Raw genomic sequence first — 57,671 nt, forward strand, 5'->3', positions numbered from 1 at the left:
ACCAATGCTCCACGTCAGCACGTCACCGTCCCGATCGTGACCAAACAGGGTGATATCCAGCGGCTGTCCTTCCGCCGCAGCAATATTCACCACATCATCCTGACCCGGATCGTTCAGCGGTTGGCCGTCCACTTCCATGCCCAACAGTTCTGGCGCCGTATTAGTGGTACGCACCACAATACGCAGAGTATGACGTACCTCATTCGGCACTGGGTTTTCTGGAATAGCATGACCGGCATCTGCTGGCGGCAGTCCACTATCGGTGACCACCAGCGTCATATCATAGCTACCGCTGGTACCGCTGCCCGGCGTCCAGCGTAGCGTTGCATGACCATACTGCACCGCTGGCGTGAGCGTCGCCCCCGTTGGTAAACCTTCACAACGCCAATTTAGTGCATCCTGATCGGCATCGGTTGCCAGCAACGCAATCGACAGCGGTTGATTCTCCAGCGCAACCACCTGTTTTGGCGCTATCAGCACTGGTGCCTCAGTCAAGCTCACCACCGTCAGAACAAAACTCTTGCTCTCTGTCAGTATCTGATGAACGTTGCCGTCACCGTTATCACTGGCGGTAACGGTAATCGTATAATCGCCGCGATCGCCATCCCCCGGCATGAAACGCAGCACCCCACCGGCTACCCCATCAGCCGACGGTGGATTAGCCGTATATTGAGCGAAAGATGGCAAGCCACTGAAGGTTAATTCAATCGGATTACCGTCGGCATCCGTGGCCGAGATCGGCACCTCCAACACCTCGCCTTTATTCACAAACGCGTTGCTAATATCGGCAAGTTGCGGTGGACGGTTAGCGTTTTCAACTTCAATCGCGACAGTTAAATGACTGGTGGCCGGTATACCGGTACCATCACCATCATCGGTAGCAGTGACCTGAATACGGTAACTGCCCGCCTGTGAATAGCTCGGTGTCCAAACAATCTCAATAGCGTCTTCATCAAACACCGCGCCTTCCGGCAAGCCATCTACCGTATATTGTACCGTTGGTGCAGTAACCTCATCACCAACCAGCCCCGCTTCCGGGTTAATCCGGGCAGGTGGTTCATAATTCGGATTATCCGGGTCGAAGGCAAAGACGCTAATACGCAACGGTTGCCCTTCCAGCACGCGCCAGGTCGACATCGGTTCAAAGATCGGCGCACCGTTGGCGTTAGCCACATTAAGCTGTAGCTCTTGCTTCACCGTGTTGTATGTCACGCTGCCATCCAGCGCGGTCCAAACGGCCTTCAGAATAATCGGTACGTTATAGCTGCCGTGCTGATTAAAGCCCGGTGTCCATTCAAACCAACCGGTATCGGCATTCAGCAAGGCACCGCCCGGCAACCAAGTGGTGATATATTCCAGCTTAACCGAAGCTCCCCGAGGCTGAACCAAACCACCGGACACACTGCCATTCAGTTGCAAGGTAAAGCGTTCGCCTTCCCGCAACTGTTGTTCACCCAACAGGATTAGCTGAGGTTTAGGATAGGCTTGAGTAACGGTGATGATAATGCGCTTGCTGACGGTAGATTTACCATCGCTGACGGTCACAATAATGTCATCATAAACACCGGCCTGTTCGTAGTCCGGCGTCCAACTCAATATCCGCGACTCGGCATCAAATACCGCCCCGGCAGGCAGATTGCGCGCAATTAAGGTCAGGATATCGCCATCTTCGTCGGTTACCATTACTGGAACCGTCAGCGACTCGCCTTCAGCTACTTGATATTCAGGCACAAGATACATATCCGGTGCATGATTACCGTCTTCTACCTCAAGTGTATAAGTACGATAGTCCGCACCACTGCGGCTGTCCTGAACTCTCACCAATATCTCAATGGCACTGTTAGCATTTTCATCCGGCGTCCAACTTAAGGTTGCCCGGTTGTAATACCCCTCTTCTCCCGTTTCAACCGTCTCTGATGGTGTCAGAGTTAGACCGGTTGGCGCCTGAAGTAGCTGCCACCAGAAGATGGTACCGTCGGCATCAATAGCCTCGATTTCCGCACTCCAGGACTCACCGACTTTAGCCTTCGGTAAGGTAAAGACTTCCCCAGGTTGTGGATAATCAACACCAGGTACTGTTAATAGTGGCAGTTGGTTATCCTGAGGCATTGCGTAAACGCCGTGTCCCAGATTCGCCTTCACTAGCGCCGTTAAACCGTCCCGAGTGGTGAAGTTTTCTGCCGGTACCACCGTAACGGTAATATCGCTGAGCGTTACGCCAACCCTTAACTTACCACCCAACAGGGCAATGGCTGAGCTAAGATCCAGCACCCACAAACCATGACGATCACCATCTCCCAGAACTGCGTCAAGTACGCCACCGCTAAAATAACGCCCCGGATCCAGCAATAGCATCAACGGTCCATTCAGATCGTCAGTACCAATATTGGTGACGCTAACGTCATAGCTGACTGCGCCAGTAGCCCGATCGCCACGGGTGTTAGAGAACGCCAGCTGTAGCTGACTGCTCATATCATTTAGCGCGGTGAAGCTGCTAATCCAGCTATGCTCCATCATCATGCCAATCTCACTGCACAGGTTGCGGCATACCTCAAGCTGCCATTGCCCCGCTCGTAATCCGCTAACCGTTAACCAGGCCGTACGCGTCTCGGCATCCCAGGTCACTTTATCTGGATTGATCACCAAGGTTTCATCATCAGAGTCCTGAGTCAGAACGTAGTTCTGTTCATTGAACACGCTACCTTCATCATCTTGCCCTTGCCACATCGGCTGATCGAATACCACGCTGATGCTGCGCATTGGTAGAGGAACCAGCGCTCCGTCAGCAACGCTAACCGCAATCACTTTCGGTGGACGTGCCCGGGCTATCTCATCTACATGACCGGTTTGCGCCACCAGAATGCGCCCATCGGCGGTCACAATAACCGACTCACCGCGAGTTCCACCGGTTGCCAGCGGTAATACCCGTCGACTAGCCAGTTCAACCATCCAAAGCGATGCCTGATGTGGAGTCTTATCATCATAACGATGGGTCGAACGCTGCTTCAGATTACTGGAGGCTAACATCACACCAGCCAGCTCACTGTTTTCAGCACCAAAGGCGATACTGTCAATTACCCCATTGAGGCGATATTCCAACTCAGCACGCCCCATATGACGACCGCTCATTGGGAAACTCACAATATCGGTAGTTGCATTCGCAGCTGCGCTGCTAATCTCTGAACCACTCCATTTTACGCCCCACAGCCGACCGTCTGGCGCAAAGGCCAGATCGCCAACCCGTAGATTGCTAAAGTGACGCCAGCGTTGATCTTCAGGATTAAAGATTTCAACTCCGTTACCCGATGACAGGTAAATCTCACCGCTCTGCGGATGAATCGCCAGCGCATGGGTCAGTGGTTCATCCCCCGGACCGGTGATACGTTGAATAATCGCTCCGCTGTTGATATCAACCAGCAGCAGTTCAGCACCGGTCATCACCCACAGCTGTTCCAACCGATCGATGGCCATATCAATAACCGGCACATCAAGGGTAAATAGTGGCTTGGTATTGCGACCCCCTTTTTGACCGAAATGATAAATTTCATTACGCCGTATACCGGCGCTTAACAGCAAGCTACCGTCGGTGAGTTCAATCAGCCCTTGAGCACCCAGATCGCCGTCGCTATAGCTAAAGCCTTGGGCAAAACTACGTAGTGCGAACGGTGCCAGCACGGTTTGCAAATCGCCAGCCTGACTGCTGACCACCGTTCCCGGCAGATAATCATTCGCTTGTTCGAACAGCGAGTTAGCCGGATAGCTGCGATCCGGCGTTGCCAGCGGCATTTCTGCACTTTGCTCCAACGATGGCAGTACTCCAAGCTCCTCCATAGCCTGCTGACGAGCGCCGTCATCAGGCAATACTGCCTGAGCCACGTTAACCCTCTCGCGGTTACCGGCCATATCGGTGGCGACCGCCAAAAACTCATAGCGTTTACCGGCTTCACCAATAAACTGCGCCTGTGTGATTTGAGGATCTTGCTGTCCAAGCCAAATTTGGAAATCACCGCCGTCTTCGGCAACATAAATAGTTACCGAACGCACACCGCTGGCGTCATCTTCGGCTTTCCAACCGATATCAAACGTTGGCAGACCCTGCTGATTATTGCCCAGCTCGGTCACGGCCAGCACGGTTTGCGGTGCCTGTGCATCTAACTTCAGCATTGAAGCGCTACTTTCAATCGGTGGCATCTCATCGAAAATCACGCGGGCAGACGTGGTAATATCCGCTCCGGTATCCGCGCCAACTGCCGCAACAATGCTGTAGCTCACCAATCCTTGTCTTAGCTGGGCATCACTACCCACCAGCGCCAACAGTCCTCGGTTCATATCACGTAAGACTTCCCCGGTATCCGGGCTTATCGCCTGCAACAACCAGGTCGCAATACGACCATCCAGATCCAGACCGGCACTAACCCGCAGGACAAACCCCTTATTGGCGGTAAAGTCAAAGTCACCCTGGAAATTGCCTCTACCGGCTGGGATATGCACATTAATATCCCCAACTTTGATATCTCCCAGACGGAACGACCGCAGATCAAGATTATCGTCCAGTTGAGTCACAATACGAATTTCACCCACCGACGATTCACCGGTGTTACTGAAAGCAAGGGTATAAGGTAATGCCGTATCAGACGGCACATAGCGGTTACCATCTTCGGCAATGACCGCCTGAGGTGGCTGCACACTGATAGCAATCGTGGTATCTCCATCCTGCAGCGTTTTCAGTTGCAGATACTGCAACAGGTTCAGCGCCTGCGCATCCACCGGACGGAACTGACTATCTAAGCGGCCAATATGGCGCAGATACTCTAGTTCGGTCAGATTACCGGCGAAAATATTGAAGTTAATAAAGTGGGTTTTCTGGCTAGCGTTCTGGTTGAATCTATCCCGATCGGCCATGGCAGGAACAGGTATCGAGACGCTGTTACTCTCATCATCAGTACGCGTTTCGTAGTATTCAATTTCTGCTATAGCCCCTTGAGGATCGCCCTCATACCGGGCGGTATCGCCATACCACATCTGAACCTGACTAAAGAAGCCAAGAATATCAGCCTGCGTGCGATAAATTTCATTGCCTTTCGCTAACAGAATACCGCTGGCTAATGTAGCATTCAGGCTCACCACCAGCGGATTGTTACGAATTGGTGGTGCTTCATCAAGCGGACGCAATAACCCTGCCGCCTCCAATGCACCAAGCCATCCTGCGTTCCACTGTGCTTCATCTGCCGCCAGCGTTGATAGCGCAACCGGTGCCTCTTCGTCATTCAGAATCGCCGTGCGCAGTTTCTGCGCATGAGCTATCTGGTCGACAATAAACTCTGCCCGGGTTAACGGCGTTGCCGCAGCAACAATGTTCAAGCGGAAAGGTATCGCCAACATTTCCAGTTTAGTCAGATGTTCTTCCGGATCGGAAGACAGGAATTTCTGCGTCAGCCCTTTAGACAGTTTATCCAGATCCTGTACGCCGCGGTCTAACACGCCCTGTTCACGCCATTCCGGGTGCAGCATGTAAAGTGCATGACGCAGCCCTTCAAAGTCGTAATTGACCCATTCGTTCAGCCCTGGCCAAGTCTGCACATTAAAGCTCATGCCGACAAAACCGCCTGCCTGCACATCAAATGCATAGCCGGGAGCCAAATTATAACCGTCAAGATTCTGCGTACCGTCCAAACTGGCCCATGGAATGTCATGACGTAGCGTACCGTCGGTCGGCGTCTCCCCATAGATCCGCGTATTTCCGGCCTGATCCAAGGTGATGCCTGCCGGTTGACCGGCCACATTGCTACCGAAAACGGCATACGGCAACGCTAAGTCCTGCAGTAAATATTGACTGTAACCCAGCTCAGGAATACCAAACTCAAAGCGAACGTAAGGGGTATCCAGATTGGTCAGGCTTTGCAGAGAAATGCTGTAAACGCCATTAGCGCCCGGCGTCAAGGTATAGTCACCGCCTAATCCGATGGTGACGTCCACTTCAACACCGCGTTCCACTAAATAACGCTGCGCTTCTACGACTCGCTCACCGTTTGGATTGATCACCACCACATCGTAAAGCCCCATAGGGAATTTACGCAGATCAAACACCGCTCGAATATGAGTGGCATCCAGCACCTGCCAGCGCTCAGGTTCAGCCTCAAACACATTAGGACGAGACAGTTTCACCAGCGCCCCGGCGCTGAAACGGGCACCGTGGATATCCAGCGTCACCCAACGATGCTGCTCAGTACCGATCCCACCGTGATCCGGCGTGACTTTGGTAACCGTTAACGGCAGGAGTTCCGCCAGTAACACGATCGGCATATCCGGTTCGCCATGGCGAGAACGCACCAATACGTAATAAACCCCGGCTTTCGTGGTTGTAATTAACGCTTGCTGATTCGCCGACAGTGGCTCGCTATAAGCGGCGTCAAACGCCGAGCTAGTCGGGGTATCGTCATAACGGATATAGACTTCATTACTGCCATTTTTCCCTTGAGCACTGAGGCTAACCCGTAGCGTTTCACCCGCCGGAACGGTCACTTTGTATAACCGTTCCTGACCGGCGCTCAGGGTACTCGACAATGGATAATCCAGCGGCAACTCCGGTACGATGACCTGTAGGGTGGAGCTGGAAGCAAAGAAGTTATTGGCCTCACCCGGCGCGATAATCAGCCCCTCTTCGGTGTAAATAATCGGCCCTTCGTAAACCTCATTATAAATATCCGGACGGGCGATAATGCGCCAGAATCCATCTTTTAGCGGAGGTAAACGCACACTGAGGCTGTTACTGTAAGCCTGATTAGCATTGAGATCGCCAATATGAGCCACTTTACCCAGTTGAATATCGCTTAAATCCCAATCGGTATCCTGCGACAGGTAGAAGGCATCCGTCCAACGACCATAAGCAGTATTAATCGAATCATTGATAACCCGGAAGTTAATGTCGATCGTATCGCCAATCTCTGCCCGAGATGGCATGGTAACTTCGGTTACCTGAAGATCTGCCGGTGGCGCGACTTCTATCAGTAGTGGCTGGGTTGCCGCCAGCGCGTTGTTTTGCTCATTGCCAAACTCTCGCACCCGACCAAACTCACCGCTTCCCAAGGTATAGGCCGGATCGGTAATCACGAAGACGTACCACGGCCCTTCCAGATCGTTAGGTACTTTGAAAGTCACCGTCTGGTCATAGCTGGCATTCTGAGCTAAGCCGTTCCGATGTTCGTGATATCCCAAATAGCGATCTTTTCTCACGTCAAGGAAACGGTCTTTGGACAGATAAACCGCATCGAACCAAACGGACTGTTTGACCGGCGTACTACCACCACGATTAACCACGCGGTAATCAATAGTAACCAGCTGACCAGCCAGAACCCGTTGCGGAATGCTAACGGATTCAACCTGTAAGTCCGGTGGAACGGCTAATGTAATCGGTAACGGAATGGAGGCAACGTTATTCCCCTCATCCTGAAACTCCTGCACACTGCCGGTCTGGGCGGTAATAATGGACAGCCCTACCAGTCCGTCACGAATAGTGCTCGGTGCCGAGTTATACGGGTTATAACCAAAGGCAGTATCGGTTTTGACAAACAGCGTGAAATCACCGCCAATGGATTCCGGCAGCATAAACGTCGCGGATTGGGTATAAGACGCTTGTGGCTGTAAATAGTCCGCTAGCCCAACCTGTTTGATTTTGGTTTTAACTTCAAACTCAGTACCGCGATCCACCAGCGGGTAGTCACCGGCATCCAGCGCCGCATCGCGCGACAAATAGACACCATCCAACCATCCTTTGGTTCGCGTAGCACGGGTTCCGCGGTTGGTGACGGTCCAGGTTGCGGTGATGGTCTCACCGGAAGAAGGCTGTGGATTAGACACCGTAATCTGGTCTATCTGTAAATCCGGTTCACGGTAATGAATATTCAACGTCGCGCTGGCGCGGTTATTATTGTTACTTAAACCTTCATAAACCGTACCGAGATTACTCTTATCACCGGCATAGTAGATCAAGGCGCTGGCATTATCCCCCTGCGACAGCTCGCCTTTGGCCTGTTCAGCTGAATCACGTCGATCGCCATAGGCGGCACTGTCGGTCACCACATAGATGTAATACTGCCCATCCGCGCCGGCAGGCAAGGCAAACTCGGCACTCGCAGTGTAGCTGGCCTGTGCTGCCAGCCCCTCAATATTAGCGTGAGCTAACGTTCCCAACAGCGTTACTCGGCTAGGGATATAGGTCGGATCGGTACTAATATAAACCGCATCCAACCAGTTCCGCGTGCCGGACCAGACGTCAGCGCCAAAGTTGGTTACCGTCCAGGTTATTGGCGTCAATTCCCCAGAGAAGTTCTCTGGCTCAACCACAATCTTGGTCACCCGCAGATCCGATGGCTGTGCAGTGACCACTGAAATAGCAGCGCCGCTATTATTGGTTTCGTCCGTTTCGCCAATCTGATTGAACGTGTCACAGACCACCACTAAATAACGTCCCTCAACCGATGGGGCTAATGGCAGCGTTTCGGTAACGGTGTAGGATTCACCGGTTCCCAGCTCGCGAGATTGAGCAAAGTAACCCAAAAACCAACGTTTCTTGGCATCTTTTAAATCCGGTGTATCACTCAGATAAACCGCATCACTCCACGTGCCACTGAGCGGATTTGCACCGTTTTCCACGGTATAGCTGAAGGTATAATCGCCACCCGAAAACTGTTCGGGCGGCGCAACAACGCGAGTGACCGACAGATCGGACAGCGTTTTCACGATACCCAGCACCTTCATTGAACGGGCTTTGTAGTTATTATTGTCAAACTGAGTAGGATCGTCAGGGTTGATATTCACCGCTAACGTATCTTCCAGAATCACATCGTAACTATCGCTCCAGACGGTAATAAAGTACTCACCGCTATAGGTATTTTTCGGAACGGTGACCTGCACCTGATTCAGATAATCTTCACCGACCGCCAAATGCCCAACGTGTTTAAAGCTACCTAACAACACATCGCCTTTACCCGCTCCCGGCCGCCGTTTATCGCGCGCCAGCCAGACGGTATCCGTCCAGGAATCCAGTGTCGTTGATAGCCCACGAGTTGGAGCGCTGCCTAAATTACTCACTCGATAACCCACATCAATAACCGTGCCGTGCACCACCTGATCCGGCGCTACAACATCACTGGTGACCAGATCGCTGAAAGGTATCGGTTCGATATAGATGCGTATTGCTTTGTTATTGTTATTTTCATTCGGGTATTCATCAACGTTATTGTTGCCATCGGTCATCACGATCAGATAGGCATCACCGCGGAAACGGATCGGAATATCGATCATCGCCGTTTCATTAGAATAAGACCTACTTGGCTCCAGCGCCGAAGCATTACCAAACTGACCCACAAGTTGGTCGCTAGCGCTTAATGTTCCGTCCAATGACAGGAATACCTTATCCGTCCACTGACCATTAGCCGGCATCGAGCCCATATTACTGATGGTATATTTAATGCCGACGCGGGTACCTGCTGTCACTTTTTGCGGTGCTTCAATGGCGGTAACGCGTAAGTCTGGACGCGCTTTCAGTCTGATAGTGGTAATAACGTCAGCAATGCCTTCGTTATTATCACGAGCGCTACCGTGCTCATATACCGCTCGATTGGCGTTAGTAATAACCTTAATACGGTACAGACCTTCCAGCTTGGCTGGCAGACGCAACGGTTCAGTGCGCGTATAGTGGACACCTGGCTCCAGAGGGCGATCGTAAGTAAACTCGCCCAATAGCATGGCACTCTGAGCGGTGTTTAGCGGCTCCAACCACACTTTATCGGTCCACAAGCCTTTAGCGGCGATCTGTCCCTGATTGAGCACTTGCCAGCCCACGTCTATCAGTGAGCCTTCCTGCGTCTCCTCCGGTGCCGTCACTTTACTGACGCTAAGATCGGCACTTGGAGACAAGACAACGGATACCGCAATAGACGCGGTATTGTTATGGGTGAAAATAAACTCAAACGGACCACCGGTACGCACATTCAGGAAGAATTCCCCTTCCAGCCCCTGTGGTAAGGTGATATTCACCGTTTGCGTATAACCATCGTTCACCGCCAGTTGACCGAGGTGCGCTCTGGCGGTAAATCTGGCTACCACGCCACTGCCATCCGCCTGACGGCTTAACCACAAACTGTCATTCCAGGCGCCGATATTAGTAATACCAATACCTTTATTGACCACTCGCCAAGTCAGTTGCAGTTCCCCACCGCTAATCGGCGTGCCGGTAAAGGCCATTGAGCTTACCTGTAGGTCAGCATAAGGCATGGGCATCACGTCAATATCATGTTCGCAACGCGCTACATTGTTGGCTTTTAAGTCGTGTTCAAACACTTCATTTTTGGCATCGGTAACCACAAATAGCTTATAACGTGCGGTTGTGCCCGGCGGTAAGAGGATATTTTCATTACGCTGGTATGACTCACCGACGGCCAGACCACCTTCGTGACGGTATTCCCCCACCACGCGGTCGTCCCAATTGCCTAACGTATCGTCCTGCGACAAGATCACACGGTCAACCCATCCGGCGCTACCGGCAGCGGCATTTCCCTTATTGTTCACCGTCCAGACCACGTTGAGCGTGGCCGGATCGGCAATCAGCTGTCTGGATGCGCTATCAATCTTCACCGCCAGATCCGCATGCGGCGTCAGATTAATGGTTAATTCAACGCGTTTATTGTTGTTATCCCGTACTCGCTCGGTCACTCGCCGGTTCACATCACACATTAATAACAGTTGATATTCACCGTTATAGGCGAGAGGAATATCGATGTCGGCGCTTGCCTGATAGCTCTCCCCGGCTTTCATACCGGTCGGATGTTCAACTTCTGCGACTTTTCGCTGTACGCCATCTTTGACCAGATACAGAGCATCGTGCCAGCCAACGTCTACATTACCGCCCTGATTCCCCACCGTCCAGGACACGTGCAACGTCTCACCGGACTGAATAACTGATTCGGCCTGCAATGCCTCAATATAAAGATCGGTCCAGGCAACCTTCACGGCTTCCTCTGACGTGCCCCAGTTATTATCCTCGCCATCGCGTTCGTAGATGTTATCTTGACTGTCGGTGAGCACGACCCAACGATATTCTCCTTCATCGAACCAGCTCGGTAAGCGGAAGCTAATACTGCGTTCAGCGCTGGCGCCGGATGCCAGCATATTGCTGTTCAGAATGGTGGCGACTTGGTACTGGTAACTGCCATTTCCAGGCTGAATATAAATCCGGTCGCGCCAGGCGGTCTTGGTGTCGCCATCCCCCTGATTATGCGCGGTATAGGTTACCGTTACTTGCTCTCCCGGACGTAGAATTGAAGGCCCCTTCACCTCGCTAACGGTGAGGTCAGGGGTTTTTGATAACTCAACCCGTAGTTTAGTCTCGCTAACGCGCACATTATTGGCGGTATTGCCCTCTTCATCGACAGAACGGACATGATCCACATTCACAATGAAGTAGAAATCGCCGGTTAAGTCACGCGGTAGGGTTAGGGTTGTTTGCCCAGTGTAGGTTTCGTTCGGCCCCAAATAGCCTGAATGCACCACAGTACCGGACCAAATAATATCGCGAGAATCACTTAACTTATCACTACGGGACAGCACCACCCAATCGTTCCACAACGCCATATTGGTGGTGGCATTACCTTCGTTGCGCACTTGCCAAGTGATGGTAATCGCCTCATCACTGAGCGCGTTCTCCGGCCCGTTTACCGCGATGGCATTCAGGTCGGTGTACCCTTTAATGAGCTCGATAGGCTGTGCCGCTGAGACATTATCCCCGTGGGTATCCTGCTCGCCGCTTTCCATATCGACATCGGTCTTCACCGCCAAATAGTAATGACCGGCTGCAATGGCTGGCAGACGTACCGTTAGTTGCTGCTGATAGCTTTCACCCGGTAACAGCGGCCCGGAACAACGCACCGAACCAAGCACCACATCGTCCGCGTTGCCGATGGTTCCATCACGACTGAAAACAACCCGATCGGTCCAGTCATGTTTCGTCCCGGCCTCGCCCTGATTGCTCACCGTCCACGTGAGCGTCACCTTCTCACCGGAAATACCGGAATCAGGCAGAGTTACCTCATCAATACGTAAATCCGCATAGCTGGATTTCTTGGCGTGAATCTGAATTTCGGCCCGGTTGTTGTCTTCCGCATCGCCAGTAAGATTGGTTTCAAACAACACGCCGAAACCGGCTGAGTTTTGATCGGTCGTCACCGCAATCTTAATGTCACCACGGCCTTTGATGCCATCCGGCAAACGGAAGGTAAAGCTGCGTGGGCGGAACTCACCCGGCAGTATTGCCCCCAGAATCTGACCATCGACCAGCGCCAACGGATCGTAAACCAATACCGTATCCAGTAAGGCCTTATTCTCGGTGATATTAGTCACCACAATCCGATCGGTAAAACCAATACCGGTGGCGCTGGTTCCCAGGTTCCAGTCCTGCCAATTGATGGTGATCAAATCCCCGGCATGAATGTCTTGAGTCGCCACCTGTAGCGCTCGCACCACCATATCCGGGCCTACGTCATAGGTTAATTCCTGAATATTGTTGCTTTCGCCGTCACCATCGGCATTAACTTCATCAACCTCCTGCTCACTGTCCATAATAATACGGACAATAAAGTGCCCGGATGCTGATACGCCCGTTGGCCAGGTCAACTGTAGGCGATGCTCTCGTTTCTCATCGGCGGCTAAATCCTGCTCATCGCGCAGGGTTTGCGTTAACACCACCTCATTGGTGGAGCGGTTATAAATCTCCAGACGTTCACTCCATGGAGCGACCACCTTAACAACACCGCGGTTCACTGTGTTCCAGTTTACGGTAATATCCTGCCCCGGCTGGAAGTCACCGTCCGGTTCCAGCGTAAAGTCTTCAATTACCAGATCGGGATAGTCTGACGATATAACTTTAGTGGTAATTCTGCGGCCGTTATTGTCTTCTGACGTTAGCTGAGGATTATGCTCATGCAACAAATTATCAGCATCCGCTATGACGATAATATCCAGATGCCCAACCGCGGAAATGCCTTCAGGCAGTTGCAACACAACATGGCGAGTACGGCTATCACCAACGGCAATATCCCCCTCTTGTTCATTATCATAAGGGACGGAAATCACCGCGATCAGTTGACCATTATTCAGATTGCGCACCGTCACGCTATCGTTCCAGCGACCGACCGTTGGCAATGTGCCACGATTCTCGACCACCCAACTGATATCCACCGCCTGACCGCTTTGCAGACCTGATTCAGGCTCAAGGGAAACCCGATTAATCACCAAATCAGGGCCATCCGGCAAGGTGATCGGTCCCAACTCTACCGTTGATGGCAGTGGCACGTTGACCAGATTAAACGCCACTTCAACCTGTGGCAGTGCGTTATTATTGAGACCTTCAATCACCAGTGTATAAGTACCGGTCAGACTAAACGCCGGTGGTTCCTGATCAACACCAGTGAAATAGGCACGATACTGCCAACTGTTGGTTTCAGGGTTAGTATCACCAGACACACGGAACGATCCCATTGAGACCGCGGAGAAAATGGTTTTTCCTTGTGGATCCAGCAGCGACCAGTATGGAACGGACATATTGCCAGGATGTTTCTCCATAAAGGCCGATATCGCTGGCAGGGCGTCAAAGTAGTAACGTTCTCCCGCCAAAGCGTCGAAAGTATAAAGTTGAGCCCCATTAGTCGGAGAAACCGTAATATTCATCGGCGTTCCCGCCGTCACTTGGGTCGCGCTTTTCGAGGTTAACAGACGGAAAGCATAGCGTTGTTCGGCCTGAGTATTGTTAAACAACGTTACTTGATATTTGCCCGCCGCCAGTTGGCGCTTGCTATCTGTATTTGCGGTCATACTCCAGTCGGAAATCACGCCGCTGGCATTCTCCAAACGCCATTGACCGCCGGCATCTGTCGACAGATTATCGAATACCACCAGTTGTTGTTGATCAAGATTAAACTGCCAGCTTACTGACTGGCCTCTCTCCAGTGACTGCTCAATCAGTGTGTCGGTCGGTAGTATTCCGAGGTCTGCCGTTTGCCATACGCTAAACTCATAAGGCTGAGCCTCGTGAAGGCTATTTTGACCGCTGAACATCAATAGATAGTCGCCGCCGTTGGTCAAAACAAGCTCATCTGGTGAGCGCCCAAAACCCCGGTTAAATAACCGATTGCCCTGAGGATCAAATAGATTCCAATAGCCCCTTGCTCCTTGAGCCATAAAGAAGGTGTAGCGTTCACCTGCCTGCGCAGAGAACTGATAGATATGAACGCTACTACCTGGATTTAACGTTCCCTGTACGTTCTCATTCTTATTAAAAGATTGTGCTGCTGCATTCGTGACCAATTTAAACTGATAAGGTGCCAGATCTCTGTAGTCATTGTTAATACGTAACAGATAGTTTCCAGCCGCTAATTGATGTACCGCTTCCTCACTATAGGAAGAAAACATCGAATGATTAAATATCTCACCTTCTACACTCAGCAATGTCCAACTGAGGTAATAGTTCTGGCTTCCAACCGTACCAAAGGCATCAAAAATAATCTGCGTAGGTTCTGATAGCTGAAGTTTGTAAGTGATGTTACTGGAGGAAGGAACCTCACCGCTATAAGCGGTATCAAGCTGGAGCATTCCCCTATCGGCGGTAAGACTATCGGCAGTAAAGCTATACTCAACGGTCTCTTCCAGCGCTAAACTACACACCACCAGATAATAGGATTCACCCAGTTTGCTCTGCGCCACAAGCTGGCTATTACTCCCCATATTTCCACGGGCTAGCAGTTGGCCATTGTCCTTCAGCACATACCATTCTGCATCAGCAGACTGATGAGAAATAAACCTGAATTTCTTGCTAGTCACGCTGTCCAGACGGTAAATGTTCACGCTCTCTTCCGGCGTCAGCGTATTCTTGATGAGGGTATCCATCGTCAAACTTTGACTATGTGTATCCACAGCCACTGTCTGGCACAGTGCATTTAAAGAGAAGTTGGCCTCGTCAGACTCCCCCTCTACCAACACATAGTAATCTTCTGTTCTTGATGATAGAAAGACGTAGGATTCAAGCAGGGATGGAATACTATCCACATGATTTCCCGTTGAATCTATCAGGCTGAGGTTACCGGATGCATTGGTATTCAGCCCCCGATAGATAAAGAGCTCTCCTGCGCGTAAACCCAACTTAAACAGACTGGTTTCTCTGGAAGCCGCGTTAATCGAGAATGGCATCTTCAGCGGTAATGCCGAAGCCAATGCAACATCAACAAGTTTGAAGCGATATTCCGCCGCTTCCCCTTCTCGGTTAGGTGCAACAATCAGTTGATAGTCGCCAGCCTCCAGATTAAGCAGCTCATTATCATCACCGTCATACAATGTCTTCGATACTATCTCGACGTCATTACACAATAACTGCCACGTTTGCCCATCGCCCCATTGTAAAAAGTCTAAGAGTAGTAATTGAGCCTGGGTTAACGTAAAGGTGTAACGCTGTTTTATCCCCGGCGCCACCGCGCCAGTCGCCGTATCGCCTGGATTAATGGCCGTTTCAATCTCTTGTAATGGAAAAATACTCAGTGATACCGATTCTGCTGCATAAGACTCATCATATAAAACAATCCAATGATCACCGGTAGAGAAGGGCACAAACTCTGACACATCACCACCGTACAACCATGTTATTTCTCCCCCAGCAGGGCTATAAACGATCCAGTAAGTCCCTTGCGAAGCCTGAGAGTAATAACGCTCACCGGCGTTGAGATAGATTCGGTACAAGACATGTTCCGCTGAAGCAATAATGTCACTTCCTACCGTCACTAGCGGTGCATATTCCCTATCTTCCAGACGGAAAGTCAGCGGCACATCACCATATCCACTGTCGTTAATGATATTTAAGGCATAATCCCCCACGGCTAGCTGATATAAACGTTCGCCTCTTGAGTTTGCCCAAAAAGCATTATTGCCAAATATCGTTGCGACGTTGATTAATTCCCAGTTGAGATAACTATCATCTAACGTATTTCCCGCAACCACTAAGTGTGTGGATTCCGTAAGGGTAAAGCGATATGCCTTTGTTCCTTCGTTCGGTATGGTGATGTTTTTCACCTCACCTAACGACAGTATTTCCCCTTCCGGCAGGATATTCCGCTGTTCATCCAGAGCCATTTGCAGTTGATAACTTAATGGTTGCGAGGTAACGGTTTTCTCCACTAGCAGGTAATATTGACCATTCTCGTCAATAGAGAGCTCACTCTGGCTCTCCTGGTCTTCCGTCGAACCATTCCAGACAGCCTCCTTCCTTTCGTTGAACAAACACCAGTTAAATGTTTCGCCACTAACAACCTGTGAGGTTAACGTCAGCACATCACCGATTTGTACCGCTAACATATGCAGCGCCGATCTGGTCTCTACCGACAGTTCTTGCGTTAATGGAATATCATACTGAAGGGTCGACTTTTGTAATTGAGAGAAGGTCGCCAGTTGGAAGTCTAATATTTCAGGTTCTGCTTCTCCGCTTCTGGAGAGTCCTCCGCGTGATATCAGTTCTAATCGATACTGTCCTGCCACCAGATTAAACCACTCGCCATGACCGCTAACTGTGCCGCCAACAGCAACATCCTCGTTTGAATTAACGATCAGCCAGTTGATATACCTCCGGCTTTGAAGCGCGCTAAAGATAAGTTCAGCGTTTTCCTCTAAGGTAAAGACATATTCTACCTGCTCATTGTCTTTTGGCATGGCAACTTGCATGCCCACTCCCAGCGTCAGGGATTTCGGCTGACGTTCTTCGCTATAAACAACATAATCCAGTGCCGAGCCGCGCTGTCCCTGTCCATAAATAACCAGCGTATAACGTCCGGGCTGAAAATCATTGATCTGATGAATGGTTGCTCCATCCCCATCTAACACGATTTCCCGTTGAGGGTTATAGAGCGCCCAGTACAATGTTTGTGGAATGGCCGTTTGTACGCCAATATTTAACCGTTGCCCTTTGGTTAGCGCCAGTGAATAAACCGCGACGTCATGCCCGTCGGCGAGCTGTCCCGACAGGTTTTCCTGAGTCAACGCACGTGCTTGCGCGGCATCCTGCACCTGAAGGCGTAATGGTGCGCCATCAGACCGTTCGCTCCTGACCATCAGTAGCCAATTTCCGGCTACCAAACGCTGATACTGATTGCCCTGCTGCCAGCTCTGCGCGGTGTGATCTCCAACACGCACAAGCCGCCAATAAACGCCGCTACTGGAATCGGGCATGCTGATAACCAAATCTTTATTGGTCGTCAACGAAATAGGATAGTGGTGATAGTCGGTTGCAGAGGTAATGGATAGGTTAAAAAGCTCATCGTCCTGAATAGGCGAATGCAAAATGGTGTTCGTCAACAGAGCAGTTAAGGTAAAGCTCAGATCGCTGTCACCGGTGTTCTCAATTCTGACCAGATAATCCCCTGACTTCTGAGGCGCATCAAGCTGGATCAGCCACGGCGTCATATTGCCGGAGGCAACAACATTTTCCCGCGAATCATACACGGTAATTTTCCCCGCGCCACCGGAGAACATAGATTGAAGCAGCCACACTTCACCGGCCTGAATGGGTAAACGCCCAACCCAAACTGGCTGAGATGCGCTAAGTTCATGGGTAACGGCCACATCTTGAGACAGCGCAGCAATACCAGACAAACTCAGACTGTAATCGCCTGGAATAACATTGTTGCTGCTATACCCTGCCTGAACTTGCAAACAATAACTGCCTGCGGTCAGTTTTAACGATACCTGTGAGCCTAATTTACCGTTTTTAAGTAACTCCCCCCAACTATTGCGCAACCGCCACTCAAAGTAGTGGGTTGCAGTGCCATCAATGAGCACATGCTGGTCGCTATCCAGCGTGAAATTCCAGAAATCAGATAGCACTCTGGCGTTCGAATATCCCTGCGCAGGTTGCTCCAGAAGCAGTGAATGATGTTGATCTTGGGCTATTAGCGTACGGCAATGCAATTCAACCGGCTCAACTGGCAGATTCGTGGCCTGCAACACTAAGTAGTAACGCCCCGGCTTTACCAGCAGCATACTGGCGCTTTCTTGGTTAGCGATCTCCTGCTTCCACTGTCCCTGATCGTCCAATAAATAGCCCGACAGCGCTATGTTTTCCGACAGGCTAATACGCTGATAAATAAAGAAGTCTGTTGATTTACCAACCAGATCTAAGGCGATGATGTGTATCGGCACCTGCGCAGAGAACGTAAGCTGATGTTCCCCTAACGCAGACAATGGGGCGCTAAAGACATCCCGCAGACGAAAGGCCACCGTATCCAAATCTCGCGATACTTGGGTGTATACCCGCATCGTATAGTTTCCGGCCACCAGTGTATTTAACCGCACCGATCCGCTAAACGATCCTGAGCCTCGGTTATAGCCATTGGCATCCTGTAGCGACCAGAATAAATTCCGATCGGTTACCAAATTCTCAAAGATTAACGCCTTACCAACATCCAGTTTAAACGTATAAATATTTTCTTGAACCGGTGAGGCTAATGCCCCCGTCACCTGCGTATCTAATTCAATGCTGGTGCGCTGAACATTTTGCTCCTTTAAAGTGAACCTTAAAGTTTGCGGCTCCTCATACATTCGATTAGGGCTCAATACTAACCAATACATCCCCGCGGCCAGCGTGATCGTACGGTTATACCCTGAATTAAGCGAAGAGTAGCCAACGCGATTACCCAGTTCGTTATAGAAAGCCCACTCTATATCCGCCCCGTGATTATCCGGTAGATCAAAAACCAACGTCGTCTTTTCCGTTAGCTTGACCAATTGATGAACAGCAGCCAAGGACTGAGCAGCAAAAACAACAGTAGTTTCTTCCAACAAGGCGAGTGTCGATAGCTGAGACTGTTCCAACAAACAAAAATGGAATTCCCCTGTCTGTTTATTGCTCGAAACAACGGTAAATTCATAGTTGCCCATTGGCAACGTGAAGAAACGCGTATCGGAGTAGAAATTGTTATTGCTGGCCTCCTGACCGCGTGGACCGGATAAACTCCAATAAAAATTACTATTGCCCCAAGTATTCACTGCCAGACGCGTTGCCGCCGTTAGCGTAAAACCGTATTTAACGGTCTCTACCCTATGATTAATACGCCCACTCAGAGGCTGATTCAGGACAACTGCTGCGGTGGTTTCCGTTTTGCGATGAAGCTGAAATTTAACGTTTGATAGCTCAGTGCGCGAAGTGGGAGATAATAACAGTAGATATTCACCGCTAGCCTTCAGAATAATATCGCTTTTACTGTTATAATCTTGACCGGAAGAAACGCTTAATCCGACCGGATCAAGCAGTATCCATTGACTGCCGTCGTAATAATTATTCATTCCCTCAAAAAAATAATTCTCGCCGACTTCACCATTAAACCGATACATTTTGGTTTCATCCGCCGTTAGCGTATCCACAATCGGCGAGCCTAAGGTGAGAACCTTAGCAACATCGCGGTTCATCAAGCGGAATTGATAAGAAGCCGGGGTATTTTTGGTATTACGCAATACTAAGGTGTAGGTGCCGGCAGGCAGTTGACCACCGAAAGTATAAGCATCGAGGGTATTGAGGCTGCGCCAGCCTGTCTGATTACCCAAAGGCCCACGCAGCGACCATCGCAGATTAACCGCATCATTTTTATCGGTATTCAGTGCATCAAATACCAGCGTTTCTGCCCGCTCAAGGGTAAAGGTATACACCGCCTCGATATGATTGGCAGCCAGCGTACCACTATAGGATTCATTAAACGTCAGCGCTTGTTCAACCGTCTGCTTACGCGCCAGACGGAATATCACTTCAGTAACGGCAGTGTCATTGCTATAACCATCAGACAGCAACGTATAGCGGCCATCAACGGTAAGAGGATAATTACGACTGCTGATACCGTCACCGGAACCTTCTGACACCTTACGTCCATAAGGATCGACTAGCAGCCAGTAAGAAGAGCCCTGTGAATGATCAAGCAACATAGTGTCACCGGCAGTGGCCGAAAAGCGATAACCTACCGCCGAATTCCCCGGTGAGCGGGTTAGAGACACCTGTTGATCCAACGTTAAATCTGGCAGCGCAGCAAGATCAATCAGGCGAAAAGCATAAGCGCCGTCGTGATAAAGTGAAGAGTGACTACTGCCTTTTACTGTTAATGCATAGTTGCCCGCAGGAAGCTGCATCAGCGCGCCATCGTAAGAATAGCCGTTTGCATAGCGATAGATATCACTGGTATGGCAATTACGCTGATTAACCTCTATGCCTCGCGGCCCTGATAGCGTCCAAACAGCGCTGCTATAATTCCAATAGTCATCTCGATTTTGATTATCCATTATCAGCTGCGTCTGACGATCTAACCTGAAACGATAGACTTTGGTATCAGCTACATGGGTAAACGAACCTGATAGCGCCTTATCGAAGGTAAAAGTCTCACCTTCAGGTAAGGCTGCTGGCGTTTCATGACCGGTGGCGTTCAGTTGAATCGTGAAGCTAATATCTGATTTATTGGTCGGCTTTCCTTCTATCAACAGATAATAGTGACCCACTACGGACAGCGACCACTCTGGGCGATTGGTCGCCAAATTATTCGCCCCGCATACATCTTGGCCAAAACGGTCAATCATGCGCCAAATGGCGCTACCACCGGCCACTTCAACGCTTTGGAAGCTCAGCTTATCGCCAGCGTTCGCATCCAACTGGTAAACCAGGCTGCCGCTGCCGGGGGACAATGTCCCCGTTAGCGGCGTATCAATGCTCATCTCAACGGCGGATGATGCCAAATCATACAGTCGGAAACCGTAGTCACCCGTTACGCTACCGTTACCTTTAACAATAAGTTGATAGTTCCCCGCCACCAAATTGATAACGCTAAACGCCCCATCGGCATCACTGCGGTCAAAACGCCGATTACTCACTTCCACGCCACGCGACCCCACCAGCGACCACAGCATATCGTTACTGGTTAGTGCATCAAACGCCAGACTACCGTCGGCAGCCAAAGAGAAGGCGTAAGATACGCCTTGACCTGCCAGCGTTACCGCGCCGCTGATCTCGGTGTTCAGCGTTAGCGTTTCCTGCTTTTCTGCCACTTGGTTAACAGAGAATTGATAACTGATGCTCTTGTCTATCGCATAATGATCTGCACCACCGACAACCAACCAATAGCGTCCAGCGGTCATTGTGGTAAATGGCGGCTTTGGCGTCATTAAATTACCACTGTCCTTTTGCCAGCCCTTCTCATCCAATAGCCACCAAGAAATTGACTGATCGGATACTTCGATACCGTGAACAAAAATCTTATCGTTTGCCTTAACGTCAAACTGATAGATCTGCATGCTGTTGGCTGGCTGCAATATTGCCTCGATCGAGCGATCGGTTTGCAGCATCGTTGCATCCTGCAAGCAGGGCAGGCAAAAAGCATACTCTCCTAACGTCGACATAGAGGTGTCGATAGATAAGCGATAGTCACCGGCAACCAGCCAAAGGCACCCCTTCCCCTTAGCATAACTCTTGGCATCAAAATTAGCAGTACGCGCCACCACCGTCCCTTCAGGGCCAGTTAGCATCCAATAAAAATTATCATCACACAGTCGGTCAAACAGAATGGCTCGCGGTTGCGATAGCGTAAAGGTGAAATGGGCGGTTTTACCCGGCTGATCAATGCTGGCAACCGCCTGCTCATTTAATGCCAATGGTTGGACAGAATCGGTCACGGAGAAAAGCGTAAAACGGTAGTCCGTAGGCCTATTCGCAGCAATTTCACCATCCAAAACCAATAAATATTCACCGGAACACTGCACACTAAAGCGCTCACGATCGCTATCGGTATTATATATCCCACCTTCCTGACGACCATAGGGATCGATCAAGACCCACCTAATTAAACTATACGGTATAACCCAACCAGAAAAATAGAAACTATCTCCCGCCTGTGCCTGAAAGCGATAAACAACCGATTGGTTCATTTGCTTCAGGTTTCCCTGCACTTGAGTACCCAACGTTATGTCTTCGGCACTGATGGTATCAATCAGACGTAACGTATAATCACCCACCGCATCATTGACACCATCAACGGTCAAAGTATATTGACCGGGTATCAGATCGAATACTGAGAACCCAGAGCCTGCATCGGTTGCATTAAACTTCTTGCTGGCGACCTGACCGTTTGGCCCGCTCAGCGTCCAAATCATATCGCTGCGATTGGTCAGGCTATCGAAGATTAACCGCCGAGGTTCTTCCACCGTAATCTGGTAGCGATCCACCTCTCCTGGGACAGAAATATTACCGTCAACCAACATCGGGGCTGAATTCAAACTCTCGAGCGTTAGTAACTGCAATTTATCGTGCTTAATGATGTTGGCATCCATTACACTTTTTTCTGATGAGTTATCTGTCATTGTCTAAATCCTTATATTCGCACAGGCGATAAATTGAAAAATTGGCGTTATCTACTACGATTATTAATAGCAGCTTATATTTATCCAGAGATGGGAGTTTTCATTGTTTTACATTCATGACAAACCGAATAAATATAATGACGAACCAACAATTATGATTGAGAGGGGTAGGACAAGATACTCGTATTGTTACTAGTTCAAATAAAACTGTGCGGTAGCCACCACTTATTATTAAATATTAAAAATCCGATCTAAACAATGAATTAAACCAACACATACGCCACCGATAGAAATATAAATCCAGCACCATATTAATTAGCGATACTTTACGCCAGTTATGCCCTAAGCTTATCTCTACTCCGATAGTTAAAAACTGATAACTCAAGCACAAAAAATAAAATATTATTTAATTTTCAAATACTAACAGATAATTACATGAATCATACATTTTATGAAAGAGCTTTACGCTTTTGCATTCCCACCTAATTAACCATTTCCTGATAATCTTACGTCACCCCTATCAATTAATATATTATCAGCGCGATTGAATTAAATTGCATGTAGTGATTATATTTTTATTTACTATAAAATCGGTAAAAACAAACAGCCGCCATATTAAATTTATTATGCTTACCCGATAATAAATATCTCCATTACCCTTATTTACTCTCAATTACTCTTTAAAAATAAGAATTGCTTGCCATATCTTATTTAAATCTCATTAATACTTATAAAATTTTACTTTCATTAATGAGGGATAATCCATAGATAATAATCAGCAGAATGAAATTCTGCTATTCGTTAAATCCCATTATTGTCTATGTATCAACAGTCAGAATAAGATAAGTAGTGAAACACAACAAACGCAGAAAGTAGAAGGCAGGTGATCAAGGCAGGCCATAAACGACAAAAGTCCGATTTTGACACAGAAGAAAGCGTATCAAAACCGGACGGTACTTTAACTTATGCCAAGCGTTGTTCCACTGAATCAGCCAATTGATTCAGTATTAAACAACATGATGTAGCACCAGCATCCAAAACGCCTCGGGAGCGCTCACCTAAACGGCTTGCCCGACCAATCTTGGCCACTAAATCAATGGTAGAATCACGACCGCTCTCCGCAGCGGCTTTCATTAAATTAAGCGATTCAACAAAAGATTTACGCTGCTGCTGAGCCTGACTATAGGCTTCAACCGCTGGAATCAGGGTATCCATCAAACACTTATCCCCCACTCCTGCCGTGCTGACATCCTGTAAACAAGATAAGCCATCTCTGAGCATTTGACCAAAAGCGTTAGCGTCGATCTGACTGCTATCCCGTACGCTATCGGCCATGCCCATAAAAATACTGCCGTAAAGGGGCCCCATTGAGCCACCGATGCCTTCCATCAGAGAATCGGATAGCACATCAAGCGCTTCTGCAACCGTCAGACTTTTACCCTTGATGCTTTCAGCACAAAGATTGAAACCTTTAGCCATGTTAATACCGTGGTCACCATCACCAATCGCACCGTCGATTTCACTCAGATACTCTCGGTTAGCCACAATGGTATTGACCAAATCTTCAACAATCGGCGTTCCGTCTTGAACACTTAATACTTTCATTATCCTTACTCCACCTGTGTTAAACCTAATGAGTGAGTCGGCACATCAATTAAAGTTTTCAGCTCATCATCCAGCTTCATCAACGTCAGGGTGACACCCATCATATCCAGAGAGGTGAAATAGTTACCAATATAGGGGCGATAAATCTTGATGCCCTGCGCTGCCAGTAGCTTAACTACCTCAGCATAATAGATATAAAGCTCCACCGTTGGTGTGGCGCCGAGCCCGGAAATCAGCACTGCCACTTCATCACCGTTAACAAAAGGGACATCGCCCACCACCAAATCCACCATGGTTTTGGCGATCTGACTGGCATTTTGCAGTGGCTCAACGCGAATTCCCGGTTCACCATGATGACCAATTCCCACTTCCATCATCCCGTCGGCAATATGAAAGTTAGGTTTACCCACCGCCGGAATAGTACAAGACGTTAGCCCCACCCCAACGGAACGGCAGTTATCAATGGCTTTCTGAGCAACGGTGATCACTCCGTCAAGGTCGTAATCTTTCGCTGCCGCTGCGGCACCCACTTTCCACATAAAGATTTCACCGGCAACACCGCGACGCTTCTCTCTCTCTGATGGAGGCGCAGAAGCAACGTCGTCGTTAGCCACGACCGTTCTGACATTAATTCCCGCCGCTTGCGCTTTTTTAGCCGCCATTTTGACGTTCATATTGTCTCCGGCGTAGTTACCATAAAGACAGGCAACGCCAGCACCACCGTCAGCGGCTCTGAAGGCTTCTAAAAATGCCCCGGCAGCAGGAGAGGAAAATATTTCACCAATCGCTACCGCATCCAGCATATTTTTACCGATATAACCTAAAAACGCCGGTTCATGGCCGGAGCCACCACCGGTGACCACGCCCACTTTTCCTTTACGGGGTGCGTCGGGGTGCTTTAACACCTTCTCATGTTCAGTCTTGGCAAAAAACTCAGGATAAGCGGCTAAATAGCCCTGAATCGCATCTTCAACTACGCGATCGGGATCGTTAATAATTCGGTTCATAACACACTCCAGAAAGATAACCATAAATCAAAAATTAACTGCTTAATTAACAAAATATTATCGATTTAATCATTATTGGATGGTATATCCGCCATCAATCACCAGATTAGCCCCAGTGATCATATCGGCAGCATCACTGGCTAAAAACAATGCACAGGCAGCAATCTCCGGCGGATAAGCAAAACGACGAGCCGGAATAAGCTGTTTCATCTCTTCAGCGACCTGACCTGACCAAGCTTTACGCCCTAATTCGGTTAATACCACGGTCGGCGAAATGGCATTAATTTGTACACCTTTTGGCCCCCACTCTAGCGCCAGCACTTTGGTCATGCCGATAACGCCAGCTTTACTGGTGCAATAGGCTAAATGGTTAGGTAACGCCACCACGCCAGCCTGTGAAGCCAAATTAACGATCTTACCGTGCCCCTGCTGGATAAAGTGCTGACCGGCACATTGGCTGGTAAGAAATACGCCTTTTAAATTAACCGCAATGGTTTTATCCCAATCTTGTTCCGTGGTGTCTTCCGCCGGATCCAACGCAACAATACCGGCGCTGTTAACCAGAATATCTAATTGACCAAAGGCCTTAATGGCCTTATCCACGCCCTGCTTAACCGACTCGGCATTGCTGACATCACAATAAAACCCTGCCGCGTGACGGCTATCCAGTTTCCCGGCAACGGCAGCAACATCGTCGGCGCGATCGAGCAACACCACTTTGGCACCTTTGGCGATAAACAGCTCTGCAATCGCATGACCAATACCGGCGGCGCCACCGGTGATAGCAGCGACCTTTCCTTTTAAGGAGAAATCGGTATTGAATCCGTTAAACTCATTGTTCATGTTTTAAGCTCCTTAACCACAAATCCTCAGATGTACATTTATTGGTAGGATATAAGCCTGACTCGCTTGCATTCCATCCAGCTAATTACGCTCTATAGCCAGTTCCTCACTGTATTCCTCAGGCAAGGTAACAAATTTCATTAAAATAGCGGCCACAATATAAAGTCCGGAGAAGATCCAAATCACCCCTTCAATGCCGACTGGCGTAATAAAAATGGTGACGATCAATGGCCCAACAAAAGCACAGAGCCCAGCCCCAAGATTTAGTACCGACATCGCCGCGCCTTTATCGTTCGGTGCCAGAGTCGGCATAATGGCCGATAGAGGAACGAAACCAGCGAAACAGGCACCCAAACCACCGGCGGCCAGCATGGTATAAACGTAACCTTCGACCCCGAAGTGGGTTGGAATGTAATACATCAGCAGAACGAATATGGCACTTCCCACGCAGCCAAACCACATCACGGTATTAGTCCAGCCGCACCGATCGCTAATAACGCCGGAAAGTAAGTTAAAAATGATATTCACCGTCCACATAAAGGCATATATGGACAACCATTGGTCGCGGGTAAAGCCAATAACATCTTGCAAATAGGTAGGAAGAAACACAATCAGGCCAAAAGCGAACGATAGGTTAATGGTACGAACAATACCGCCCAGTCCAATCTTGTAGTTTTCAAAGGCGATAGAAACCCCTTTAAACAAATAGGCGAAGGTTTTAGGCGGTTCATCAGATGGGGCATGGGTCACTTTGGTATCTTTACTTAACATCAGGCCAATCACTGCGCCGACGATAACAAAGATGATGCCACTCCATAAAGTCAGCATTTCACCCAGCAGCGGCAGTGCAATACTGGCGTAATAAACACCGATAACGCTCAACCCACCGGTAAATACGAACCAAAAAATACCAACCGCTGAACCTAACTTGGCTTTCGGCGCCTCATAAGCAATCCACACTAAAAATCCGTAGGAGAATAGTGGATAACCCAATCCGCGTAATGCATAGGTTGGTACCATAATCGCCAAATTATTGCTCGGTAACCCGATAGATAAAAACAGGACCGAACCAATCAGGAAGATAACCACGCCAGCAGCCATGACTCTCTTGGCGGTAAACATTTCGGCCAGTACACCGGAAAGCCAAGCGGCAATAGCGACGGCAAAACCATAAACGCTGAACATGATGCCGGACTCTTCTACCGTCAGGCCACGACGAATAATGAAGTCTGACAACCAGCTCTGTTCCAGGCCTTCGCCAGCCATAAATATCAATACTCCGATATAACCTAATAAAATTTTCTTAGGCAGCCCGATCCTTTTTACCAAACTGTTTAACATGGTTGCATCACCTATAGTTATAAAATAACTTATTGATTAATATGTTTTTATCTCTAATTTATCGGAATTATTAATCAAGGTTATTTATCAGCATCTACCCTGTTTAATCTAAGTAAGGCAGATTTTCCCAACAGAAAACCCGCCCGCCTTATGATTCAGGTTCCTGATTACTTCATATTTGGATCGAGAACGACTTTGAGTGAACCAATACCTTTTTCTACCAGTTCAAAGCCTTCGGCATATCTTTCCAGCGGTAAAATATGGGTCACTACACCCTCAGTCGGTAAATCACCGTTGGCGATACCTTCAATCACCAATGGATAGCAATAAGGGCCAAGGTGGGAACCGAGAACATCAAGCTCTTTACGGTCACTAATAATGCTCCAGTCGACGGTGACCGGATCCTTAAACACCGAGAACTCAACAAATGTACCCAATTTACGCAGCAGGGTTAGTCCCTGATCTACCGCTTTCTGTGCACCCGTTGCTTCAATGTAAATATCGCAGCCATATCCATCGGTCATTTCCTTGATAATGGAAATCACATCTTCCTTCGCCGGGTTCATCACCAGATCGGCACCAAACTTCTTGGCTAGAGCCAGACGTTCGTCGGACAGATCTAAAACAATCAGCTTGCCAGGTCCGGATTTCTTAATAGCGCCGATCATTCCCAGCCCTAACGTACCTGCACCGGCCAATACCACCACATCACCTAACTTGATATTCGCTCGCTGCACCGCGTGGAAAGAGCAGGCATAAGGCTCGATAAGAATGGCTTTTTCTAGCGGAAGATCGTCAGGAACGTGATAGTTAATGGCTTCTTTGGTAAATTTCAGATACTCGGCCATTGCACCGTTAACGTTGCTTTGGAAGCCATAAAGATCGTGCTTTTCACACATCCAATACTGACCACGCTTACAAAAACGGCATTCCCAACAAGGAACGATCTGCTCGGAAGTCACACGATCGCCTAATTTAAATCCTTCAACCTCGGCACCTAAGCCCACGACGTGGCCGATAAACTCATGCCCGGGAATCATCGGTGCTTTGATGTAAGAAGGCTGCTTATCATCGCCCCAAAAACTCGGAGCACCACCAAACGCTTTGGTATCCCCGGCACAAATTCCACACCCTTCAACTTTGACCAAAATCTCTTTGGAGCTAATGGTTGGTACCGGCACGGTCTCAAACCGATAGTCACCCGGCCCATAAGCAACAACGGCACGCATGACTTCTGGGATACCTGCCGCCATTTGAACGTCATTAGAACATTCGTTACACATTCAGAACTCCTTTAACAGCTATTTTTGTTAGATATTTCAATCACAATGAACGCACAATGAACATAAGATATTTATTTGAACTATTGAACAATATGGCGATTAAACGTCATTTGGCTATCTAAAAATGCTTATAATGTGAGAGGGATCATAAATAAAACCTAAATAAAATGATCGTTTAGCTGAAAAAAACACCAAAAAATAGGTTTAGTTAAAATAACCAGCGCATTTTTTGAACATAAGTTCATTTAAAAAACATATGAAAAATAGATAAAAGATAGACAAACGATAAGCGTATGAACTTTTGTTTATGGCGCAGGTATTTTGCGTTTGTGATTTTGAGGGTTTAGGGTTTAGGGTTTAGGGTTTAGGGTTTAGGGTTTAGGGTTTAGGGTTTAGGGTTTAGGGTTTAGGGTTTAGGGTTTAGAGGTAGGTTTTAGGGTGAGATGACATAAAAATACTTAAGTGAACGGCGTTATCACATAGACACTCTATACATCGTTAATAAAAAAGGCTTGCTGACCTTAACCTGCATCAGAAAGCCTTTTAATATTGATATTGTTTTACCCTAAATGAAGCCAGTCATTCGCTGACTATCATCTATGATTTTATCTATCAGCAGTGATTACAGAATTTCCTGTTGGGTAACAATCACCCAATTATCACCGGCATCCACCTCTTGACCTGCCGATTTTTGTTGCTTCATCATTTCTTGTTGCAGACTTTCCAATTTGGTTAATGTTTCTGGTTTTCTATTTATCCATAAACGCTTACCTGATTTTTTAATATCGACGCTATTGAGCAGCATGTAAGTATCCGAATAAAGGGTATCCCCACCCACCAGAATAGGCTTTCTCCACTGATCGATATACGCCAAAATACTACCGGCTTTACCTTCGAACCAAGTCATTGGATTAACAATATAAGGTGTAATTTCCAGATCTCTATTTTTTAGTGGGTCGTAATTGCCCAATTTTATTTGCTTTCTGGCAGTGGTTAATTCGCCAGTTTGGCTATTTTTTAATAAGGTATTAACACCAATAACGTTTTGCGGTTTGACGTTATAACCATATTTTTTATCACTGGCGACCATACGCACTAACTCTTCATGTGCCGCACTCATAATATAAACGTCGATACCGTTTTCCTGGAGCTTATGAAATAACTCCTGCATGCCACGCATCGGTTTTGGCGGCTCAACTTCAGAGGTAACGATTTTATTGTCCTTGATATATTTTACCGGAATCTTGCCTTCCAGCGCCATCAGGTCACTTACCTGCTGATTTAACTCACTGAGTTTAAATCCTGAAAATACCTGTGCAGCCCAAGGATAACAAATGAGATCGTCCAGCTCACACAGGCGATGATAATAGCTATATAAGCTTTCCGGCTCGCCTAAATTATCAATAAAGGGAATCAGTTTTAGTGAAGGATCGATATTTTCTCTTTTTAAGATGCCTTTATTTTCCATATAGGGAATAAGCGATTCTTCCAGATCGTTTTTATAGGTAGTGTTATCCATATCAAAAACGGCGAATTCTCCCTTATGGGCATTTTTAGCAATGAGCTGATTAAGCTCTTCGGCCTGTTTTTTCGGCCAATGGGTCAGTTCAGTTGCATAAGATGATAAATAACATAAGCTCATACTTAGACCAGTAATAATACTAATGACTTTATTTCTACTCAACATTGCTCATCCCTTTTAAAAAGATATAAGAGAGTTGATTATAAATATTAATCCACACAAAAAATGGGGGTAAGTCCCATTTCTTTAAACCTATTTAATATTGTTAGAAAGTGTTCTCATTATTTATTTTCTGATAATTTCCTATAAACTCACTTTATAAATAATTCTATTCCACAAAATAGATTAAATAGGCTAAAAACTAATTAGAGATTATTTATTAATTTCAAACATCATTAACATATCAGATATCAGAGGCACTAAACCGCTTCAGCCTGCGCTTTTTCCCTCTGCGGCCATACCAGATATCCAGCAACCAGCAACCCTACCGCTGCAATATACAACGCTGGATCTAAACGATGCGTTAACGCGGTTGATAGTGCCGATAGCATCGGGCCAACTAACTGACCAACCGCATATCCTGTAGTCAGTAATCCCGCCATATAGCGGGCATAGTTTGGTGCCAATTCTCGCCCATACTGTAGCGAAAGTTGTACCACACACAAAAATCCACCGCCCACCAAAATTGCCCCCATCACCAGCCCACTAATTCCCGGTATCAGTTCTGCACACAGCACGCCTAACGCCTGTAACCAAAGGGCAATGGCTAAACGTACCGGTGTCGGTGTACTAAAATAGTGACGAGTCATGATGCCAATAATGATGCCGACAACGGATGCGGCACCAAACACTGGCCAGACAAACTGCGCAAACAGGCTATCAGGAAAACGTTGTGCCGCCATTTGTGATAAAAACGTCGCCGGAAGAATATAGCCAAATCCGGCCAAACTGTAGCTAATCACCAGCCGTTTAAGCGGGCGCGTCATGACTAATGCCGGTTGAGCTGGCGCATCGCCACGGTGTAGCTCTCCTTTACGAGGAAAATTTACCGCTACGCAGGCCACCAGAATTAACGCCACGCTCCCATAGCCAAACCAAGCCATTTGAGCATTCCAGCCTAGAGAGTGAAACATCACGGCCAACATACCACTCAGAAAAATACCGACGCCGGGACCGGCAAAAACCGCCGCCGCTAAATTTGGCTTTCCTAAGGTTATCAGGCGCTCATTTGTCCAGGCGGCGACCATCACCAGCCCCCAGCCACTGGCCCATCCAATCGCAAAGCGAATCAGGCTATGCCAGTAAATACCGCTAACGACCGCAGAAAGTAACGTTAATAGCACTGCACCTAAAATACCGCCCCATAAACGATACTCCACATGGCGGCTGGCACGCATGGCATCATAAGAACCACATAGATAGCCCAGATAGTTAAATGCGGCAACAATACCGGCACCGGTTAGCGAAAACTGCCCTTCTGCCAGCATCAACGGTACCTGAGGCGTAAAAGCAAATCGCCCAATCCCCATCGCCACAACCAAGGCAATAAACCCGCTAAATGCGATTCGTAACGCCATTTTCCGCTCCAAACACTTTTTTACTTAATAATAACCGCTATCTTGATGCAGAAATAAGGTGATGAACAGTGAAAAGTAAATATTAAGTTAAGCTCAATAAGAAAATAAGGGGCTGGTTCTAATCCTGCGACCTCTACCGTTTGCACAGGCATAAAAAAGCCCGCTATTTGCGGGCTATTCTATATTGTTACTCAATTAATTCGCTGTGCGCTGAATTCTTTTTGAATAGATAATCTTGCCGTCACCCAAGACTTTGGTTTCAAAATTTCTTGATTGAAAGCTGTCATCCTGCAAGCTGGCTGACTGTAAATCTTCCGATTTAGAGGCTGAGCTCAGGAAAGGATTACCGGAACGCTTTTTAGACGTCGTCTTCGCTACGCGGGTACCTGCATCGCTGTCTGTAAACTTAAAGTTATTAACCAGCATCAAATCAAGAGAAAGTGGATTAACCGCTCTGTCGTTAACCCGCAGCTCATAATGCAAATGTGCTCCAGTGCTGCGACCGGTATTGCCCGATAGTGCAATCTTCTGGCCCTGCTTCACTTTCTGCCCTTGCTTAACCAGAAGTTTACTCAAATGCATATATTGAGTGGAATACTTATTACCGTGGCGGATAACAATATAGTTACCGGCTGAACGACTGAATTTAGCAATAACCACTTCACCTGCACCTGTAGACACCACAGTCGAGCCAATGGGCATTGAGAAATCAATTCCTTCATGAGGGGAACGTTTACGAGTAACTGGATTAACACGATTAGGATTAAACTGGGAAGTCACTTTAAAAGGCTGAGCCGTCGGATAACGGAATAGAGAAATGTTATCTGCACCTTTATTGATACTCTTCTTCTTAACCGGAGAACTTTGCTGCGACGCATAAGAACTACCAGCAACCAGTAATAAAGAACAACAAACAAGATTAACTAAGTGTTTCTTCATAAATTTTTTTATTGGATTAACAACGGACTGCATTATGTCCTATCCCCGCTAAAATTCTCCATTAGCGTACTACCTCATAATAAGCGATATTAAAGTCAGGCCGTATTGTGCCTGATAAGTCGCTTAAAGTTCGTATATATTTGTAAATGTCACCGATATTGCAATAAAAATGGACGAGAATCTTAAAAAACACAGAAAAAAATTATTTAAAATCAATAAATAAAAAATAATTAAAAAATCCATAAAAAAAACTTATGACATAGAAGGATTATTTCAACCCAGTTAGTATAACCTGATATAAAATCTACATTACTTAGTCATTTAATTAATAAAGTTAACTTTTATCATCCAAACTTATCAAGATATCTAAAATAAACAATCATGTAGCAACACCTGATTACCTAACCTTTTGATAAGTAATATATAGATTGGCAACCATCAATTTGAATACTGTTTTTAATATTCGTGGGGCTCAAGCAAAATCCGCTGTTGTAGCCCCGTTAATATCTAAAGATAGCCTTATTGTCGTTCCAGGCTGGGATAATAGATATGCACCTTTTCACCATCAATGTCCAGATCGCCCCATTCTTTCTGCCTGACGTTAATCTCACCGGCGCGTAACGCCTGAGCAAATCGTTCATTGGTCACATGTGAAGGTGGAAAATAGGTATAACCAATGTTATGCCATTCATCGGCTATCAGGGTAAAAACATAACAAGATATGTCTAATATTCCCGGTAAATGACACAGCAAATACTCCTCATCACCATCTGTATTTAAATCCAGCGAAGCCACGACACAGGATTCCTCTTCTCGTAAACAGATGTGGATATCCATTTGTGAATTACGTAAAACAGCATGCCACCAGCTCTCATCGGGGATCGAGGTACCATTCGCCAATGAAACATTTTGTTGTATTTGTTGAATCGTTACCTCAGGAACGGCCTCTGGTGAGCCATGAATCTCGTTGGCCGCCTCCCAACGATGCGTTTTTGACATCACATTTTCCAAACGTAGTTTGAATTGACTATTGTGATGATAATCAGGGGCATTTTGCAGCCTACGAAGCGCATCTTCCCCCCTACGCCCATTATCGAAACGTAGCATAACTAAATCGAGATCGTCTGCCGCAATAACACCGTGCGTATAACGCGCCATTTGCCCATTAACGCTAATCCGATAGGGATCGAGCAGTGGTGTATTAACCAAAATCAATAGGGCTAATCCCGCTAATAATAGTGACTTATTGATAGCGCCTAACGGTTTTAACCAGCTTTTATGACTACGAATGACGGCAAAGGCATAGCAACAAGCCGCAGCAGTTGCCATTAATACAATCAGTCCCCCCCACACGCGAAAAGGCGTCCACCCATACTGAACAATGCGCAGCCAAACGGAATAGATAGCTAACAAGGCGTAAGCCGGTAAGACCAATAGCGAACCGTTAACGATCATACGTAACGGTGTTGGATAAGGCTTTTCCTTTAAACCACTCTGGTATACGACGCTGACGGATAGCGTCAGTAAAAATACCACCGTAGTCAACAATCCCGCCGCAGACCAAGCGCCGGATAAGGTATTCAGACCAATAAACGGTAGCGTAATAATAAAGAGAAGTGCGACGCCGGAGAGCAGCGGCAAAAAGCCTTTTACAATTGCGGAGAGAACATTACGCGCCAATTTGGTGAGTTGAATTTGCATCCGGCAGGTCAGAATACCTATCCCAATAATAAAGCCATTCACCGTATGCATAACGAAATCGTTGCGAAAAAATAGATCCTGAAAAAAATAGATATCAACTAAACCAAAAAGCTCGGCCCCGAGCCGCAGAATCCCCCAAAATACCCCCATCATGGTTAAGGTAAAAATTAACGTTAGGGTATTCCCCCAGAAATAATCGTAAATACAGGAATAGCCGCCGATCCACTGTTTATTTTTAATTCGCGTTTGGAGCCACGGCATAGCCAAGTACAGTATTAATCCCAAACAGAAATAATAAGATCCAGCAATTCTGTCTTTTTGGCTATAGCTAACCAACCCAGCCATATTCCAATGAAACCAAGTGGCAAGGCCTAATGCAACAATGGAACAAATGGCTAAGTTTCGCCAGAGTAAACTATCCGTTATTCGAACGATGGAAAAAGCCAGTATGGTAGGTAAAACAAATGATAACGTTTGGCCATAGATGACGACCGCTGGATGGATAACTAGCCAACTGTCACTTTGTTCGCCACGAAACAGATAAATGAGTATTCCCTGCAGCAGACAAACCAACACAATCGCCCAGCGGCTTAATTTCGGTAAGAGCGTATCTATCACCATATATTATCTCCCTGATTATTTAGAGGAATACCGAATAAAGCCTATTGAGGTCTTCCTTACTCCCTTGTGAATAACTGTGATAATTACCCTTAGAATCTCGAGTATCTTAACCGTTTTTATTTTAATAACGTACTGTACTTACAGGTAATACCTTTATATTAAAAAGTTTGGATAAAAAATAAACTTAACTACCGCTAAAAATAAAAGCCTATCGTGGCAAGTTAGGATTTGCGCTAATAGAAGCCAGAGGTGAAATCCTCAAGGTGCGTCAATCTTATCACCAAGAACCGTGGGTTAAGATTCAGAATAATTATCCTGAATAAATCGTGCTGTTTATCAATATTATGACTAAAATACACGCGATTAACGATTTGATTTAGCATAGATATAGGATAGCAATGAGCCTGCTCAGCAAACTTTTTGGTAACAAAAATAAGTCAGCCCCTCATCAAATTATTCAGGCTGAAGGCGATAGCCACTGTCTGAATAAACAGCAACTGATTGAACGCTATGGCGGCATCGCTCTGGAAAAACAGGGGAACTTTGACGAGCTGGTACAGAATTTCTCATGGGAAGCGGATTTGGATAAAGGCCGCATCAGCTTCGCCGGGAAAATGTCTTTTCCGCTACAGGTGTTAGGTACACTTTCCTATTCATCCACCACCTGGCTCTGGGCATGGGCTAACAGTCGTTCAGAGATCCCCCCTGCGTTGTTACAACAAGCGCTAATCTTAAAACAGTATGGAGAAGATGGCAGTATTGACCTACTGTCTAACGGTGAATATGCAGCCGATGACCGAGATTTACACATTATCGGTCTGATTGCATCAGGGATGTTCAATGCCAGTGGTTATTACCTTGCCGACTACGAGCGCGGTATGATGTGCGTGACGGTTAAATCAGACGATATAGACAGCACATGGCAAGACAGCCACCACGCCATTTTAACCACCTTTCCTCAGCTTATTTCGCTCTATGAAATCAACCATAAAAATGCGCTAAGCAGCTACCTGAAGCTTAAGGGCTATCAAGTTGTTGATAATGGCAATCAGCTTATCGGCTCGCGCAATGAAGCCGTGATTAACGCCGAGTTTGATGAGCAGTTTAGGTTGACGAGTTTGAAGGGATAATGAGGGCTATAGGGTAATACTTGTCAGTTAAGCTTAATAACAGTGAAAATTTCGTCCACTATTAGTATAGAGAATAATTTAACGTTGGAGCACGTGGGCGTGCTCCCTCTCTCAGTTGTCGGCTGAATTCCAGCGCTCAATAAATAAACGCCTCACATTTTCTTAACTGAACAACATTAGGGTTATATGGCGCTAACTTTCCCCCTTGTTAGTGACACACCGTTTAGGAAAAATATAAGGATTAGATATGATTTATATAAATTATTAAGAAATAAATTGGTTATTTCCCCATGAATACCATAAATAAAATAAATCACTAAAATCATATGATTAATTTAAATTTACACAGGGAATCACAATCTTAAACTTTCTTTATATATAAAACAAACTACATATAACTTTTCTTTACATCCATTTATTGCTTATTTTTTCTGCTCAATGTTTAAACTAAGCAAGGATGTTTATGGCGAACAAGCGAGTAGCGGTGGTTGGCGACAGAACAACTACCGGCGGCGTTATTATTACCGGCGCTGATTCATTTTTTGGTGATGGAAAACCCGTCGCTCGCCAAGGCGACTACGCCACCTGCCCCAAATGCAACAAAGTGGGTACCATTATTCAGGGGCTGAATACCTTTAATATTCATGGGAGAGGAGCTGCGCTAGACGGGTATCTTATCGCCTGTGGTTGCCCTACCGGGACTCACCGGATTATTGCCTGCCATAGTATGATATTTGCTGATGATACCCCACAACCAGCACCGTCTGTTAGGGCTTCATCGGTAGCAAGTGGCACCTCAACCCCAGCATCACTCAGTCAGGACATCGCCCCCCAATCTTCTCAAGCTATACGCTCTAATACGCCTGCCGTTGTCGAGCCGGTGTTTGCCAAATCCTGCCTACGCGAAAGTGGATGCACTGATGCCGGTACCAGCGCAGAACCCGTTGATAATTTCGGCCAAATGGCATTTTATCAAGCGACTGCTTTAGCCGTTTCCGCAGGCACTCGCTCTGTCACTCCAGAAGCCGGGGCGATTGCCGTTCGTTATCTCGGCGGTGCCTCCTCTCGCTTATTCGCTGGTCGTCTGTTTACCGCCCCCAACCCGGTTACGGTAGGATTGATTGGTATCTTTTATTCATCGGGTCTGAACAGCGGTGAGCAAGATTATCTCGACCAGAAAAAGCTGGAGAGTCTGGCGGCTCAGGGAGGAAGTGCACCGACACGTGTACGTTTTCAATGGGTAAAAGACAGCGCAACCGGCAAGATGACGGTAAAAGGCTATCATACCGATTCCGGTGAAGTCCCGGTCAAAATGATGAGGTTCAACGCCTCTAGCGGATTCTATGAGTTTTGGGAAGCAGGTGCGCAAGGCCCTACCATCTTATGGACGCCGGATAATCCGGGCTTTATTGCACCGGAGAATACCGGCAATGACGATGTTTTTCGTCCGCCTCCAACAATTACCGTATTACCAGAGCCGACAGCCACTGGCGGCTATACTGAACCCTTGCCGATACCGGAAGAAAAGAACTTTAGGGACTATATTCTAGTCCATCCCACCGGTGCCTTTCAGCCTGTTTATATTTACCTTAGTAAACCGCCGGTGAAGTTACTGGAAGTAGAACTGTATGGTGATTTTGAGGGGCGGTCACGTGGTGGTGAATATGAGGCCGATCATATGCCGTCATCGGCCGCAGTTAAGGCATACTTAAGAAGATTAAACCCTTCAATGAATCCAACCGAAATTAATAAAAAGACCAAACAAGTCGCCTCAATGATTGTTCCAAAAGATGTTCACCGTAAAATTAGTGAGACCTACGGAGGTCGAAATTCACAAACACAGATTGACTATGACTCAAGAGAATTAAAGTCTGCACTAGATCGGAATTTCGAGGCAGTTAAAAAGGTGCTGAAAGACAATTACGGTGTTACCGAGACTGAACTTGAGCAAGCTCGTGAAAAAATGCACAGAATTAACAGAGAACAAGGGTGGTACTGATTATGACAGTGAATGTAGAAGCGCTTATCCAGAGCTTGGGGAAAACTTATCAAGAAATAATGGATAACGAGTTAATTCCGTATATAACTAAACCAACAGGTTCATCGGGTGATCCCTTCCTTAATCTGGATATGGCAAAGGAAGGTATTTTTCTGACTTTTAATCGAAATGACCGAGTTCTTGTGGATATAACACTAACTATACTTAAAGAAAAAAATGAAAAATACTGTTTTCCGAATGAATTACCCCCACCACTAATTCCTGAAATGAATCGAACATGGGTCCATAACCTACTAGGAAAACCTGAAAAGGTTGAACCTCCTAAAGTCTTCCTGAAAGATCATTATGGCTGGGTAGAACTATATCGCTACGAGAATCCAACGATTCCAACCAGTATGCAAATTTCTTATGACCTTCAAGAACGAGCTAAGTACATTTCTTTCTTACCAACGTCAAAAGTTCGCTGGTAGCATTTGGCAACCGAGCTCCAGGATACATAGCATCAACAAAGCACAGGGATAGTACTCATTATGACCGTGAATGTAGCAGCACTTATCCAGAGCTTAGGGAAAACCTATCGGGAAATAATGGATGCTGGGTTAATTCCGTATATAACCAAACCAACAGGTTTTTCCGGGGATGATGTTATTTGTTTAGACATGATTAAAGAGGGTGTTTTTTTATCATTTTACAGAGAGGGGCAAATATTTAAAGAAATGACATTAAGAATGCTTAATGAGAAAAATGAAAAATACCGCTTTCCCAATAAACTCCCCTCACCATTAGTACCTGAGATGAATCGAGCATGGATCCATAATAAGTTTGGTGAGCCAGATAAGTCTCAACCACCACAGATGATAATGAAACACCAATTTGGTTGGACAGAATTATACCCAGTTATAAATGCCCACATCCCAACCAGTATGCAAATTTCTTATGACCTTCAAGAACGAGCTAAGTACATTTCTTTCTTACCAACGAAAAAAGTCCGTTGGTAACACTTGGTGGCCGAACTCCAAGAGGCATAGCATCAACAGAGAACAGAAATTATAGTCACGTACTGATAAAGATTGATGTATTAGTCGCCACTTATTCTGAGCCTGTTCTGTAGTGAAATATGATCACATCTAACAGTCGGCTTTGAGCGAGGAGCAGACGTTCAAGATTGTTTCCACTACTGATTAAGACTTTACAAGCATCGCGGTGTATTAGTGAGCTGAGAGCAGGTCACACGATCAGGGAATGTACTGCTTCCTCGCTTTTTCACCTATACAGTTAAAGTGTGAGGTTCTATTTAATATTATGAGATATAGTGGTTTTTCAATAATCTAATAGAAGTGAGGAACAAATGGGGAGCGGAAATGTGAGGAAATAAGTGAGAGCCTGTAATATCTTTCCGGTGAACACTTCTTGATTTCATCATAATAATTATGTTTAAATCATGAAGTACCCCCCCCTGACGGAGAGACTTTCATGACCATGCCTTCTTGTATCTTGTATACCGAAGCTGATTCAGATGTTGTACTTAATAAACTGGGTTTTTTAGAAAACGATATTCATGCCGCTCTGACGTCAGCTTTGTACGAGCGCCGCAAATCCAGCAAGCTTCACCCCGCAGTGGATGCAGGGTTTCGTTTCTGGAGTGAGATGGTTGCCGCAACTCGCCGTGTACTGATTGGCAAGGGTAACGGCTGGTCTCCTGAAGTGGTCAAGCGAATGGAAATGGTCGTTAACTCAACCATAGGGGTTAATCTTATTATCACCTCAGGTGATAGACACACCGGACGTCCTGATGGATTGCCGAAAACTAAAAACGCCAAGGGTGAGGCAACGCGCTCGATTGTTCACAACAATCCTGGCACAGTCGATATGTTCCAGACGGATACGTTGTATTCAGGCAAATCTGAAATCACGCCGATAGACAGCACCCGCACTTATATCGTCCTGTATTATTATGATGCGGCTAACAAAGAGGTTCGCTGCGAAGTGTCGTACCCGGTAGGAATGGTGAATCAGGACGGATTTGCCCGCGTAAGCGCATGGAGTGAGCGCATTATTTTGAGTCCTCTGCCGTTTGAAGGTGCGGATATTTTTCCTGATGAGGATTTCGATGATGACATATCAATTTCTGTTGAAAGCAAATGAGTAACCCTGTTTATGACGGCAAACGTCTTTTTAATCCGTCCCGGCTCAAGCTGGCGAGGATCAGACGCAAGCTGACCCTGAAAGAACTGGCAGAGAAAATGGGCCTCTCCAATCGTATTGTAATTGAGTACGAAAAAGACTATTGCCTGTATGAACCCACGTCAGAAACGGTCCAAGCGTACGCTAGCGCTCTCAAATATCCAGAGTCCTTTTTCTTCGGGGATGACGTTGAAGCAATCGATCCAATGACGGTTTCATTCCGTTCTTTACGCACGACAAAAGCCGCCGACCAGCATGCGGCAATTGGAGCTGGTGCGTTGGGGGTTATGCTGAGTGAGTATTTCAGCACCCGCTTCACTCTGCCTCAGCCTGAGCTGCCGAATCTTCGTGGAAGTGAGTCTGAGGTCGCCGCTCAGGCGGTGCGCGAAGCTTGGGGAATAGGTAAGAAAAGTATCACCAACGTTGTTCATGTTCTCGAGAAGCACGGCGTTAAGGTGTTCTGGCTCTCAGAGGAAACCGCGAGTATCGATGCATTTTCGTTCTGGAAAGATGATGTCCCTTACATCTTCCTCAACACGCGTAAGTCAGGTGAACGCAGCCGTTTCGATGCGGCACATGAGCTGGCTCACTTGGTGCTTCACCGTCAGGGTGATGTCAAGGGGCAAGATGCTGAGCGTGAAGCAGATGCTTTTGCGTCAGCATTTCTGATGCCCCCGGAAAACGTGATGGCCGTTAAGATGGCGTTCCCGACGTTCGACAAAATCGTGCAGCTGAAATCGCTCTGGAAAATCTCGGCGATGGCTCTGATTGTCAGAATGCGCAATCTGAACGTACTGACGGAATGGCAATATAACAGCTTGATGCGCGATGCGACGGCACAGGGGTATCGAACCAGTGAGCCGGGAGGAATTGAGCGTGAAAGATCGCTCATTATTGAAAAAATAATGGCCGCTCTGGCGGGTAACGGCATTCATCTGACTCAACTGAGTGATGAGCTTAACGTGCCTCTTGATGAACTAAGCAGTCTGCTTTACGGTGTGACGGCAATCAACGGCGGCAATAGTGGAACCTCACGATCAAGGGCCTCGCTCCGTCTGGTGTAAGTAGGAAAACTGCCCATACTTAGAGCCGCTCGGGTAAATCTCTAGCGGCTTTTTATTGATGGCCAGCGGACTCGCCAATGCCATGTTTCTGAATAGCACCCCTCATATTCAATGTTCGCCGCATTCTTACCCATATATAAGATATTGACCAATGTAACCGAAATACCATGAGGGACTCAGAAAAATGTAGTGGTATTACCCGCAATTCCCCTGACCAGCCCCCATTGGTAAGTACAGACTAGTTTTAGCTACGTCCACTTCTGGCACTAAGCCGACGGTCAAATTTAATGACACCCAGGCTCGCTGCTAAAAACATTAAGCCAGAGCCCTGTATTCAACAAAGCTCTGGCCATTTTATTTACCGAAATAATATTTGTTAATTAATTAACGGCAGCCTCGACCTGAATGCATGCCTTTACCGCCCATGCCTTGATGATCTCCACCCATACCCATTCCCATATGACGACCGGCCATAGGAATGCCCGCTTTCGCCAGTTGAGTATCCATCGCCACGCGCTGCTGATAAATGCTGTCGCGCAGGGCGCTAATTTCTTGGCTCACTGCCTGAACTTTCTTATCGTCTACCGTCTTGCTGGTTAATAAGGCTTTGTACTCATACTGCTTAGACATCATTTGCTGACGTAAATCAGCCGTTTTAGTTTGGAATTCATCGAACACTTTCTGGCTGGTTGCCTGCTGTTCTGCGGTCATGTTGGACATATAGCCACCACGGTGATTTCCCTTGCTATGATTCATTCCCTGAGCATTTGGCATCGCTTGTCCATTCATATTCATATGGCCGGTGGTCTCATTTTGTGCCATCGCTACGCCGCCGAATCCAGTCAGAGCAGCAAGAGAGATAATGGCAGCAATCGCAGTTTTATTCAGAGTCATGATTAATTTCCTTCTGTTTAGTATCAATAAATGAAATATCGCTCGTTGGCTTGATTATAAGATTGCAACTAGCGTGCCAGTTTTAGGCTGGCACAAAAATTGAATAGAAAGAATGATAAAAATAATGTAATCGCCGCCCCTGAAAAGGCCGTCAGCAAAGGAAAACCGTCGTTGAACACCCAAACATCAATATCAATATTCAATTTTTGCTCTGAAGAAACGCCGTCGTTTGCACTACTTGCCCATCAGGAACAACGGGTAATTTTTACCCGCAAGGTTTATAGTATGGGTAATTTTTACTCGCTCAGATATTTACCCAGCCCGACTCACCAGCATAATGAGGATAGCGATGAGCAAGGAATTTAAAAGAAAGTCAGGCTTTCTACCGGCTTTTCCTGCCTGGTTCTTTATTGGGTCGGTGGTCATCCTGATTGGCATTATCATTACCATGACGATTAAGGACTTGAACCGCGGGCGTGAGATTGAGATCCAAACCCTGCTGGAAAAGAGTACCGTGCTGATTCGTTCATTTGAGTCCGGTACCCGCACCGGCATGAGCCTGCGTTGGCGTCACGAACAGCGCCAAACCTTATTGGAAGAGATGGCCTATCAACCGGGCATTCTTTATCTGGCGGTGACCGATACCTCGGGTAAAGTTTTAGCCCACAGCGATCCTGAACGAGTGGGTACCCAGCTGTATACTCAAAAAGAAATGGACGCCTTAAAAGTCAACTCGACGGAACAGTGGCGCATTGCTCCTTTTGTTGATGAGCAAAATAAAACTCAGAACGCATTTGAGGTTTACCGTTTCTTTAAACCACTAAAGCGCGGTAACGGCCACCGTACACATATGATGAATATGCGTCGGGATCGCAATCCTGAGGGCTATAGCGGCAACAACACCTCGGTTCAAGATGAAGAACAGAACGTTATTTTCACCGCTTTTGATACTTCAGCATTGGATGCAGTGCGAGAAAAAGATATCCGCAATACCATCATCTTTCTCTCTATTCTGCTGCTGTTGGCGCTGGCCAGCCTGTTAGCCCTGTTCTGGGCTCGCCGCTATCAACGTTCCAGTCAGCAACTGCAAGATTCAAAAGCCTTCTCTACCGAGATCATCAACAATCTGCCGATTGGCCTGATTACCACCAATGAGCAGCGCCAAATCAGAGTCGTCAATCAAGCTGCGGAAAACATGCTCGGCAGCCGCGCCAGTCAGCTGTTTGGTCAACCTATTCAGCAGGCGTTACCCGCAGAATGGAATCAATTAGTGGAAAGTAGCCACCGCCAACACCCGGTGGTAGAACGTGAAATTGATTATCCGTTGGCAAACGGGCAGACCATCCCTCTCAGCATCAGCGTGGCAAAAATCGTTAACGACGACGGCCATTTTCTCGGTAACGTATTTATCTTCAAAGATATGCGCGAAGTACGTCAACTACAGGAAGAAGTGCGCCGCAAAGAGAAACTGGCGGCTATCGGTAATCTGGCCGCCGGCGTGGCGCATGAGATTCGTAACCCACTCTCTTCAATCAAAGGCTTTGCTAAGTACTTTGAAGGCCGTTCGGCGCAGGGAAGCGAGGAACAGGAACTGGCAAAAGTGATGGCAAAAGAAGTTGATCGATTAAATCGCGTCATTACGGAGTTACTGGGATTAGTTCGCCCGACTGATTTACGCATTCAGCAAGTTGATGTGAATGCGCTTATCGAGCACTCACTTCACTTAATACGTCAGGATGCGGAGAGTAAAAACATCGTTATCGACTTCCACGCCGATAACGCTCTCCCTCCGGCAGAGATAGATCCGGATCGTTTCACTCAGGCGCTGCTCAACCTTTATCTTAATGCCATTCAGGCAATAGGCAGCAACGGTACGCTGACGGTTAGCGTCAAATCAACCGGAGATAACGATTTACACATCTCGGTCAAGGATTCAGGTAAAGGGATTAAGCCGGACGATTTAGCCAATATTTTTAACCCCTACTTTACCACTAAAGCTTCCGGTACCGGCCTCGGCCTGACCGTTGTGCAAAAAGTGATTGAAGAACATCAGGGGAAAATCACCGTTCACAGTCATCCGCAATCGGGTACCGACTTCAATATGACAATTCCGCTGCGATATAGCACCCAACATCTCTTCGACCGTCAGACACAGGAGGAGTCCGATCATGACAAAGCATAAAGCGCATATTTTAGTGGTTGATGACGATCTGAGCCATTGCACGATTATTCAGGCACTGATGAAAGGCTGGGGATATCAGGTCACTTTGGCCCATAACGGTCTGGAAGCCATAGAACAGGTCAAACAAAGCCCTTTTGACCTGATTCTCACCGATGTGCGTATGTCAGAGATGGACGGTATTGAAGCCCTTAAAGCCATCAAGGCCTATAACCCTGCCATCCCTATTCTGATTATGACGGCTTATTCCAACATTGAATCAGCCGTTGAAGCCATTAAAGCCGGGGCTTATGACTATCTGACCAAACCGCTGGATTTCGATATGTTACAGCTCACTATCGAGCGAGCGCTGGAACATACCTACCTGAAAAGCGAGAATCAGACTCTCAAGCAGCAACTCACCATTGATAGCCAGAATATGATTGGCCGCAGCGTACAAATGCGTCGACTGATGGAAATGATCGCCATGATCGCCCCTTCAGAAGCCACGGTGCTTATCTGCGGTGAATCCGGTACCGGTAAAGAGCTGATCGCCCGTTCGGTTCATGCTAACAGTCTGCGTAAAACGCAGCCACTGGTGATCGTCAACTGTGCCGCTCTCAGTGAATCCCTGCTGGAATCTGAGCTATTTGGCCATGAGAAAGGGGCCTTTACCGGTGCGGATAAGCGTCGGGAAGGCCGTTTTATGGAGGCGGATAAAGGCACGCTGTTTCTCGATGAAATTGGCGAGGTCTCTTTATTGATGCAGGCAAAATTACTGCGCGCCATTCAGGAGCGGGAAATCCAGCGGGTTGGCAGCAACCAAACCCTGAATGTCGATGTTCGACTGATTGCCGCCACCAACCGCGATCTCAAAGCCGATGTTGAAGCGGGTAAGTTTCGTCAAGATCTCTACTATCGCCTTAACGTTGTGACGGTAGATTCCCCACCGTTAAGGGCTCGCAATGAAGATATTCCTACGCTGGCGATGCACTTTTTGGAGAAGTTTGCTCAACGCAACCGTAAATCCGTTAAAGGCTTTACGCCACAGGCCATGGATATGCTACTGAAATATAGCTGGCCGGGTAACGTTCGCGAGCTGGAGAACACCGTCGAGCGCGCGGTTATCCTGCTTACCGGCGACTTTATTAGCGAAAAAGAGCTACCGTTAAGCATCAACCAGTTTATTGAAGAGAGCGTCAGTAGCGAGCATGCTGATGGGCCGATTCAACCGTTGGAACAGGTAGAAAAAGAGGCTATTCTTAGTGCACTGGAGAAAACCGGCGGAAATAAAACCGAAGCCGCCAGACAGCTAGGTATTACTCGTAAAACGCTACTGGCAAAATTACAAAAGTCATCGGGCTGATACTCGGCAATTATTCTGCTGTCGCCGAAATTTTTATTGGTTTAGCCTGTAAAGAAAATAATTTACCTCAATACGGAATATGATTATGCCTCAGATTAAACTGACCTATACACCCAACTTACCGGCACAGGACAAACTCGAGTCCTTTGTTTTGCAATTGCATCAGGCCGTTTCGCCGATTATTTCTTCCGATGTCTCAAGCTTTAAAACCTATATTCAACCAATTGAAAGATCGGTTATCGGTTTAGCGGATCAAAATAAAGCAGTGATACATATCGACTTTCGTATGTTTGCCGGACGCTCTGAGGCAGTAAAACAGAAAGTGGCTAAAACCATTATGGCGCTGGCGCAGCCGATGTTTAGTCCATCAGGAAATGTTGTGACGGAAATTACTTTAGAAGTGGGTAAACTGGATAACGACAACTACTATAAAGTCATCGTTAACCAGTAAACTCGATGGTATAAAATATCCCATGGCGTTCCATTCGGTGACGCCATCTTTAATCGCTACTCTTCGGTTAATTTAGGCGGGAATACAAAGCTGGCAAGAATACCAATCGCCAACGCGCCCAATACCACACCCAGACTGGCTACCGCACTAATTTCATAGCCATGATGCCACAGATGATCGCTGGCATTCAGCGCCAGCTTGAATCCGACGAAAAACAGCAGAAACACCACCGCCTTTTCCAGATGAATCAAATGACCGCGCAGCGCTTCCAGTACAAAGTACAAGGTTCTCAAGCCAAGTACCGCAAACATCATGGCAGAATAGACAATCAGCGGTTCACGGCTGACGGCAATCACCGCCGGCACACTGTCAAAAGCAAACATCACATCGGAAAGTTCAACCACCGCTACGCACAACAGTAATGGTGTGGCATAACGTACGTTTTTTTTCACATGGAACACAAAGCCTTTGTTCTCAGGCTTGGCCAAATCTGCTTTCACTTCTGCTGCACTTAGCAGGAAGTGATGCCCCACCAGCTTGGGGTAAACCGGAAAAATATGCCGTATTAAGCGATTAGCCGGATGGTTGGAATAGTCCTCAATTTCTTCGCCATCATGTTTAGCACGCAGCATCATCACTGCCGTCCAGAACACCACCACGGCAAAAACCATCTCCACCCACGGTCCCAACGCCAGTAGGCTGGTACCGATCGCCACAAAAATAGCACGAAAGACGATAGCCCCAATAATTCCCCAATACAGCACTCGGTGACGATAGCCTTCAGGGATCTTAAACCAGGAGAAAATGGCCATAATCACAAACAGATTATCGACAGAGAGCACTTCTTCCAGCGCATAACCCGTAAGATACAGGCTGGCAATCTCCGCGCCATGCTGTAAATAAAGAAATCCGCCGAAACCTAAACCAATCGCCAACCAAAACAGACTCCATAACGAAGCCTTTTTCAGGCTAATGGGTTTGTCTTTACGGTGGGCAATCAGGTCGATGGTCAGGGCAGAAACAGCCAGAATAATAAAAACCGTCACGGTTAACGGAGGGAAGCCCAGACTGGTTTGTTCCATGATGGGTAAGGCCTTAATAGTGTTATAACAACGCAAGAATGCATTGATTATAACACCACCACGCAAGAGAAAGGGGAACCTTTATGTTCCCCTGAGGCTGCTGACAAACTTTTTAATCAGCATCAATGGTTGTTCCGGCTGTAAAAATCTTGAGTGAATATCACCTAAGTGCTCAACCGGAAGGACATCAGTATTCAACTTTAGCGTGCGTCGTGCCTAGCCGGGTTACGGGCACTCCGGCGGGCAAGCCCGCTACGCCCCCCACACCCGTCTCTCCCGACGATTGCGTATATGAGTACTTTATCAACAATCTGAGGGGAACCTTTATATTCCCCTAGTGCTTGTCAGTTAAGCTTAATGACTGCCCTCAATAGAAAGAGCCAAAGATAAACGACTCATATTTTCTTAACTAAACAATATTACCCCACACATTATTTATCGTGATTTTCGGCAAAAGCCATCGCCACTTTTTTAGCCCTGCGTTTCATAAAACGCTCCCTCAATGAGTCATAGGCTAAATTATAAATATAGGTATAAGGCAAAAAGAAAATAAAGAAGCCGATTTCCATGATAAATGCAGTCTTAACGCTCACGCCTAACGTGATCATAACCAGCGTTAATCCGATAAGAATAAATCCGCCTTCAAACCCCAACGCATGGAAAATACGAACTTTAGCAGTACGTTTTACCCGATTTGACGGCCATAGTCGGTCAAAAATAGCATTATAAATCATGTTCCATAGCATCGCCGTGGTCGAAAGTACGATTGCCAGCATACCCATTTGAAAAACGGTGCGTCCCATCAACCAGGCAAAAAGTGGCGCGGTAATAATAAGGGCAATACCTTCGAAGCAGACAGCGTGAAAAACGCGTTCTGTTAATGTTTTGTTCTGCATAAATGACCTATCTTGTGAATCCTGTTGCAATAATATCGGTAACGACCCACGCATTATTATCGTTTTTTGAGATACAATAAAGATAGATACCATCGACAAAACCGATACATTATGAAGTATTCACCTGAAGCCTTAGTTGCATTTGTTGAAGCCGCCTCACAGGGCTCTTTCTCTGCGGCCGCGCGTAAGTTGCATAAAAGCCAGTCGACGATCAGCTCTGCTATCGCCAACCTTGAAATCGATCTCGGCCTGACGCTGTTTGACCGAAGCAGCCGCCATCCGGTGCTGACACCCCATGGCCTGCGAGTACTTAATCAGGCTAAAGCGATTCTGTCCGCCAGCGAGCGGTTGGATGAATTGGCCATTCGACTATCCGCACCGGTAGAGTCGCGTTTAAGCTTTGTCCTGTCTGATACTTATCAGCAAACCCAGCATGAAGAGATCCTACAAAAATTTGAGCAACGCTATCCGGACATTGAATTTGAATGCATGATTGCCGAAGAAGAAGATGTGCTGATTTTATTGCAAAGCGGTAGAGCACAAATCGGTCTGATAGAGGTTCAAAGCAGCTACCCTCAAGATGTCGGATACTCCCGCCTGCTGGAACAAACCGAAATGAGCATCTTTGTTTCCCGTCAGCATCCTTTAGCAACATTCCCACACGTCACCAAAGAACAATTAGCCAATTCCCGCCAGCTGTGCCTGAATACCTATCTACGCACTCAAGAACGGGTGCCTCAGGGGCTGATTTGGTCAGCTCCCAGTTATCTTATGTTACTGGAAATGGCGGAACAGGGATTTGGCTGGGCGGTTCTACCTCGCTGGTTAGTTAAGCAATTCAGTCAACGTCAGCTATTTGAACTCACGGTGCGCGGCTGGCCAAGGATGATCTCTGTCGATGCTGTCTGGTCAAAAAACACGCCGCCCGGCCCTGCCGGACAATGGTTTTTAGAACAGTTACTGCAAACCAATAAACAACCGCTATAAGGCCAGATGGAAAAGTCCTGTGAAATAGCGACAATATTTGTAAAAATCATCATTGAGAAACGGTGCATTAGTGCCTACTATGCATGCACGCCCGAACATCAGCGGTTAACCATTATCCACTGATAAAAATAAGCAATACCCTGTATAACCGGTATAAATCACTAAAGCTGGTTCTGAATAGAGAAAAATTGGATAACTATGGTAAATAACTACACCCTGCGCAGCGTTCGTTATATGTTGGATCTTAGCGATGCCCAGATGGTTCAGATCGTCAAACTGGCTGACCTGGATGTGACTCTGGCTGAAATGGCCAGTTGGCTAAAAAAAGAAGACGACCCAGCATTCCAAGAGTGTAACGATCACGTTATGGGACATTTTCTTAACGGTCTGATCTTTTTCAGACGCGGTAAAGATGAAAACTTCCCGGCACCGGCAATCGAAGCCAAAATAACCAATAACATCGTGCTGAAAAAATTGCGGATTGCCTTTGAACTGAAAGATACCGATCTGTTAGATATCTATAAATCTGTCGATTTTCGCGTCTCTAAACCTGAACTAAGCGCGGTGTTTCGCAAACCAGGTCATAAAAACTACCGTGAATGCGGCGATCAACTGTTGAGATACTTCCTCAAAGGATTGACCACTCGCGTGCGCGGTTAATCGATGTATTGAGCAGTCTAAGCCGGAATCTCTCCAGATTAGACTGCTCATATCTGCGAACCAAATAAATTAGTTATTGAAGTTATAGGTAAACGTGGCGTTAAAGCGCAATCCACGCTTATCGCTGTCGCCAGGTAAATCCCCTATTGGTCGGGCCCCTTCCAAAGAAACTGAATAATGTTTACCGTCACCAATAGTGACGCCGGCAGCGTAAGAAGCTAACTGGCGAGTTGCCAATGCCGGCTGGTTAAAGTAAGTATGGGCCGTATCCATCACCACATACGGCTGAACCGTATTCAGCCACTGACTTTCTCGGCTATATAAGTAGCGCATTTCAACTTGTCCACCATAGCCATAGTCACCGCTAGCATCCCCATCGGGATAACCCCGACCATAGCGTAACCCACCAAAACTAACACGTTCAGGTTCCGGTAAATCATTATCAGACCAATCACCTTCAATGCTGGCGCTTAAACGCCATTTCTCGGCAAAAAGGTAAGCCATATCGTTATTCATTCTCCAGCGAGTAAAAGGAATATCTGTCGCCGGTAATGTACTGTTAGATATCGCTCCTTCAATTCCCTGACGAACGTTAAGGCGAGTCGTCCATAATGCCTGAGTGTATTCTTGATAGCCAAATAGAGAGACTTCCGCCGCAGGATAACGTAGTGTCTGCGTTTCGCTGACTGAAAAAGATGTCCCTTGTATCTGACCGCGATAATACTGATCGTAACTTTTATCTAAATAATCCAGACCACCACTCACCGTCCACTGTTTCTTTCTGGTCAGCACCAGCGGATAGTTAAACTGAATCCCGCTGGTATATTGAGTTGCATCGGTTTTGCCACCAATATCGACGTTATACTGAGGTAACACTAGGACAGGCGTATATTTTTTAGGCTTTTTCTGGTAATAACTGCCTTTCAGCTGCATCTGTAAACCATCATCGCCTAAATACTGCTGATAGTTTAAACCCACATAGTTTTCTTTATTGTCGCTGTTACCTAGCGGCAGCATGGTTGCTACCCCCAGTTGCTCACCATACGGCGTTAATCCACTAAGGGTACCGCTGATAACCGCCTTCTGTTCATCCTTACGACTATCCAGCGTTGAACTCAGGTTCCAATAACGAGGATGTTCTGACTTCACATCCAATACTGTTGCGCCATAAATATTGTTCGGGTTATTGGCCGAAGCGGTCACTTTGGCATCCGGTATTCGACTCATCAATATGCTATAGCGTTCAAACAAATCTTTGGTCAGTGGTTTCTCTTCCATCATCTTACGGGCTAACTTGCCTAATTTTTTAGCAATCGCCGTGTTATCACTCTTTATCCGACTATTGGCGATATAACCTTCAACCAAAACAACATTTAACGTACCCTGCTGAAAATTTTTCGCCGGAATATAGGCATAGGAAAGAATATAACCATCCTGACGATATTGCTCAGTGAGCAATTGAGTCGCGGCGAGCAGTTGTTTTAGCGGTACTTTTTTACCGATTAAACTGGCATAGGGCGCGGCCAGAACACGATTACTATATCGGGTTCCGCCAATAAACCGCAGGTGATTCACCTCTATCAGAGTATCCGGGGTAAGCCCGGTTAGCGAAGCTTTTGTTGCTGAAGAGGGGGTAGAAACCTGAATAGCCGTGCTTCGTTGAGACGGTGGTTTGGGGACTTCCCGAGCAACCTTGGCCGGGTTATTTGGATCAATAAGAGTCGGAAGAACATCGGCCCATGCGCCAGTAGCACCCGACGTTAATAAACAAAAAATACCTATTTGCCTTATTTTCATAATTTACATCCCTTAAAGCACCCGGGCAAGAAAGCCCCCCAATAAAGGGGGGCGTGAAATTAGACTTTATTATTTATTTACTCAGAATACCGGTAAGACCGCTAACGGTGCCGCTCAAAGTACCAGTCGTACCTGTCGTACCTGTCGTACCTGTCGTACTACTTTGACCTGACAATAGGCCATCCGCATCACTAATCGCCTCACCCACATTGGTTACCGTGCCACCAAGACCGCCCAGAGACGAATCACCGGCAGAAATCTGAGTGCCTAAATCGCTAACCGTGCCACCAACCTGATCCAGTAAACTATTCACCGGAGCCGCTAATCCAGTAGTCCCACCGACCTGCTGGGTTAAACCCTCGGTAGTACCAATAACTGGAGCAACAACACTCGTCAGTTCGGTCGTCACTTGAGATGTCGCGCCAGACGTCAGATCGGTCGCTAAACCATCACCCACATTCGTCACAACACCGCCAACTTGATTCACTAAACCACCAGTAGTACTCAATAGTCCGGTACTACCTACCCCACCTAACAATTGGCTGTCACCCAGATCGGTAATCGTATCCCCTAAACCAGATACCCCCGTACCCAGAGTGCTAACCGCTGTTGGTACGCCTGCCACTGTTGTACCAATCGCATTAGGATTTTCACCTAATTGACCTACACCATCCTGGATGCCGGTACCAATATCATTAATCGCATTACCGGTAGAATCGAGCAGTGAAACGGTGCCTTGAACGAGAGTACCGCCAGCGTCAGGTAAGTTGACATTACTGACAATTCCACCCACATCTTTCACCGTATCGCCGATGCCATTTACCGCACCACCGGCATCAGTAAGAACCTCGCCTGTGGTCGTCGTGGTATCAGTACCATCGCCACCGCCGTTGTTACCGCCGCCGCCGCCGTTATTACCACCACCGCCATTACTACCACCGCCGCTACCGCCTCCATCAATCGTTTGACCACCACCACCTTTTGCAGAGTGGCTAGAACTGCCACCGCCCCCACTACATGCCGCGAGCGAACAGGCAAGTAATACTGCCAGTGCTATTTTGCTCAAGCGGCCAATATCTGTCCGGCGCATAATGATTACCCCCGATAAATACGCCTATTGGCGTATAAGGTAAGTGTAGAATTGGTTTTTATATATTCCAGCTGACAAACAAAGATATTTATTCGCTGTTAATTACATGAATAAAATAGAATTAGTTTCATCAAAAATAGCAATGCGGTTATGACCTTTATGTCATATTTGAAATGCTCACCAAGAAAAAATATAACTACCTGTCTCAAGAATCACCTTTTGAGACAGACAGTTAATCTCCCTTCGTCAAAATTACAATATAAAACAAAACTATATTTAAAATTTATTAAAATAATAAAAGAGCGAGAGAGTTTATAAATAGATGGGAGTATTATTTGTTAAATGGCTATATCCTTATCGACTATTTAACAAGTGGCAGGTTGTTTTTAATGGCTGCGTTCTATCAGCAATAATTAACAGGAATTAATATTTTACCCAACAACGCTGTATCAGCGTGGCGAAAACCCGACGATAAAACATCTCCAATTTATTTAAGACTTGTTTTCCTAATCCAGACCAAATCAAATCAGTTAAACAACAGGCAAGTAACCCAACCAGAAAACCACCGACCATATCCATAGGCCAATGCACTCCCAGATAAATTCGCGACCATGCAATACCTAAAGCAATTATCAAGAATGCTGCGCCATATATCATGCGTCCCCAGAAAATAAAGGCCAGAGCAAAAGCAAATGCCGCAGTACCATGATTGCTGGGAAAGGAATCGCTATTAGCATGTGCTAAAAACTGATAGCCAACGCCCTCAACAAACGGACGTGCATGTGGATATATCGCTTGGATAATTTTTGCCAATATCATCGCAATACATAAGGTGATTAACATTTTCACTATCAGTTCACGGCGAGGAACCCACAGCCAGCCAATCAACGCGGCTGCGGGGATCATCATAATGGCCTGTTGAGCGAAAAAATGGGCCAGCACCATTATCCAATGACTTGAATTAGGCGTAGCGTTGAGCATCAAAAATAATTGCTGATTAAACTGTTCCATGAAACATCACCTCAAGACCTATCTGGTTCGCAGCCACAATAGCGTTTTAGTTATCAGGAAATAAAAAGCGACCTGACTAGCCCACACCCACCAACCCGCCCAAAGATTATGAGAAAGAAAATGCGCTCCTCTCATCATTTGTCCGAACCCCATCGCCATGCCCAAGACAATACCCAGCCACCAGTAAAACCATGCCGCTTTAGGCTGTTGAGGATAGAAAAGAAAAAACAGCGCCATTACGGCAAAACCACATGACGCATGGCCGCCAGGAAAACATTGCCCTGGGCCCGCGTTAACTCCCGCAGAAACCGAGCCAAAAAGCCGAATATAAGTCGCCTGCCCACCAAACTCAGACAGGCTCCAGGGACAGGAATGAATACTGGACGCTTTCAATAGACCAACCACCGCGGTACCTAACCCCAGTAGTACCATTACCGTTACTAAGCGAAGATTTTTACGATATATCCCCCAGCCAAGACCAGCAATGGCCGAACCGACGATCAAAAACTTCACTAATTTGTGATTCAGTAATTCCAACCAAAAATTATTCTGTAAAGGAAAAGAGTGAGTCTCTGGTTGATACCATTGACGCGTAAGCCAAAAATCAAGTTGATCCTGTAGAGAAATAAAACAAAGTATCGCCGCAGCTATCGTCAGAGCGATAATTTGACGAATATAAAATGCAGCAGGCAATGGCTGAGGAACGCTGTCCCACCAGAGCATTGGTTTACGATCGATCATTCAATTACCCTATTCTGGCCCGCTAAAAAGCAGCCGCTTTGCGGCTGAATATCGATAAGCATATTGGATAATTATTAGTGAAATCTTAAGAAAGCAGCGTTGAACAACCCTCTGGTTATTTAAAGCCAAACAGGGTCATTAGACTAAAATCATTGGCGGTCAAGATGGTGAATTCTGGCCTATTCCAAAATGTATTTTCGATCTCTGTTAGATTTCGGAATATATTGGTTCTTCACTTCATATACAGATGGCTTATCTGTCAGGCAGAGGATTTTATATGCGTATTCTTACCGTTGGGGCTGGCGCCGTTGGGGGATATTTCGGAGCAAAGTTATTGCAGGCACATCAGGACACGACCTTTCTGGTTCGCCCAACCCGAGCAGAAAAATTGCAGCGAAACGGATTAGTGATTAAAGATCCACAAAATAACCTCATCACCCTTTCCTCGCCGCCCACCATTCTGGCCGAACAAATTAAACAACCTTTTGACCTGATTCTACTAAGCTGTAAAGCCTACGATCTGGAAGATGCCATTCAATCATTTGCTCCCGCCGTCGGCAGCAATACCGTTATTCTTCCGTTGCTTAACGGTATGCGTCATATACAAACGCTGGAAAATGCCTTTGGTAAAGACAAGGTACTGGGTGGGTTATGTAACATCGTGTCGACCGTTGAAGCGGATGGTGTCATACACCAGATGACGCCAACGCATAATATTACTTTCGGTGAATTAAACGGCGTTAAAACCAACCGAGCAGAAGCAATTGCGCACATCTTAAAACAGGCTAAATTTGATTCTGAGCTCAGCAGTAATATTACTCTGGCCATGTGGGAAAAGTGGCTCTTCCTCGCTTCGCTGGCCGCCAGCACCTGCCTGATGCGCGCACCGATTGGTGAAATTATCGCCGCCCCTGACGGGAAAACCTTTATTCTGATGCTGATAGAAGAAATTCGCAGTATTGCGGTTAAGCACGGCTATCAACCGGATGTGGAACGCGCTCATCGTATGCTAACCGAACCCGGCTCAACACTGACCGCATCCATGTATCGGGATCTACAACATGGTTCACGTATTGAAGCAGAGCAAATCGTCGGCGATCTGTTATTCCGCGCGGAACAATCCGGTATGAACATGGACACACTAATCCGCTTACGCGCAGCCTACACCCACCTGAAAGCCTATGAATCGCAGAGGGTGGCTAACCAGTAACGAACTGTGACGACATCATCCCCATAGCTTATAAGAGCGAAATATCGCTCTTATAACAAGTCATACCAAAAACAGCGTTGCTAACCCTAAAAATATAAAAAAGCCACCGGTATCGGTAATCGCGGTAATCATCACGCTGGAGCCAATGGCCGGATCCTTACCCAGCTTATTCATGGTCATCGGAATAATAACGCCCATAATCGCGGCCAACAGCAAATTGAGCAGCATAGCTAAAGTCATCACGCCCCCCATTTCCAGATTACCGTACAACAGGTAGGTTATCCCACCCATCACACCTCCCCAGACAATGCCGTTAATTAGCGCTACACCCAGTTCACGCATCAGCATAAATGACATATCGCCGGCACGAATATGATGCAGAGCCAGAGCACGAACAATCATGGTAATGGTCTGATTACCGGTATTACCGCCGATCCCGGCGACGATCGGCATCAGGGCAGCTAAAGCCACCAATTCTGAAATGGTTCCCTCAAACAGCCCAATCACTCGTGATGCAATAAATGCGGTACACAGATTAATAGCCAGCCACGCAGAACGTTGACGAACGGAAGTCAGTACCGGAGCAAAAATATCTTCTTTCTCACTTAATCCCGCCATTCGACGCAAGTCGGTATCGCTCTCTTCCATCACCACATCAACCACATCCTCAACGGTTAAGCGACCAATTAACTTGTTCTGCTGATTCACCACTGGCGCACTGATCAGGTTATAACGCTCAAACGCACTGGCAGCATCTTCGGCTTTATCATCCGGCAAGAAAGTCAGCGGTTCTTTCAGCATTAGCGCTGCGACCGGCGTTTCCGGTTTATGCAGCAAAATATCGGTAATCAACAGCTCGCCCATCAGCCGGTTCTCCCGATCGATAACAAAGATCTTATCGGTAGAATCAGCAATATTTTTTCGCCGTTGCAAAAAACGCAGCACCGTTGCCAATGTAATATCATCCCGGATAGCGATCAGTTCAAAGTCCATCAATGCACCGACTTTATCTCGCCCCAGATGAATCACTTCACTAATTCTGGCGCGCTGTGGTGCATCCAGAGAAGCTAATAGTTGCTCAACTAAATCACGGGGAAGATGGCCAGCCAGATAGGCTTGATCGTTCAAATCCAGATGTTGAAGCGCGGCCAGCAGTTGGCGATCGCTCATATCTTCAATCAGACTGTCCCAGACTGCGTCGGAAGCTTCAACCAAGGTTTTGCCGCGCTTAACATCGCTTAATAGCGACCAAATAGCCTGTCGTTTATTTTTCGGCAGTGACTCTAATAAGTCGGCAAGGTCAGCGGCGTGCAGTTTGTTAACTAACCGGCGAAGCTCACTGATTTCTTTATCTAATGAGGGGTCTGACAGGCTTGAAGTCTGCTGTCCATAGTCAATAGCGGCAACCAATAAACCATCCGACAGCAGTTCAAGAATCCGTTGCCGATTCAGCTCCAGCTTTGAACTGGTCATTTGTTCATTCAGTAATTCATTCTGCGTCATAGTGCTCGTCGCTCTTTCATTATATTGACTGCCGCAGCGGGCTATCTCCGGTTTTATAATCTGTCCGGCGCTACCATAGCCGATTCCACTATAAATAGTCGTGAATATTTTTCTTAATCTGCCTAAAAATTCAGAATACTTTTCTCAATAGATATGGCGCAGGAAACCCGCTCTACCCCTAAAGAGTAGATTAGCGTTCTATTACGCTAAAAACCGATCCATCTCAATAAACAGGTATTTAAAATGCAATAATCTGACAGTTAATTTCCCGATGCCATTTTATTCATATCATTAACTGTAGCAATAACTTAAATAACGATAAGCCATATGAATACTCAGAACGATCAGCACAGTATTTTACAGCCGGTAATTGATGATGATATTGCGCAGGCGGCCAAGCGCTCCAGAAAAAAACTGGTGCGTCGCCCGGGAACGATTGGAGGAAAACTGCCTTGGTATGACCTGCGTAACGCAAAGCTCTGGCGTCATGCGGCTCAGTCGGTATTTCTACTGATCAATATTTATATCTGCATAACTTTCTATTATTGGGTACGTTTCTACGAAACTGGCGGCAATAGCACCTTTGTGGAACG

Annotated in this window: 31 protein-coding genes and 1 pseudogene (2 of these 32 only partly in view); 14 read left to right on the plus strand and 18 right to left on the minus strand. The window is 47.0% G+C overall.

Going from position 1 to position 57,671, the window contains the following annotated elements:
• From BMZ28_RS02145 to BMZ28_RS02190, 10 genes and pseudogenes are all read right to left on the minus strand, one after another.
• Nucleotides 1-22,416: the 5' portion of a CARDB domain-containing protein gene (locus BMZ28_RS02145; protein WP_074820370.1), read on the minus strand. It extends 11,367 nt beyond the left edge of the window; only the first 22,416 of its 33,783 coding nucleotides appear in the window; the start codon lies at nucleotides 22,414-22,416; its stop codon lies off the left edge, out of view.
• A 963-nt stretch (nucleotides 22,417-23,379) separates the two neighbouring features.
• Nucleotides 23,380-24,021: a dihydroxyacetone kinase subunit DhaL gene (gene dhaL, locus BMZ28_RS02150; RefSeq protein WP_047779907.1), complete on the minus strand. Its 642-nt coding sequence runs from the start codon at nucleotides 24,019-24,021 to the stop codon at nucleotides 23,380-23,382.
• 5 nt (nucleotides 24,022-24,026) lie between these two features.
• Nucleotides 24,027-25,028 (minus strand): dihydroxyacetone kinase subunit DhaK, encoded by a 1,002-nt coding sequence (locus BMZ28_RS02155; protein ID WP_047779906.1) that lies wholly within the window; start codon nucleotides 25,026-25,028, stop codon nucleotides 24,027-24,029.
• 72 nt (nucleotides 25,029-25,100) lie between these two features.
• Nucleotides 25,101-25,871 (minus strand): SDR family oxidoreductase, encoded by a 771-nt coding sequence (locus BMZ28_RS02160; protein ID WP_074820372.1) that lies wholly within the window; start codon nucleotides 25,869-25,871, stop codon nucleotides 25,101-25,103.
• 81 nt (nucleotides 25,872-25,952) lie between these two features.
• Nucleotides 25,953-27,212 (minus strand): MFS transporter, encoded by a 1,260-nt coding sequence (locus BMZ28_RS02165; RefSeq protein ID WP_047779904.1) that lies wholly within the window; start codon nucleotides 27,210-27,212, stop codon nucleotides 25,953-25,955.
• Nucleotides 27,213-27,379: 167 nt separating this feature from the next.
• Nucleotides 27,380-28,495 (minus strand): MDR/zinc-dependent alcohol dehydrogenase-like family protein, encoded by a 1,116-nt coding sequence (locus tag BMZ28_RS02170; RefSeq protein ID WP_074820374.1) that lies wholly within the window; start codon nucleotides 28,493-28,495, stop codon nucleotides 27,380-27,382.
• Between the two features lie 622 nt (nucleotides 28,496-29,117).
• Nucleotides 29,118-30,182 (minus strand): HAD family hydrolase, encoded by a 1,065-nt coding sequence (locus BMZ28_RS02175; protein ID WP_047779902.1) that lies wholly within the window; start codon nucleotides 30,180-30,182, stop codon nucleotides 29,118-29,120.
• 254 nt (nucleotides 30,183-30,436) lie between these two features.
• Nucleotides 30,437-31,594 (minus strand): YbfB/YjiJ family MFS transporter, encoded by a 1,158-nt coding sequence (locus BMZ28_RS02180; RefSeq protein WP_074820376.1) that lies wholly within the window; start codon nucleotides 31,592-31,594, stop codon nucleotides 30,437-30,439.
• 426 nt (nucleotides 31,595-32,020) lie between these two features.
• Nucleotides 32,021-32,401: pseudogene (locus tag BMZ28_RS17595) on the minus strand (peptidoglycan DD-metalloendopeptidase family protein); the annotation flags it as partial.
• Nucleotides 32,402-33,052: 651 nt separating this feature from the next.
• Complete coding sequence (locus tag BMZ28_RS02190) at nucleotides 33,053-34,855, minus strand: DUF4153 domain-containing protein (RefSeq protein ID WP_074820380.1); 1,803 nt, start codon at nucleotides 34,853-34,855, stop codon at nucleotides 33,053-33,055.
• A gap of 398 nt (nucleotides 34,856-35,253) precedes the next feature.
• Here BMZ28_RS02190 and BMZ28_RS02195 point away from each other — a divergent pair, with 398 nt between their 5' ends.
• The 6 genes from BMZ28_RS02195 (at nucleotide 35,254) to BMZ28_RS02220 (ending at nucleotide 41,232) form a co-directional block, all read left to right on the plus strand.
• Nucleotides 35,254-35,985, plus strand: a complete 732-nt coding sequence (locus tag BMZ28_RS02195; protein ID WP_074820382.1) for a DUF6882 domain-containing protein — start codon at nucleotides 35,254-35,256, stop codon at nucleotides 35,983-35,985.
• Between the two features lie 463 nt (nucleotides 35,986-36,448).
• On the plus strand, nucleotides 36,449-37,984 hold the full coding sequence (locus BMZ28_RS02200) for an S-type pyocin domain-containing protein (protein ID WP_074820383.1): 1,536 nt from the start codon (nucleotides 36,449-36,451) through the stop codon (nucleotides 37,982-37,984).
• A gap of 2 nt (nucleotides 37,985-37,986) precedes the next feature.
• Nucleotides 37,987-38,454 carry a DUF6392 family protein gene (locus BMZ28_RS02205; protein ID WP_047779897.1) on the plus strand — a complete coding sequence of 156 codons (468 nt, stop codon included), beginning with the start codon at nucleotides 37,987-37,989 and terminating at the stop codon, nucleotides 38,452-38,454.
• Between the two features lie 60 nt (nucleotides 38,455-38,514).
• Complete coding sequence (locus BMZ28_RS02210; RefSeq protein ID WP_074820385.1) at nucleotides 38,515-38,982, plus strand: DUF6392 family protein; 468 nt, start codon at nucleotides 38,515-38,517, stop codon at nucleotides 38,980-38,982.
• 475 nt (nucleotides 38,983-39,457) lie between these two features.
• Nucleotides 39,458-40,129, plus strand: coding sequence for a hypothetical protein (locus BMZ28_RS02215; RefSeq protein WP_074820387.1), 672 nt, complete (start codon nucleotides 39,458-39,460; stop codon nucleotides 40,127-40,129).
• Complete coding sequence (locus BMZ28_RS02220) at nucleotides 40,126-41,232, plus strand: helix-turn-helix domain-containing protein (protein WP_074820389.1); 1,107 nt, start codon at nucleotides 40,126-40,128, stop codon at nucleotides 41,230-41,232. The genes BMZ28_RS02215 and BMZ28_RS02220 overlap by 4 nt, the downstream gene beginning before the upstream one ends.
• 384 nt (nucleotides 41,233-41,616) lie before the next feature.
• On the opposite strand, the gene BMZ28_RS02225 is transcribed toward BMZ28_RS02220, so the two are convergent.
• Complete coding sequence (locus tag BMZ28_RS02225) at nucleotides 41,617-42,126, minus strand: periplasmic heavy metal sensor (protein WP_074820391.1); 510 nt, start codon at nucleotides 42,124-42,126, stop codon at nucleotides 41,617-41,619.
• A 99-nt stretch (nucleotides 42,127-42,225) separates the two neighbouring features.
• Here BMZ28_RS02225 and BMZ28_RS17295 point away from each other — a divergent pair, with 99 nt between their 5' ends.
• The 4 genes from BMZ28_RS17295 to BMZ28_RS02240 all read left to right on the plus strand — a co-directional run bounded on the left by BMZ28_RS17295 (nucleotide 42,226) and on the right by BMZ28_RS02240 (nucleotide 46,101).
• Entirely contained in the window at nucleotides 42,226-42,492 is a 267-nt protein-coding gene (locus BMZ28_RS17295) for a hypothetical protein (RefSeq protein WP_139211622.1), read from the plus strand.
• Nucleotides 42,476-44,308 carry an ATP-binding protein gene (locus BMZ28_RS02230; RefSeq protein WP_074820393.1) on the plus strand — a complete coding sequence of 611 codons (1,833 nt, stop codon included), beginning with the start codon at nucleotides 42,476-42,478 and terminating at the stop codon, nucleotides 44,306-44,308. The genes BMZ28_RS17295 and BMZ28_RS02230 overlap by 17 nt, the downstream gene beginning before the upstream one ends.
• Nucleotides 44,295-45,650: a sigma 54-interacting transcriptional regulator gene (locus BMZ28_RS02235; protein ID WP_074820396.1), complete on the plus strand. Its 1,356-nt coding sequence runs from the start codon at nucleotides 44,295-44,297 to the stop codon at nucleotides 45,648-45,650. The genes BMZ28_RS02230 and BMZ28_RS02235 overlap by 14 nt, the downstream gene beginning before the upstream one ends.
• Nucleotides 45,651-45,735: 85 nt before the next feature.
• Nucleotides 45,736-46,101 (plus strand): 5-carboxymethyl-2-hydroxymuconate Delta-isomerase, encoded by a 366-nt coding sequence (locus BMZ28_RS02240; protein ID WP_047779889.1) that lies wholly within the window; start codon nucleotides 45,736-45,738, stop codon nucleotides 46,099-46,101.
• A 56-nt stretch (nucleotides 46,102-46,157) separates the two neighbouring features.
• Here the strand turns inward: BMZ28_RS02240 and BMZ28_RS02245 are convergent, their stop codons facing one another.
• Nucleotides 46,158-47,183, minus strand: coding sequence for a TerC/Alx family metal homeostasis membrane protein (locus tag BMZ28_RS02245; RefSeq protein ID WP_074820398.1), 1,026 nt, complete (start codon nucleotides 47,181-47,183; stop codon nucleotides 46,158-46,160).
• 431 nt (nucleotides 47,184-47,614) lie between these two features.
• Nucleotides 47,615-48,079, minus strand: coding sequence for a multidrug/biocide efflux PACE transporter (locus BMZ28_RS02250; RefSeq protein WP_114986174.1), 465 nt, complete (start codon nucleotides 48,077-48,079; stop codon nucleotides 47,615-47,617).
• Between the two features lie 111 nt (nucleotides 48,080-48,190).
• Between BMZ28_RS02250 and BMZ28_RS02255 the strand changes: the two genes are divergently transcribed.
• Nucleotides 48,191-49,066 (plus strand): LysR family transcriptional regulator, encoded by an 876-nt coding sequence (locus BMZ28_RS02255; RefSeq protein WP_047779887.1) that lies wholly within the window; start codon nucleotides 48,191-48,193, stop codon nucleotides 49,064-49,066.
• Between the two features lie 198 nt (nucleotides 49,067-49,264).
• Nucleotides 49,265-49,726 (plus strand): YehS family protein, encoded by a 462-nt coding sequence (locus BMZ28_RS02260; protein WP_047779886.1) that lies wholly within the window; start codon nucleotides 49,265-49,267, stop codon nucleotides 49,724-49,726.
• Nucleotides 49,727-49,795: 69 nt separating this feature from the next.
• On the opposite strand, the gene BMZ28_RS02265 is transcribed toward BMZ28_RS02260, so the two are convergent.
• From BMZ28_RS02265 to BMZ28_RS02280, 4 genes are all read right to left on the minus strand, one after another.
• Complete coding sequence (locus tag BMZ28_RS02265) at nucleotides 49,796-51,523, minus strand: ShlB/FhaC/HecB family hemolysin secretion/activation protein (protein WP_074820400.1); 1,728 nt, start codon at nucleotides 51,521-51,523, stop codon at nucleotides 49,796-49,798.
• 73 nt (nucleotides 51,524-51,596) lie between these two features.
• Complete coding sequence (locus tag BMZ28_RS02270; protein WP_074820402.1) at nucleotides 51,597-52,613, minus strand: collagen-like triple helix repeat-containing protein; 1,017 nt, start codon at nucleotides 52,611-52,613, stop codon at nucleotides 51,597-51,599.
• Nucleotides 52,614-53,036: 423 nt separating this feature from the next.
• Nucleotides 53,037-53,624, minus strand: coding sequence for an undecaprenyl-diphosphate phosphatase (gene ybjG / locus BMZ28_RS02275; protein ID WP_074820404.1), 588 nt, complete (start codon nucleotides 53,622-53,624; stop codon nucleotides 53,037-53,039).
• Nucleotides 53,625-53,642: 18 nt separating this feature from the next.
• Nucleotides 53,643-54,365 carry a phosphatase PAP2 family protein gene (locus tag BMZ28_RS02280; protein WP_248296086.1) on the minus strand — a complete coding sequence of 241 codons (723 nt, stop codon included), beginning with the start codon at nucleotides 54,363-54,365 and terminating at the stop codon, nucleotides 53,643-53,645.
• Nucleotides 54,366-54,642: 277 nt separating this feature from the next.
• Here BMZ28_RS02280 and panE point away from each other — a divergent pair, with 277 nt between their 5' ends.
• Entirely contained in the window at nucleotides 54,643-55,575 is a 933-nt protein-coding gene (gene panE, locus BMZ28_RS02285) for a 2-dehydropantoate 2-reductase (protein WP_074820406.1), read from the plus strand.
• Nucleotides 55,576-55,635: 60 nt separating this feature from the next.
• Here panE and mgtE read toward each other — a convergent pair whose 3' ends face one another.
• Nucleotides 55,636-57,078 (minus strand): magnesium transporter, encoded by a 1,443-nt coding sequence (gene mgtE, locus BMZ28_RS02290; protein WP_136655867.1) that lies wholly within the window; start codon nucleotides 57,076-57,078, stop codon nucleotides 55,636-55,638.
• Between the two features lie 327 nt (nucleotides 57,079-57,405).
• Here mgtE and BMZ28_RS02295 point away from each other — a divergent pair, with 327 nt between their 5' ends.
• Nucleotides 57,406-57,671, plus strand: the 5' end (the start) of a protein-coding gene (locus BMZ28_RS02295) for a 4Fe-4S binding protein (protein WP_083399616.1). Its footprint extends 883 nt past the window's final position; only the first 266 of its 1,149 coding nucleotides appear in the window; the start codon lies at nucleotides 57,406-57,408; its stop codon lies beyond the right edge, outside the window.

The organism is Pragia fontium DSM 5563 = ATCC 49100, from assembly GCF_900112475.1.
GTDB lineage: Bacteria > Pseudomonadota > Gammaproteobacteria > Enterobacterales > Enterobacteriaceae > Pragia > Pragia fontium.

What these genes read in the sequence shown, in the direction of transcription:
- dhaL (WP_047779907.1), bottom strand. Translation starts at nt 24,021, where the DNA reads ATGAAAGTATTAAGTGTTCAAGACGGAACGCCGATTGTTGAAGATTTG.
- BMZ28_RS02155 (WP_047779906.1), bottom strand. Translation starts at nt 25,028, where the DNA reads ATGAACCGAATTATTAACGATCCCGATCGCGTAGTTGAAGATGCGATT.
- BMZ28_RS02160 (WP_074820372.1), bottom strand. Translation starts at nt 25,871, where the DNA reads ATGAACAATGAGTTTAACGGATTCAATACCGATTTCTCCTTAAAAGGA.
- BMZ28_RS02165 (WP_047779904.1), bottom strand. Translation starts at nt 27,212, where the DNA reads ATGTTAAACAGTTTGGTAAAAAGGATCGGGCTGCCTAAGAAAATTTTA.
- BMZ28_RS02170 (WP_074820374.1), bottom strand. Translation starts at nt 28,495, where the DNA reads ATGTGTAACGAATGTTCTAATGACGTTCAAATGGCGGCAGGTATCCCA.
- BMZ28_RS02175 (WP_047779902.1), bottom strand. Translation starts at nt 30,182, where the DNA reads ATGTTGAGTAGAAATAAAGTCATTAGTATTATTACTGGTCTAAGTATG.
- BMZ28_RS02180 (WP_074820376.1), bottom strand. Translation starts at nt 31,594, where the DNA reads ATGGCGTTACGAATCGCATTTAGCGGGTTTATTGCCTTGGTTGTGGCG.
- BMZ28_RS02190 (WP_074820380.1), bottom strand. Translation starts at nt 34,855, where the DNA reads ATGGTGATAGATACGCTCTTACCGAAATTAAGCCGCTGGGCGATTGTG.
- BMZ28_RS02195 (WP_074820382.1), top strand. Translation starts at nt 35,254, where the DNA reads ATGAGCCTGCTCAGCAAACTTTTTGGTAACAAAAATAAGTCAGCCCCT.
- BMZ28_RS02200 (WP_074820383.1), top strand. Translation starts at nt 36,449, where the DNA reads ATGGCGAACAAGCGAGTAGCGGTGGTTGGCGACAGAACAACTACCGGC.
- BMZ28_RS02205 (WP_047779897.1), top strand. Translation starts at nt 37,987, where the DNA reads ATGACAGTGAATGTAGAAGCGCTTATCCAGAGCTTGGGGAAAACTTAT.
- BMZ28_RS02210 (WP_074820385.1), top strand. Translation starts at nt 38,515, where the DNA reads ATGACCGTGAATGTAGCAGCACTTATCCAGAGCTTAGGGAAAACCTAT.
- BMZ28_RS02215 (WP_074820387.1), top strand. Translation starts at nt 39,458, where the DNA reads ATGACCATGCCTTCTTGTATCTTGTATACCGAAGCTGATTCAGATGTT.
- BMZ28_RS02220 (WP_074820389.1), top strand. Translation starts at nt 40,126, where the DNA reads ATGAGTAACCCTGTTTATGACGGCAAACGTCTTTTTAATCCGTCCCGG.
- BMZ28_RS02225 (WP_074820391.1), bottom strand. Translation starts at nt 42,126, where the DNA reads ATGACTCTGAATAAAACTGCGATTGCTGCCATTATCTCTCTTGCTGCT.
- BMZ28_RS02230 (WP_074820393.1), top strand. Translation starts at nt 42,476, where the DNA reads ATGAGCAAGGAATTTAAAAGAAAGTCAGGCTTTCTACCGGCTTTTCCT.
- BMZ28_RS02235 (WP_074820396.1), top strand. Translation starts at nt 44,295, where the DNA reads ATGACAAAGCATAAAGCGCATATTTTAGTGGTTGATGACGATCTGAGC.
- BMZ28_RS02240 (WP_047779889.1), top strand. Translation starts at nt 45,736, where the DNA reads ATGCCTCAGATTAAACTGACCTATACACCCAACTTACCGGCACAGGAC.
- BMZ28_RS02245 (WP_074820398.1), bottom strand. Translation starts at nt 47,183, where the DNA reads ATGGAACAAACCAGTCTGGGCTTCCCTCCGTTAACCGTGACGGTTTTT.
- BMZ28_RS02250 (WP_114986174.1), bottom strand. Translation starts at nt 48,079, where the DNA reads ATGCAGAACAAAACATTAACAGAACGCGTTTTTCACGCTGTCTGCTTC.
- BMZ28_RS02255 (WP_047779887.1), top strand. Translation starts at nt 48,191, where the DNA reads ATGAAGTATTCACCTGAAGCCTTAGTTGCATTTGTTGAAGCCGCCTCA.
- BMZ28_RS02260 (WP_047779886.1), top strand. Translation starts at nt 49,265, where the DNA reads ATGGTAAATAACTACACCCTGCGCAGCGTTCGTTATATGTTGGATCTT.
- BMZ28_RS02265 (WP_074820400.1), bottom strand. Translation starts at nt 51,523, where the DNA reads ATGAAAATAAGGCAAATAGGTATTTTTTGTTTATTAACGTCGGGTGCT.
- BMZ28_RS02270 (WP_074820402.1), bottom strand. Translation starts at nt 52,613, where the DNA reads ATGCGCCGGACAGATATTGGCCGCTTGAGCAAAATAGCACTGGCAGTA.
- ybjG (WP_074820404.1), bottom strand. Translation starts at nt 53,624, where the DNA reads ATGGAACAGTTTAATCAGCAATTATTTTTGATGCTCAACGCTACGCCT.
- BMZ28_RS02280 (WP_248296086.1), bottom strand. Translation starts at nt 54,365, where the DNA reads ATGATCGATCGTAAACCAATGCTCTGGTGGGACAGCGTTCCTCAGCCA.
- panE (WP_074820406.1), top strand. Translation starts at nt 54,643, where the DNA reads ATGCGTATTCTTACCGTTGGGGCTGGCGCCGTTGGGGGATATTTCGGA.
- mgtE (WP_136655867.1), bottom strand. Translation starts at nt 57,078, where the DNA reads ATGACGCAGAATGAATTACTGAATGAACAAATGACCAGTTCAAAGCTG.